We start from the raw sequence: 57,671 nt of genomic DNA, 5'->3' as shown, positions 1-57,671 counted from the left end.
ACCTGGTGGCAGACCGAAACCGGCGGGTTCCTCTGCTCCACCGTGCCCGGAATCAAACCCATGAAACCGGGAAGTGCAGGTCCGGGCGTGCCGGGCATCCATCCCATCATCTATGACGATGACGGCAATGGGGTCACGGAATCCGGCATTGCAGGCAATATTTGTATCCAGAATCCCTGGCCCGGGATGTTCCAGACCATCTGGGGAGACCGGGACCGCTTCGTTGATACCTATTTTGCCCGGTATTGCAAAGATCCGAATTCCAAGGACTGGAAGGACTGGCCCTACCTTACCGGTGATGCCGCCATGCAGGCCGATGACGGTTATTTCAGGATCCTTGGCCGGATCGACGACGTAATCAATGTCTCCGGGCACCGCCTGGGCACCAAAGAGATTGAATCCGCCGCCCTGGTGGTTGAAGAGGTGGCAGAGTCCGCCGTTGTTCCCGTGGCCCACGACATCAAGGGTAAAGAACCCGACCTTTACATTGCACTGAAACCCGGCATAGAGGCATCAGAGGAAATTGCCCGGAAGATCTCGGACGCTGTCTGTGACCAGATTGGCAAAATTGCCAAACCCAGAAAAGTCTGGCTGGTACCGGATATGCCCAAGACCCGGTCCGGCAAAATCATGCGCCGGGTGCTTGGGGCCATTTCCAACCGGGGTGACGTGGGCAACGTCATGACCCTGGCCAACCCGGAAGTCGTGGAAGAAATAAAGAACATGGTTCAAAAATAAGGGACCGGGAGAAATCGCCTGGGCCTCCAATAAAAGGCACCCCTGCCGGAAAAAGGGGTGCCTGAAACCAATTCACCTACACTTGCTCTAGGAGGAGATTCATGTCCAACGCTTATGCAGAGATCTATGACAAATCCATTAATGATCCTGATGGATTCTGGGGACCGATTGCTGAAGACTGTTTCTGGTACAAAAAATGGGACAAGGTATTGGATGATTCCAACCAGCCCTTTTACCGCTGGTTTTCCGGCGGAGAAACCAACACCTGCTACAATGCCGTTGACCTGCATGTGGACAACGGCCGAGGTGACCAGACTGCCATTATCTATGACAGTCCGGTCACCGAGACAATTATAAAATATACCTATAACGAACTCAAAGACCAGGTTTCCAGATTTGCCGGCGCCCTGGCTGCCAAAGGGGTCGCCAAGGGGGACCGGGTGATTATCTACATGCCCATGATCCCCGAAGCCGTCTTTGCCATGCTGGCCTGCGCCCGTCTCGGGGCTGTCCATTCGGTTGTCTTCGGCGGCTTTGCGGCCAATGAGCTGGCCACCCGGATCAACGATGCCAAACCCAAGGTCATTGTGTCGGCCTCCTGCGGGATTGAGGTTAAAAAAGTAATTCAATACAAACCCCTGCTGGACGAGGCCATTGAACTTTCCGACGCCAAACCGGAATCCTGCATCATCTTCCAGCGGCCCATGGCCGAGGCGGGCATGATACCGGGGCGGGACTACGACTGGAAAGAGGTCTTGGAGGCTGCTGCCCCCCATGACTGCGTCCCTGTGGCCGCTACCGATCCCCTGTATATTCTTTACACATCCGGCACCACCGGCCAGCCCAAAGGCGTGGTCCGGGACAACGGCGGCCATATGGTGGCATTGAAATGGACCATGGGTGCCATTTACGGGGTTGACCAGGGGGATGTCTACTGGGCCGCCTCGGATATCGGCTGGGTAGTGGGCCATTCCTATATTGTCTACGGACCGCTGCTCAAGGGCTGCACCACCATTGTTTTTGAGGGGAAACCCGTCGGCACCCCGGATGCGTCGGTGTTCTGGCGGATCATCGCAGAGCATAAGGTAAAAACCCTGTTTACGGCGCCTACGGCCTTCAGGGCCATCAAGCGGGAGGATCCCGGTGCGGTGATGATGGGGGATTTCGACCTGTCAAACTTTAAATACCTGTTCCTGGCAGGCGAGCGCACCGATCCCGATACCCTGTCATGGGCTGAAAACAGCCTCAAGGTGCCGGTGATCGACCATTGGTGGCAGACCGAAACCGGATGGGCCATTGCCGCCAATTGCGTGGGCATTGAACAGTTTCCGGTGAAACCCGGCTCTCCCACCAAGGCCGCCCCTGGTTGGAACATGGCGGTATTGGACAACGAGTGTAAACCCGTTGCCCCCGGGGACATCGGCGCCATTGTGGTGAAGCTTCCCCTGCCGCCGGGTACCCTGCCCACGCTATGGCAGAATGACGCCCGGTACAAGGACGCCTACCTGTCCAAATTCCCGGGATACTACGAAACTTCCGATGCCGGCTTTATCGACGAAGATGGCTACATCTTTGTCATGGCCCGCACCGACGATATTATCAATGTGGCCGGCCACCGGCTGTCCACCGGCGCCATGGAAGAGGCCATTGCAGGCCACCCGGATGTGGCCGAATGCGCCGTCATGGGCGTGGAAGACCAGCTCAAAGGCCAGATTCCTCTGGGCATGATGGTGCTTAATGCCGGCTGCGACAGGGACCATGACGAAGTGGTCAAGGAGGTTGTGGCCCTTGTCCGGGAAAAAATAGGCCCCGTAGCAGCCTTTAAAACGGCAACCGTGGTCAAACGGCTGCCCAAAACAAGATCAGGCAAGATATTGAGAGGGACCATGCGGTCCATTGCAGATAAAAAGGAATATAAAGTACCTGCAACCATTGACGACTATACCATCCTGGATGAAATCGAAGAGTCCCTAGGAAAGATCGGGTATGGAAAACAAGCATGACGGCCATAGTTAAAAATCAACGAATGAAAGGGGGTGGTGCAGTATGTATGACTGATTATCGCTGATAATCAAGATGTTTATCCGATCAAACTCAATAAAAAGGTCAAACAGGAGGAAACGAGTATGGATCCAAAAATGTGGGTATACGTCCTTTTAGGATTGTACATTATTTACTGCTTTTGGTGGGGCCTGAGAGGCTTTTTCACTGAGAAGAAAGCATCCGGCTACGCCATTGCCGGCCGCTCCATCCCTTTTATTGCGTTCCTGATGGCGGCGACTGCCGCATCCTTTTCCGGGTGGACGTTTATCGGCCATCCGGGCCTGATCTGGAAGGCGGGGCTTGTATATGCCTATGCCTCCTTTTACGTATTAACCATCCCCATCACCGGCGCCTTTTTTGCCAAAAGGAACTGGCTTTTGGGCAAACGCTACGGGTTCATCACCCCGGGCGACATGTTCGCCTACTATTACAATAACGAGGCGGTGCGGTGGCTGACGGTCATTGCCGCCTTTTTATATTCCATTTTCTACTCCGGCCTCCAGCTCATTGCAGCGGCCAAGCTCTTTTACTGGGTAGCCGGGGTTCCCCAGACCGCAGGCCTGATCTTCATGGCCTTTATCGTATGGTTCTACGTTGTTACCGGCGGCCTGAAGGCGTCCACCTGGGTGGGGGTACTCCAGTTCTGTCTGCTGGTTGGCGGCATCATTCTGCTGGGCTTTTACACTATCACCTCTCCGCTCTTCGGCGGATGGTCCGGGTTCGTTGCGTCCCTGGGCGGCGTTGAAGCAAAATATATGCAGGTACCGGGCCTGATCCACTTTGGCCTTGGCACCGGCGGATGGACAGCGGTCATGATCCTGACCTATATGTTTGCCCTCATGGGCATTCAGTCCTCGCCTGCCTTTACCCTGTGGAACTTCGGTATTGCATCTCCCAAACCCCTGGCCTGGCAGCAGGTTTTCATGTCCACCTTTGTGGTCGGCCTGGCATTATTCTTCTTCACCGCCTTCCAGGGCATGGGTGCAAGAATCCTGATGATGGCAGGGGAACTGGCCCCCAAGGTCGACGGCGACGTCGTTCCCATGCTGATGACCAAATTCCTGCCCGGACCGGTTCTGGGCCTGGTATTTTTGGGCGCCATCGCGGCCATCCACTCCACTGCCGCGCCTTATATCGGCACCGGCGGCACCATTATCCAGAGGGATGTATGGTGGCGCTATGTCAGAAAACAGGGCGGTTCCCATTCCGAACAGATCTGGACCAACCGGATCTTCGCCACTATCCTGGCCGTTGCCGCAGTTGTGGTATCCCTGACTTCCTCTGATGCCATCGTTATGATCGGCGGGTTTGCCACGGCATTCGGTACCATCATGTACCTGTGCCTGCTTGGGGTCCACTGGGGATTCCGCTATCCCTCTATTGGTGTTGTGCTTGGGCTTCTGGCCGCCATCGCCGCCTGTTTCGTCACCTATTACATCTGGAAGTATCCCCTGTCCATCCATACGGCAGGCTGGGGCATCTTCACAGGCCTTGCCGTGGCCTATCTCTGCCGCGGTTTAGGGGTTAAGGACAGCGATGAAACCATTGCCCGCCAGAAAGAGGTACGGGAATGGCTGGATTCCGTGGATGCGCCCACTGAAAACGGTAAAAAATGGCGCTCCAGGATGAAAATCATTGTCCCCTTATGGTACCTGCTGGCACTGGGTCCCGGCGTCCTCATCGGCAACACCGCCATCACCTTCTGCGGATTTCCGCCCATCTGGGCATGGCAGATTATCTGGTGGATCCTGGGTATTGTGATGATGTGGGCCCTGTGTTTTAAAGCGGAAATGTCCACCACCTCCGAAGAACAGATCCGCCGGGCAGACACCGAAACCCTTGAAGTCACCAAGGAAGCCGACTAAAGGGACGGTGTATCATAGGATTAATTTCAACTTTTAGATAAGGAGAGGATATTATGGCATTGGAAGATAAATATCTCATTGCAACCCTCATCTTCTGCGTCCTGTTCGTGGCCTCATTCGGCTGGGGATGGTGGGGATAATCATCAGCATTATTGAAATAATCTAACCAAAGAAGGATTCCGGGCATGTCCCGGAATTCTTCTTTATCTTTTCTGCACCCATTGCCGCGCCTATGACCCAGACCAACCGATTCTGGAAATTTGTCCTCATCAGCCTCACCGGCATCCTGTTATGTGTTGCCGGATTGCTGGCCCATATCTGGCTGAACCTCACCCTTGAAGATAAAACCGCCCTGTTAAACATATTTCAAAACCATATCTATACCCTGCTGGGGCTGGCATTCATTGTGGCCGGCGCCCTGTGGGTGGTGTTCGACATCACTTACAACCGGTACATCCTTCCCCTGAAACGAATGTCTGCGGAAGCCGGCATGATATATGCCTCAAACCCTTCCCACAGGATCCGTGTCAAAGGTTCTTCAGACATTAGAAACATGGCCGGCATCATCAACGATTTTGCCGATATGTTTGAAAATCTCAACAAAACCATCACCGAACAGATCCTGGCCGCCAGAAAGGAAACCGAAAAGGAGCGCAACCTGCTGGCGGCCATCATGGGAGAACTTCCCCAGGGCATTGTGGTATGCAATAAAAACGGACGGATTCTTCTGTTCAACTCCCTGGCCAAAACCATTTTCAGCCCCAGTGACAGGACCGCATCCCAGGAGTTGTTTCTTGGGCTGGGGCGGTCCATTTTTCACCTCATGGACAAGGCTCTGGTGGCCCACGCCCTGGATGAAATCATTGAACAGATCAATTCCCCGGATCTTTCCGTGGGCTCTTTTTTCATCTCCCCCGTTGCCTCGGGCACGCTGATTTCAGCCGAAGCCATACCGGTACTGGATAATGAAAAACGGATCACCGGATTTATTCTGGCTGTGACGGATATCTCAAAGGGAATCGAAAAATACCAGGCCATTGACCGGTATCTCAAGGAATTTGGAAAAATGCTCAATGAACACAATGTCCTGATCCCCGGCCACCTGGGCGCTGCATTTGAAAAAACCGCCGCCCGTATTCGGAGCAAGGTATTTTCAAGCCTGCCTTTAAGCTCTCTTCCGCTGGCCACTTTTTTGTCCGGCATTCAAAAAAAAACCGGCGCCCTGCACGATATCCGGGTGAATGTGTTCAATCCTCCCAAACAGGCCAGAATACTGGCAGATACCTATTCCATGACAACGGCCCTGATTTTCATTTTCAGCCGTCTGAACAGGAGTACCGGGGTGGATGAGTTTGATCTCCACGTTTCACAGGCCCCGAACACCATTGAATTTAACATTTCATGGGAAGGTTCCCTCTGCAGCCGGAAAGACATTGACAAAATGCTGGTAAACCGGCTGGAAGGCATGCCAAGCCTGGGATATGTATTGAAATTTAACAATGCACGGCTTACCCCCCTTCCCCGGGAAACCCGCGCATGCAGCGGCCTTTTCCTGACGGCCAGGGCCGGAACGGCACCAAGGGGATCCGGTAAACAGCACCTTCCCGTTATTTCCGATTCCAGGCCTGAATTTTACGATTTCAATCTTTTCAGCCTCAAGGATATGCCGGAAAACCTCCTGGACAGCCCCCTGAAAAAAACAACCTATACGGTGTTTGATACGGAGACCACGGGGCTTAACCCAGATAGCGGAGATGAAATCATCTCCATCGGAGGGGTGAGGATAGTGAACTGCCGTATCGTCTACCAGGATGCTTTTGAGGAACTGATTGATCCCCAGCGGGAGATCCCCGTTGATTCCTATAAAATCCACGGGATCAACTACGAAATGGTCAGGGGCAAAGAAACCATAGAAACGGTGCTTCCCCGGTTCAGGCAGTTTGTTGGAAATACCGTTCTGCTGGGGCACAACCTGGCCTTTGATATGAAAATGCTCAAGGTCAAGGAGGCATCAACCCAGGTCCGGTTTGAAAATCCCGTGCTGGATACCTTACTGCTTTCCGCAGCCCTGCATCCGGTGCACCAGCAGCATGACATGGAAAATATCGCCCGCCGGCTGGGGGTGAGTATCCTGGGCCGGCACACCGCCCTGGGGGACGCCATCACCACAGCGGAGATATTTTTAAAACTTTTACCCATCTTGAACAGCAACGGCATACTCACCCTGAAAGATGCACTGAACGCATCCCAAAAAACCTATTACGCCCGATTAAAATATTGATACACAGCTTAGTCAATGGTAATCAGAATAAGTATAATCCAGAACTTCAGGAGGATCCGACCATGAAAAACCCCTGGGTGGCATTTGCAGGCATTTGTTCTCTGGTAATCGGCATTGTAATTATTTCGATAATTTTCGGCGGCTATTCCAGCTTTTTGAGATCCCAGAACCGGATAGAGGCAGCCAAGGGGCTGGTCATTGAACAATGCCGGCTCCAACTGGACCAGGTCAAGCAACTGGCGGCACTGCCCGGTGCGGCCAGACCGGAACTGGCCAGCCTAGTGGACGCCTCGCAACAGGCCGGCGCTGTCATTGACCATCTGGAAAAAAAACCAATCCCCGTTGACCGGGAGCTGCTCCTGGAATTCGGCCAAGTACAGTCCAGGATGAATCAAAGGGTGGATGACTTTTTTCGCAGTGTCGGGGCCTCTGGCCAGAACGCCCGGACGGACCAGGAAAAGAAAATAAAGGCGGCCCAGGCGGCTGTATTTGCGGCAGGTCGCCGCTACAATAAGGAAGCCAGATACTTTAATACGAGAACCCGGGTATTTCCCGGCTTTATCGTCGCCAGAATTTTTGGATTGGATGAACTCTACTTTTATGAAATATCAGTGGATCTCCTGAAACCCTCCGGCGAGGAAAGCGAGGTGTCCGGTGCCACCTGACGCCTCATCCATGCCCGGCCTCCCCCTTTCCGCCCTCACGCCTGACCAGGAAAAACTGCTGGCCAGGGAGGTGGACTATGAAACTTTTGCCCAAGGCCATCTCATTTATGCCCAGGAAATCTCCCGGGTAAAACAGATCTACATCGTTATAAAGGGGTGCCTTGAATTTTATTACGACAGGGACAACATCCGCCGCCGCAGTGGGAAAATCCCTGTCCACGGGGTTTTTGGAGGATTGTCCATTCTCTTCAACAACCATATGGCCATTCACTGCCTGGCGGCCCTGGAAGAAACCCGGGTCATCGCACTGGGACCGGATATTTTTCTGGACCTCTGCCGGCAGAATAAAACCTTCCAGGATTATTTCGCCCTTGAACTGGGGCGGTGCATGGCCGACAAAACCATTGCCGGTGTCCTGGCCAGGCGGCACAGGGACAGGGAATTGAACCTGCCTTTTTTCAACCAGCCGGTCTCCGCTATCTTCAGGCCCAATATCCTGACCTGCACCCGTGACACCCCCATCGGTGAGGCGGCACAAAAAATGAGCCGCAACAATGCCTCAGCCATCCTGGTCAGGCCTGCATCCAAACCCAGGGCAGAATCCAAAACCACAGCCGAAACCCAGCATATTGATGGCATTGTCACCGATGCCGACATCAAGAAGCGGGCAGTGGCCCGGGGACTTGCCTGCACAGAACCGGTCTCCCGGATCATTTCCTCACCCGTGGAAACCATATCTGCTGATTGCCAGGTATTTGAAGCCTTTTTGACCATGATTGACCGGGACAAACGGCATCTGGCCGTCACCGGAAAATCAGGGGACATTTCCGGAATCATCACGGAAAAAGACCTCATTGCCGCCCAGACCCGGTCCACATTCCTCCTTATCAAGGCGGTAAAATCCGCCAGGGACATGGCCGCCCTGGACAATGTCCACAGCCGCCTGGAACGGCTGCTTTTGGACCCCATTTCCAACGGGGCCTCCACCGATTACATTACCCGGCTGATCACCGCCTTCTCAGACGCCATCATTGATAAAATCATCAGGTTTTCCATTGACCGTGCCGGCCCGCCCCCATGCAGATTTGTCTTTTTGACCATGGGATCTGAAGGCAGGGAAGAGCAGACCCTGATTTCGGACCAGGACAATGCCATCATCTTCGAAGACCTGGAGGATCCGGATAAAGCGGCTAAAGCCAAACAATACTTTGACACCCTGGCGCAACTGATCTGCGGAAAACTGAACCGGGCCGGCTACCGGTATTGCGAAGGAAACAATATGGCCCAGAATCCGGACTGGTGCCAGCCCATGTCCGTGTGGAAATCCTATTTTAAAAAATGGATACGGGCCGCTTCCCCGGAAGACCTGCTCCATTCAAGCATTTTTTTCGATTTCAGGGGGACATGGGGGCATAAAACAATGGCGGATGAGCTCAAGGACTACCTTTTGAGCGCCATCGGCAAATGGTCGGGATTTTTGAGAAATATGACGGAAAATGCCGTATTCTTCAAACCGCCCGTCGGATTGTTCGGAAAATTTATTGTCGAGTCCAAAGGACAGCACAAGAATGCCCTTGATATAAAACTGGCCATCCTCCCCATTATTGATTTTACACGAATTTACGCATTGAAAAACGGCATCACCCAGACCAACACCCTGGTGCGCCTGTTCAGACTTTACACCCGCCATGCCCTCACGGCCAGGGAATATGCAGATATCCTGCAGTCCTACAACTTTCTGACGGGCCTGCGATTCCGCCGTCAGATCACCACCATCATGGACGAAAAGGCTGAGCCGGACAATTATATTAATCCATCAAACCTTTCCTCGCTGGATCAACTCATGTTAAAAGAGGTATTCAGACTGGTTGAAAAACTACAGCAGAAACTCAATATTGAATTCACCGGAGTGGTATGACACAGACAGAAGACCTCCCGTCATCCCCCCCGTTTCTGGGGGCCCATTTTTCGGTGGCCGGCGGACTGGAGAATGCAGTCTATGAAGCCCGCCGCCTCGATTGCACCGTTGCCCAGATTTTCACAAAAAATGCAAGAACCTGGAAGGAACCTGAACTCAGTGAAGACCAGGTCAACCGCTTTAAGGCCGCCTGCAGAGAGACCGGGGTCACCCATGTTTTTTCCCATTGCACCTACCTGATCAACATTGCTTCCAATGATCCCGAAAAACTGGAAAAATCCCGCTGTTCACTAACAGCCGAAATGGCCCGTTCCGCCCGCCTCGGCCTGGACGGGGTGGTGCTCCACCCCGGCGCCCACCTGGGCCGTGGAATGGGAAAGGGGCTTGGAACCGCCATTGACAGCCTGGTCCAGGTCCTGGCAGAGGTGAAAGGTCCTTCCCCGCGACTGCTCATCGAAACCACCGCCGGCACCGGCACTACAATCGGCAGCCGCTTCCAGGAACTCAGGGAATTGATTTCAGGTACCGGTGCCGACAGGAAAACCATGGGGATCTGCCTGGATACCAGCCATATTTTTGCCGCAGGATATGATATCAGAACGGCTCAAAGCCTTGACCACACCCTGGCGGAATTTGACGCTGTTGTCGGCCTGGACCGTCTTTTTCTCATCCATGCCAACGATTCCATACCCGATCTGGGCAGTTGCCGTGACCGCCACACCCATATCGGCATGGGCAAAATCGGATTGAAAGGCTTTGCCGCCCTCATGACCCATCCGGCCCTGGCCGATATCCCCAAACTGATTGAAACCCCGAAAGAAAAAGACGGCAGGCCCATGGACAGGGTGAATCTTTCCACATTAAGGAAATTCACGAAATTAGGGAATTGACAACCGGATATAGATCGAATACCATAGATCATTCTGCTTCCCAGGGCCGCGAACGGCGGCATGTGAACACACAACAATTCGCCTTTTCGGAGACGGTATGGAAAACCAGCAGCATGACGCATTAAAAGACGACACCTTATTATTTGCTGATGAAGCCGGCACGGAAGAAACCCTGCCCGATCCCCAGAAAAATTTCAAACTGCTGATAGTGGATGATGAAAATGAAATCCACGTCATGACCAAGCTCGTTTTGGACGATTACCGTTACATGGGCCACGGCCTTGAATTCATCTCCGCCTATTCCGGAAAAGAGGCCAAAGAGATTCTGGAAACCGATGACACCATTGCCTGCTGCCTCCTTGATGTGGTCATGGAGACCAAGGATGCCGGCCTGGAAGTGGCCCGGTTTATCAGAGAGGAGATAAACAACTCAAAAATCAGAATCGTACTCAGAACGGGCCAGCCGGGCAAGGCCCCTGAAAAAGAGATTATCCTCAATTACGATATCAATGACTATAAGGAAAAAACAGAACTCACCACCCAGAAACTGTTCACGACCATAACAACAGCATTGCGCTCCTACAGCCACCTGGTCGAGTTGGAGGAAAAAAACAAGGAGATCCAGGCCAAAAATATCCGCTTGAACGAAGAGGTCGCCAGACGGATCGTTGCCGAATCCAACCTCACCAAATACAACCGCAGTCTGGAACGGATGATCGAAAGCAAAACCCAGCGCCTGAAGGAGGCATTGTCTTCCCTTGAGGCCACTGAAAAGCAATTGTTCATCACCCAGAAGGCGGCCATTGTATCTGATCTATCCGCCGTTTCCTTAAAGACCCTGGATGACTCCAATACCATGATTGACGGTAATTTGAAAAAGATGAACCTCTACCGCCAGCAGATGACGTTTCTTCTGGAAAAGTATAATACCCTGGAAGCCATTATCTCCCTTCACCAGGGCACGAAACAGGAACTTGAGAAAGCGGCCCGGACAAGTCTGGTTGACATTTCCTCCTTTAAAAAGGAAATGGATTTTGAGGCCATCCTTGAAAAATACCCGAAGATCATTGAAGATTCCCTCGACGGCATCCGGCAGATATCCCAGGCCATTAACGATGTAAAAATGTTTGTGACCATCAATGAGGAGCCCCCTAAACCAACGGACCTCAACAAAATGCTCAAATCCCTATCCGGCCTGACCTCTTTCAAAGATAAAAAAATAGATATCCAGTTTGACCTCCAGGATATTCCGCTGGTGGACCTGCCGGCCCGAAATGTGGAAAAGGCGCTTAACGCCGTGGCCCGGAACGCACTCACGGCGGTGCCCACCCACGGCATAATTTCCATTTCAACCTGTTGTGATGATCTGCAAATTTTGATCACTGTCAGCGATATCGGAATCGGCATGTCAGAATCGACCCTGCCCAAGATTTTCACCCCCTATTTTTCAGGGTGGTCCAAAGAAGGAAAAGGGTTGGGACTGTCCTACGCCAAAAGCGTTTTTCTGAGCTGCGGCGGCGATATCCGAATTACCTCCACCGAAGGGGAAGGTACAACCGTTACCCTCTGCCTGCCGGTTCAACCTCCTGAATAATCACCAACCAATTCACCCCACCGGTTGAACAATCCTCATATGGATCCCAATAACCGGCCCCAGGTGCATCCTAAAGCCTGAAAGGCTTTCGGCAATGGTCACAGGTGCTGACAGACTGCATCTGCCCGCAGTGTACACATTTGTCCACAAGATACCGTTCCTTCCCCTGGGATTTACCGCACTCGCAGCAGGTCCAGTCTTTACGGGTGGAAACCAGCTTGAAGCAATGGGGACATTTGATGGGCACCCTTCTGAAAATCAGAAACGAAAACCCGGCAAGGAGAAAAAAAGGCCCCAGCAGTCTGAACTGGGGGCTTGAGGCGAATTGTTCAAACTCAGATGCCCCGGTTAGAATGATGTACAGCAGAAATGCGATGGAGGTGATAGCAAGGAATTTAAACCTGAAGTGAAAAAAAACAGCTTTCTCCGGCAGGGTCTTCATACGGCCTCCTTTGTGGGTTAAGAGGATATGATGCGGTTATGAATCTATATTGGTCAGAATTCCCCGCCCCTGTCAATCACAATTCACAGATTTAAAGGTGGAGCCCCGGCAGCATCTTTGCCTCAAGATCCCGGCGCAATTGTTCAAAATCAAGATCTGTTTCTTGGTCGAATCGAATGGGTGCATCAAACCTAAGAGTAACCCGGGCAAAGGGCTTGGGCACCATGAACCGGTCCCAGGAATTAAAAAACCAGGCCCGGTCGGCTTCGGTATAAAATGGCACCAGGAACGCCCGGGTGTCCAGGGCCATTTTTATGACCCCCGGCTTGACCTTCCCGATGGGGCCGGTGGGACCGTCCAGGATATGGGCGCCGAATCCATAGGTTTTGACATGATCAATCATTGTGCCCATGGCTTCCTTTCCCCCCCTTGAGGAGGATCCCCTCGGGGTATGCCATCCGGTGCGGTTGGCCACGCCGGAGATCAGATCGCCGTCCCGGCTTCTGGAAATCATCAGGCCCGGGTTGAACCCGGCATAGGTTTTAAAATGACGGATGGCCGAAAAAAACTGCTGGTGCCAGGTTACGAGGATCACCGGCTGTCCTGCCTTGACCAGAGACTGCCAATGGCCTTCATTCTCGATCCGGAGCCTAAAGGTCGACGCGTAGCACCGGATCAAATAGTAGGCAAAGAAAATAAAGGGCCGGGTATAAATAAGGAACTTCAATCGTTTGAGCATCTAGTTGATTTCCCGTCTATGGTTAAAGAGCTGCACCTTACCAGATTATGGCGGGAAATCAAGTAAGAACCGATAGTTGGCCTATTTTAATTCAAACAGCGTCTTCACCGCCTCTTCCTGAGATTCTTCCTCTGCCGCCGGACCCGGCTCCTTGATGAATATCCGCAAGGGGTCGATTCCCCCCTGGACCATGTGGTCCCGCACCAATTCACTTCTTCGGGTAGCCAGTTCCTTTAATTCATTTTCCCCAACGGAGATGGCGGTGATGAGCAATTTTTGTTTTTCCCCGGGTGAAAGCTCTTTTTCCTTTCCGGATTCATCCCTGGGCTTGGGAAACTGCGCCCGGGCATAGGCGGCATCCACTAGTTCAAGCCGCTCCTCGGCAGTCAGCTGGTCAATTTCCTTCTCCGCTGCGACACCGGCCTCGGCCTGGGTTGCCTCAAGGAGGCTGCGGTATTTAATTTCCCTGAGACGGTCCCCGTCCTTTTCAAGGCTGTATTTCCCCTGGATTTCAAGTTTCAGTCTGTCCTTTTCAGCCAGGATACCGGTAAGCTGGCCGATCTTCCCGAGTTCCTCCGGATCCAGCGTATCGCTGCCCGGTGCAAAGGCGACATGGCCCAGGTCCTGGTCATCCCCAAGCCCCACCAGGGAGCCCAGGAATTTAAAGGGGGCGGTGACCACCCCGAGAATCAGGTTCTTCAATGTGGTGGCCACCACATCCCCGTAGCTGAATTTCGGATCGCTGAGGTTCCCCTGGATGGGCACATCCAGCTTGATTTCGTTCTTTGAGTTTTTCAACAAAGAAATCGCCAGTTCAAGTGGCAGGGAAATGGCATCGGGCGAGTCAACGCTTTTGCCCAAGGTGAGCTGGTCAAAAAAGATATGGTTGCTTGATTTGAGCCGGTCCCCCTTAATATTGTACTTAAGGTCCAGAATCAATTTGCCTTTTTCAATGGGATATCCCAGGTATTTTTTGGTATAGGCATTGAATTGCGGCAATTCGATATTTTTAAAGGAAATGGCCAGATCGGCATAAGGTTCTTTCTTCAGGGGATCAATCATCCCGGAAATATCAAGGGGGGCCTGGCGGCCGTGGGTGCCTTTGAGCAGCAGTTGGGCAGGCTTTCTGTCCGGCAGCGAGGACAGCCCGGTAACACTGCCCCCCACTTCTGTCATATTGGCTGTAAATCCCGGCGGGGTGTGCTGGTCGGTGAAATTGATATGCCCCCCCTGCAGGGTGACCGCGTCGATATTGATGATGGGGGAGGCAGCCGTATTTTCAAAATATTTTTTCCCGTTTTCACCCGTTGAGGAGGCTCCAGGAGGCTGCGTCTGGGCGGATGATTTGACAATGGTTCCCAGATTCAGTGTCCCGGATTCTGAAATCACCGTTTTCTGGTAAAAATCGGTGAGGGCTATTTTTTTAATATTCACCGCCATGGGAGAGAGATCCATATCCATTCCAGAAAGGTACAATGATTTGCATCTGAAAAAATCGTTGCCGTCGTTTTTAGTTTGGGAAATGAAATCAATTAATCCCCCTTCTCCCTTGAACCGGATATCCGGGCCGCCGGTTTGGGGCAGCGACAACCACAGCCGTCCTTTGGCCCCCACACTCCCCTTGGCCACTGCGATATTCAGTTTATCTGCAAAATAGGGCTGGAAGGGGTCTATGGCAATTTTTTCAAGATTCAAATCCATGACAGCCGCAGGGGGGGACAGGGCAAGTTCCCCGTCCAGGCTGAACCGGCCCTGTTTCTGCAGGGTCAGGGAACCATGGATTTTTCCCTTTTTATCCTGGATTGTGGTCAGTTCCTCTGCCGTAATCCCGATCTCATCCGCCTCTAAACGGACAGGGTCGCCAGGGGAATGATCGGAAAAAACCAGCCCGTAGTTTTCAAGATTAAACCGTCCTATGGATATTTCCCAGGGGCTTGCAGGCTGCCCTTCACTATCCGCTTTGGTTTCGTTTCCGGCATCAGCCCCCCCGACGCCCTCTTCTCCCTTGACCGGCACCGGGACCATTTCGCTGATACGCTGAACCAGATTAATGTCACCGGCCCTATTCCGCACCAGGTCCAGTCTTCCTGAATCCGCAATTATGGTTTCAATCCGGATACGGCGGTGCTCTGATCCGATAGATATGCCTGAACAGTCAACGGCCTTGATGTCCACGACAGGGGCGGTATCGGTTTCACCCTGGATACGGATATCACTTAAATTTATCCCGCCGTCGTCCACCGAAAATACAGGTGTGTTGCCGTCAATAAACAGGTTGAACCCTGCCCCGCCTTTTATTTTGCCGAGGGTCAGCCCTTTTCCTCCGTAAGGGGCGTAATAGGGCCTGTATTTTTCAGGCAGGATCTCCTTAAGGTCAAGACGGCCTTTCACCGAAAGGGCCGGGGTGGTGGCCAGCGCGCCCTGGATGGAGACCTGTTCATTTTCCTCTGTGGCAAAACCGGCGTCATAGTCTCCGGAAATAACCCCCTTGGGCCCGATTTCCATTTTTTTAAAATGGATGTTCAGCCGGGACAAAGCGGTTTTAAAAACCGGACTGACAGAATCATCATTGAAATTAATCTCGCCGTTGTTCACGCCGCCCCGGACCAGGGTAATATGAAACGGCCTAGGCTGGGAAGGGGCTGCGCTGTCCTGATCTGCGGGAACGGGCGGCGCCTCTTCCCCTCCAGGAACCGGAAACAGGTTCATAAGGGTGAGACGGCCCTCCCCGTCCCTTTCCAGATTAAGCCTGGGAGTATTGAATTCCAGTTTGTCGATGACGGCTGTTCCGGCCAGAATATCTTTGGATGCTGCCTGAACAATGAATTCCGGGCATGAAAACAAAGGGGAGGTTCCCCCAGTGTCGTTTTCTTTTGTCCGTATATCCAGTTTCCGCAGGGCGATCCTGAGATCCGCGCCCAGAATATGCGGCCGGCCTTTACGGGCCGGATCCAGCCGGTAACTGCCGGTGAGGGCAAGATCGAGTTTGCCGGGGGAAAGGATCTCCAATGTCTTGGGCAGATTTAAATAAGGCACGGCTGCCGTGAGATCAATCCCGGTTGCACTCAATACGATCTTTGTATCCAGTGCCGGGTTAAAGGGAAGGCTGGCCAGCCGGATCTCAACCGGGGCACCGTTGATTCCCAGACGGATAACCGGTTCGGCCTGGGTCTCCCGCTCCCCCTCCAGTGAGGTCAGCAGGGGAAGGGCCAGATTGATTCCGTCCACCACCTGTTCCTTATTCCGAATTTCATCTGAAAAAGAGAAACGCCCGTCGTGGATGGCGGCGTTGGAAAGACGGAAGGGAAACACCTTGTTTCCGGTACTCTCGCCCGGGTCCGACGCCTTTTCGTCTTTCCCGTCATGGGGCTTGCTGCCGGCTCCGGCAAAAAGGGCGTCAATATTCAGCCGGTTCTCCCTGTTCAGCACCAAAAACACCTCGGGGGTATCCAGGTCCAGTCGGGTGATCACAGGCGCCAGTTTGAACAGGGAAACGGACGAAAGATTCACGTGAAGCCCTTTGAGCCTGAACACCGGATTTCCAGCACTATCGTTGATTTCCAACGCCTCTAATCCGGCCTCAAGGGTAAAGGGATTGAACCTGAGTTTGCCTACCCCGCCGATGACGCCCGGAAGGACCTGAAGACGGTTCGTAATTATTTTTTTCCCGGCAAAGGGGAGTGCTAAAAATCCCAGAAGGGAATACACCAGAACAATACCAGCAACGGCCAATACTGCATTTTTTATGGTCATATACTTTTTCATCACAGCTCCATATCAGGTTTAAACACCCCTTATAAAGATTAAATGATTCCGGCCAACGGCCCCCCTGCCCGGCCCATATTCCTGACCCGGGCGGCCACGTCCTTGTCCGGTTCCAGGGGCCGGGCATGGAAGGGTTTGATGCGGGCGTCAATCACCAGGGGGCCTTTGCACCCCCAGTGTTTGAATGCCGTGGTTTCTTTGCAGCCGTAAATGTCATGGGAAGGGTTTGACCTTAAAAAAGTAACCCAGAGAAAATTGGCAAATGTCCGGGCCGCAAACTCGGCATCGTCCACCACAACGAAGAGGGGCAGCGTTTCCAGGCCGGGCTGGGTCTCAAGGTGCCGGATCAGGGGGGTAAGCTGCGCCAGGGCAGTATCATAGGCGTCAAATCCAGGCCCCTGTACCACGGCCATTCCCGGCCCGGCACATTGTATATCCGAAAATCCGCCGGGCAGTGAAAACCCGGGGGGCAATGCCGTGGAAAGGCTCCGGCGTTTGGGTCCGGCCGCCGCCCATACCACCTTGGACCCCCGGTTCAGTCCGGAACCCGAATAATCCAGGGTATCCATGGTGGTGCGGGTGATGAAGTGCAGATCCCTGGAAAAATCCATCCGTTCCAGCATATGGACGAAAAAAGCCTGTTCATCATTAATGTCCAGAGCAGGGTTGTCTTCATGGGCACAGATGCACAGGTACTTGGCAAGGGAAAGCTGCCCTGTGCCCAGTATGGCCGAGGCGTGGGTGAGCAGTTCCCGGGGTTCACGTGTTTCGTAGGGAAGATACCTTTCCCGGGCCTTGGCCAGGAGCAGGGGGTGAACGCCGGCGTCATCCACTGCGTTTACCGCCGTAACCCCGGGCAGGGTATCGGTGATGGCGGTGCGGGTGATTTGGTGAATCAGCCGGCCGAAATTGGAATCCTCCTGGGGCGGCCTCCCCACGACGGTAAAGGGAAAAACAGCGCCTTTTCGGTGGTAGACACGATCCACCTTCAGGTAGGGAAAATCGTGGGTCAGTGAATAATACCCCAGGTGGTCCCCAAAGGGGCCTTCCGGTTTCAGGTCCCCGGGATAGAGCCAGCCGGTGATCACAAAGTCCGCATCATTGGACAGGATAAATCCCCTGCTGTCCTTTGAATACCGGAAGTTACGGCCGGCCAGGGCACCTGCAAAGGCTATCTCCGGCACCGCCTCGGGCAGGGGCATGACCGCGGCCAGGGTATGGGCGGGCGGCCCGCCCATGAAAATGGAGACCTTTAAAGGGCAGCCCATCTCAAGCGCTGTTTTATGGTGCAACCCGATTCCCCGGTGGATCTGGTAGTGAAGCCCCACTTCCTTATCTGGTTCATAGGAATTTCCGGACAATTGGATCCGGTACATCCCCAGATTTGATTTCATCACAGAGTCAGCGGCCGGATCCATGGAAAACACCTGGGGAAGCAGCACAAAGGCCCCCCCGTCCTCAGGCCAGCACTGGATCAACGGGAGCCGGCCGATGCGGGTGGTTTTGCTAAGGCGGCACCGCCCGGTCTTCACCGGCAGTGCATGGGCCAGGGCTTTGGCCGCCCGGAACCCCTTGGCCGGCCGGCGGATAAATTCCAGTGGATCACAGCGGAGATCCACCAGCGCCCTGACCTGGTCCAGCTGGGGGGCAAAAATTTTCACGGTCCGCTCCCAGGTCCCGAAGAGGTTGGACAACGCTGGAAAACCGGCATTCCTTACCTTTGTGAACAACAGGGCCGGTCCCCGGGCCCCATGGACCTGTCGGGTGATTTCGGCCATTTCAAGGAAGGGATCCACCTCTTGGTCAATGACCGCAAGCTCCCCCTCCTGTTTCAAAAAATCGATGGTAGATTTCAGGGATGTAAATTTCATAATAGGATTTTGGCTCTATTGCCTATTCCCCTTTGGTTGTCCATAAAATACGCCGTTTCCGGGATGAATTTATAGAGGTCCGAATGGAACTGGGTTTTAAAAAAGCGCAGAAGGTTGCCCGGCCCCGCCGGGATGCCGAACCTGCCCACATAGGCCAGGGCAGCGGCTCCGGCTTCTTTTCCCGCAGTACAGGGTCGAATACCTCCCGACATCTGAAGCCCCCTGAGCCTGGCTGGATCCTCGGCATCCTGAAACAGGGACGCCGCAGCCGGATACCCTACCCCTTCATGGATATGGCGGGAGGCGGGGCTGGAAAAAAAATAAAAACCGCCCTGTCTGAAAATAAAATAAACGGGAGCAGCCCATACCCCTGAGCCGCTGGCGTCTTCTGTCTCCTCTCCAGTCCGGCAGGTGGCGGCCCGGGTGGACAGGGTCATCACACGGGTCTCCTGGATCAGGCGGAGGCAGTCTTCCCGGATGCCGGCCATGGCCGGTTCAATGGGCTCATTCTGCATACCCCCACGCTTTCAGCCGTTTATAGGCGTATTGGCTGTACTTATTGGAGGCATAGTTGATTTTCTTCAGATAGGCCATGTATTGCCGGGCTGCCGGATCTTTCCGGTTATCTTTGTCCAGGCAGTACCCCATGTAAAAGGTCACCTGGGGATTGCCGGGCAGGATGCGGTCACATCCGCTGAAAGACTGATAGGCCCGGTTGAATTTTTTCCCGGCCATGGCCGCCAGTCCGGATATATAGTATCCTTGGGACTCGCCCGGGTAAAGCTGTTTGGCCTTGTCGGCATGGGAAAGCGCCTGGTCCGACCGTTTACGGATCAGCATGCATTTGGCCATGAGCAGGTGGGCTGTATAATCCCTGTCCGCTTTTTTCAAAGCGGACCTGAAGGCGGTTTCGGCCTGGTCGTATTTTTCCTGGGACAGGAATTTTTCCCCGTCCTGCATAAGCTTGATGGCTGTTTTCTTCTGCCTTAACCCTGCCGTCCTGTCCATGTACCGGTCTCGGAACAATGAATAGTCCCGGGTATAGGTATAGGTACTGCGGTCCCTGTTGACGGCGGTCTGGAGCCGTTCCGAACTCATGGGATGGGTGGCAAACAGCATCTGGGAAGAGTTATTTTTCCCCTTGTTCAGGCTGTTGAGCATATTCATCAACCCCACAAATCCCCTGGAATTGTACTTGGCCCGGGCCATGTATTCATGGCCCAGGGCGTCGGCTTCCCGCTCGTTGTCCCTGCTGTACTTGGATAGAAACAGGCCCTGGCCCAATGCCCCAAGTTTCTGGGTCAGATCCCCCAGGCCCGCCCCCTGGCCCGATGCCAGCACGGACAATCCGCCGATGAGCAGCCCTGAAAGGGTGCCCTTGGATGCCTGTTCCGCAGAGTGCCTGGCATTGACATGGCCCAGTTCATGGCCCAGAAGCGAAGCCAGTTCCGCCTCATTTTCAAGTTCCAGCAAGATCCCCCGGGTGGCGGCAATGGAGCCGCCGGGAAAGGCATAGGCATTGATATAGACGGCGTTGACACATTGAAAATTATAGGCCATGTCCGGCCGGTGAACCCCGGGCAGAAGCCTGCGGCCCACCTCGGAGACATAATCGTTCAGGGCCCTGTCCTGGGTCACCCCGTAGTCGGAAGAAAACTGAAAAGGCGCCTGCTGCCGGTCGATGGCGATCTCCTGCTCCCGGGACATGAGCATGAGCTGCTTTCTGCCCGTCACCGGATCAACGGCGCACCCGGACAACACCCCCGGCAGCAGTCCGGCCAGGGAGGCCAATGTTGACGTTTTTATAAAATCACGCCGGGTAATACCCGGCAACCTCGGGTCCTGAGTCATTATTCCTGCCTTTCCAATTCATGTTTTACTGCCAGCCCAAGGGTCTGAAGGGAAAAGGGCTTTTTCAGGAAGGCCCCTGCCCCGGATGCCTGGGCCGCATCCACGTCACCGGTTTTTGAATACCCGCTGACCAGCACGGCCCGGATGCCCGGGCGAACCCCACGAAGGCGGTTGAACGTCTCCAGTCCGTCAATGCCCGGCGCCATGATCATGTCCAGAATGACCAGGTCCACGGGGTTGGCACCGGCGTATTCCACGGCGGCCTCCCCGGACGGCACCGTGGCCACCTGGTATCCCATGCGCCGCAGCATATTGGAGGTAATCTTAAGTTGGTTCTCTTCGTCATCCACCACTAGAATTTTTTCATCGTTGCCGGTATAGTCGCTGAGGGTATATATTTTATCCGGTTTGCCTTCGTCTTGCAAGATCGAACCCGCCGGTAAATAGATATCAAAGATGGTGCCGGCCTCACTGCTTTTGACCTGTATATACCCTTTATGGTCGTGGACGATATTCCAGACAATGGAAAGCCCCAGGCCGGTGCCCGACCGCCCCAGAATTTTTTTGGTATAAAAGGGCTCGAATATCCGTTCCAGGTCTTCCGCTGCAATACCGGGCCCGGTATCTGCAATGCAAAGATGGATGTATTCCCCGTTGAGGGCGGTCTCATATCCCTTGAGCTGTTTTTCCATAAACCGGACACGGCCGGTGGTCAGGGAAATCTGCCCGCTGCCCCGGATGGCTTCCATGGCATTGGAAACAAGGTTCATCACCACCTTGCGCATGTGAAGTCCCGACCCTGTCATGCCTGGCAGTTCCGGATCCAGTCGGCAATCCACCCGGACACCGGGATGAAATTCCCTGCTCTTATCAAACTCCGGCGAGGCCAGGTAATCATCCACCACCTCATTGAGCCGCACCGGCTCCCTGACTCCGACGGTCCCCTTTCCCAGGGTCAGCAGTTCGTCGACAATCACGGATGCCCGTTTGCCCGAATCCTTGATGGTAAGTACTGTCTCCCTCAGCCCGCTGTCATCGGGCAATTCCATGAGCAGCAGGTCCGGCGTGGAGACCACACCGGCCAGGACATTGTTCAGGTCGTGGGCCACACCGGCGGCCATCAGCCCTATGGCCTCCATTTTTTTGGCTTTTTCAAGCTCCGTTTCAAGCCGGTCCTTTTCCTTCTCCGCCATGACCCGCTCGGTGATATCCCTCACCGTATACAGCCTGGCCGGCCGGTCCTTGAACCGGATATCCACCCACTGGTTTTCTATGATAATGGTTGAACCGTCAGGGCGGTCCAGGGTCGGCTGCCGGTCCGGGGCCCGCCCCTGCCCGGGCATAAGGGGCGCCGGATCCATGGTCTTAAGCTCTTCTGCACCCAGCCCGGTCAATGCTTCAAGCCCGGGATTGTGGAAAACGATTTTCCGGTCCTGGAGGATAAAAATACCTTCAGGCAGGGAATTGACAAGATACCGGTATTTTTCCTCACTTTCCCGCAGCCGGCCTTCAGCCTCAATATGGGCCCGGATTTCCAGAAACAGGCTCTTATTGACACGGTTGAGTTCTTCCTCCTGCCGCCGGGCCAGGTCCGCCATCTCATTTTCTGCCTCCCGGGCCCTGGCCAGGGCATCCCGGCTGCCGGCGGAATGTTTCTCCAGCTGAACCAATGCAGCCATGCCGGGCAGCCACAGGGTAAAAAAAATCAGGGTCTGGCCCGGTGCCGCCAGGGGAAGCGGTTTCCCCCCCAGAATGGCCACCCCCATGTATACGGCCCAGCCCAGCAGGCCGGAGATCCCGGCAATCCTTGGGCGGTTCCGGAGAAACGCCAGGCCTGAAACCATGGCCCCCAGCACCAGGCACAGCACCCCCGCACAGGACCATGCAGCATCCGGCAGGGCCGTAAAAGCAAGGACCGCGCAGGCCGGAGCAAAGAGGCCAGCCACCCCCGGCAGATCATCTTGAACAGCGATGGGGTGTGCCATGGGCGGTTTAATGCTCCTTGGCAAACATGGAAATAAAGATACAGATCACACCCAGGCCGCAAAAAAGCCCGCCTAGATGAATTTCGTAAAAAACAGTGTAAAGCAGATCCTGGACCGCTGCAGATGAAAAGGCATCAACAACGGACGCGGACATGTCTTCAGAGAGGGTGGACAGGGTCATATCCACGAACACATTATCAACGGCCATAAATTTTGAAATGGCACCGAACAGCCAAGCCAGAAACCCGGCGGCAAGCATTAAAATACCAAGTTTGGAAAACATGGTGATATCCTTAACTCATTATAACGACTCAGGTAAAAAATTCACCGGCCGACAACCGACGCTCTGCCGGCAGTTGACCGGTTCCACTATATCCGCGATTTCTTTCCCGAGTCAAACTTTTTCCAGCCCAGCCACTTTTAATTCACCCGGTGATGTGATAATTCAATCACCGGATACAAACTATGGCAGCTTCCCAGACTCTGAAAAAAATCGGTTTTGCCTCATTTATCATGATGGCCTCGGTATTTGCAAGCCGGATCATCGGCCTTGCCCGTGAGGCGGCCATTGCCTGGGCCGGGGGGGCCGGCGCCGGGGTGGACGCCTACCAGGTTTCCTTTGTCATCCCGGAAATACTCAACCACGTGGTGGCATCGGGCTTTTTGTCCATTACCTTTATTCCCATCTTTACCCGGTATCTTGCCCAGAAAAAAGAAAATGAGGGGTTCGAAGTCTTTTCCATTGTCTTCAATGGATTCGGACTTGCCCTGCTTGGGTTCATATGTATTTCCATATATTTTGCCCCGGAACTGATCCGTTTGCTGGCCCCGGGGCTGCCGTCAGGCCCCACCTTTGACATGGCCGTGCGTATGACCCGGATCATCATTCCGGCCCAGTTCTTTTTCTTCAGCGGCGGCCTGTTCATGGCCGTGCAATTTGCAAGGGAGAAATTCTTCATCCCGGCCCTGGCCCCGTTGATCTACAACACCGGCATCATCACCGGCGGCCTCCTGCTCAACCGGTATCTGGGCATGGAAGGCTTTGCCTGGGGGGTGCTGGCCGGTGCCTTTGCCGGCAGTTTTCTGCTTCAGCTTGTCGGGGCGAAAAAATGCGGGCTCACCTATTTCTTTGCCTGGAATATCCGCCACCCGGATTTTAAAAAGTATATCCTGCTCACCCTCCCCCTGATGCTGGGGCTGACCATGACGTTCTCAACAGAAATACTCATGAAATTCTTCGGTTCCTTTCTGGACGAGGGCAGCATATCAGCCTTGAACTACGCCCTGCGGATCATGTTCATCCTGGTGGGTTTTTTCGGTCAGGCCGTGGGCACCGCCTCCTACCCTTTCATGGCGAAACTGGCCGCCAGGGAAGAATTCAGCCAGCTTAACGGTCTCATCAACCAGACCCTGAAGTTTATTATTCTGGTCATGCCTTTTTCCGTGCTTTTTATGGTGCTGAGAACAGAGGTGGTGGCCATCCTTTACCAGCGGGGCGCCTTTGATGCCCAGGCGTTGGCGGCCACGGCCGGAATTCTGCCCTGGTTCATGGCAGGCGCCGTTGCCTTTGCCGCCCAGACCATTGTCTCCCGGGGCTACTTTGCCTCCCAGAACACCTTGTTTCCGGCATTGTTTTCAACGGCCTGCGTCCTTGGGGGGCTGCCCCTGATCTGGGCCGGCATGAAAATGATGGGGGCAAAAGGGGTGGCAGCCGGCCTGTCCCTGTCGGTGGCCCTGACCACAGGGCTTCTTTTTGAGGCCTGGAGCCGGCGGACCGGCAATAAGGGCAAAACCGATGTTTACAGATTCTTTCTGGTTTGCGTGCTGCTCAGTTTGGCTAGCGGCGCTGCACTGGAAGCGGTTTACGCCGGTATCACCCGGATTGTCCCCACAGGCGGGCTTATTTCAAATCTTTGCATCTGCACGGCCACGGGCCTGGCCTTTCTGGCGATCCTCGGCGGGCTGGGGCGGTTGTTCAATATCAGCGAAATCCTGACATTGTATGAACGAATTTATGGTAAAACACTGAAGAAAATAATTTCAAAGGTGGTGCCATGGGAAAAACACAAAACATAAGGGGCAGTGTGCTGTCCCAGGTCAACGCAGTTGCCGAGCGTATCAGGGGCTGCGGTGCGGTTACAGCATTCACCGGAGCCGGTATTTCAACGGAAAGCGGGATCCCCGATTACAGGAGCCAGGGCGGGCTCTGGGACAAATTCCGGCCGGTTTATTTTGATGAATTCATGTCCTCGGAAACAGCCAGGATCGAATACTGGCGCCAGCGCCTTGAAATGGAAAAAGGCCTGGCCAACGCCTCACCCAACAAGGGGCACCGAGCCCTGGCCGCCCTTGCAAAGGCCGGTTACCTAACAACCCTGATCACCCAGAATATCGACGGCCTCCACCAGGCATCGGGCATCCCGGAAGAAAAAATAATAGAACTCCACGGAAATTCTCGAAGGATCAGGTGCATGTCCTGCCGTAAACTTTCCACCTGGGATGAGGCCATGGCACGGATCCAGAAAGGAGACCTGGCGCCGGAATGCACCTGCGGCGGGTATCTGAAACCGGACACCGTCTCATTCGGTCAGGCCATGCCGGAGGCACAGACAAGGGAAGCGGCCCGGCTGTCCTCCCAAAGCAAGGTATTTATCGCCATAGGCTCCACCCTCCAGGTACAGCCGGCCGCCTCCATGCCCGAATATGCCAGGAGTGCAGGCGCCTATCTGGCCATCATCAACCTGTCGGCCACTCCCCTTGACGGCCAGGCCCACCTGGTCATACGTGAAAAGGCCGGCACAGTGCTGGATGCACTGGCCGGTCTGGTGCTCAAAAACACAGCCTGATTATTAAAGCCGTTCTAAATTTTAAACTGACCCATCAGGCGCTTAAAGGATTCGGCCATCTTTGCCAGGTCCCCAGCCCCCTTGTTCAGGCTCAGGCTCTCCTCCTTCACCCGGGTGGATGCCGTTTCAACTTCGGTGATATCCCTGGCGATATCCGCCGCAGCTTCCGCGCCCTGGGTGACCCGGTGGTTCATATCTGAAATCTGCTGGTTGATATCATTGATACTCTTTGCAATTTCATGGGTGGTGACATTCTGCTCTTCCACTGAGGCGGCAATGCCGGATATGGCCTGGTCGCTGTCGTTGATTTTCCCTGAAATGGCCGACACCTTGGCGATCATATCCTGAACCATCTGCTTGATGGCGGCCAGTTTCTCATCCGCCTCCAGGGTGGACCGGCTGGAATCCGACGCCAGTTCGGTAATTTCCTGGGCCACCACGGCAAATCCCTTGCCCGCCTCCCCGGCCCGGGCCGCTTCGATTTTGGCATTGAGGGCCAGCAGGGAAACCTGCTCGGAAATGGACCGGATCTCATTGGTTACCTGGTCCACATCTTCGGCCCGGTTGCCCAGGTCCGTCACCGCCGTCATAACGGCATCAAACCCTGCCACCATCTCATCTGTCACTGCCTTGGAATCGGCGGCGTTCTTTGAAATTTCGCCAACGGTTGCACTCATTTCATCCACGGCCGAAGCCAGGGCATTCATTGTGCCGGCCGCCTCTTCCATGGCGCTGGCCATGGCCTTGTTGTTAACACTCATTTCCTCGGCGGCCGCAGACACCTGCATCGCTCTTTCAGAGGCACCGGTGCTTGATGAGTCCAGTGTATCGGCAATCTGGCGCATCTCATTGGAGGATCCCGCCAGGTGCAGGGAACTGTCCACGATATGGCGGATCACCCCGCGCAATTCCCGGGTGACCTCATTGATGCGGTTCAGGATGTGGTTGATCTCATCGCCCTGGGGCACGGAATCTTCGTGGGTGAAATCCTTTTCCCTCAGCCGGGCTGCTGAGGCCAGGACCCGGCCCACTTTTTTGTTCACAATAAAATAAAAGAAAAGCCATACCAGCATGATGATCAGAATAAGCCCGGTCAGGGAAATCAGGATGGTGGTATTCCGTCCCTTGGCAATGGCCTGCTGCATGTCGGTCATTGATGAGAGCACCGAAATGCCGCCCAGAACGGCCCGGTTGCTGCCGTGGCAGTGGTAGCATTTTCTCTCGTTCAAGATCGGGCTGCTTTTGACGATGTAATCCGTCCCGGCCGTCCGTGTTTGAAAAGAGGCTTCAGAGTCCTTGCCCGAGGAGATCATACCGGTGATGTCCTCAAGGATAGCGGCATTTACATAGGCATCCATATTTTTGCCAACGGCACCGGTATCCGTGGAAAAGGAGACAACTCCGTTAAAATCGTAAACATACACCTTCAGTCCCTTGACTTTCTCGTTGAGCCGCCGGAACTGGGCACGGACCGTATCATTCTCTCCAACGGCCAGGGCGTCGAACATCCCCCCTTCCACGGCCATGGCCAGGCTTTTATTCTTCAGATTCAACTGGTGCCGGCCGAACCGGTCCTGGGCTTTGATACTGAACCAGAGAGAGCCGGCCATCACCAGAACCACGCTGATGCTCACCGGAATGAGTACTTTTATCCATAACTTTCTGTTGATCAGGCGAAACAGATTCTTTAGCATATTACCTCCGCTGATTAATGGCCGCCGCTGTACAGCAGGGGTCTGAAATCAAAATCATTTATCCGTTCCTGATTATGGCAGGTCATACAATCTTCCATTGCCATTTTCCTTACAATATCTTCAGGATCTTCGGATTCCGCATGGAGGGAGCCCGGGCCGTGGCAGACCTCGCATCCCGGGTTCTTCAGGTCAGGCGTACGGGCTTCTGACACAAATCCCCCTTCCTGTCCATAGCCTGTGGTATGGCATTGGAAACATTCCCTGTACTCGTCCGGGGTAAGTTTCTTTTCCATCTTTTTGATATTGTTAAAGGAATGGGCCTTTTTGGAATTGGCCATAAAGCTGTCATACTCTTCCTGGTGACAGGCCTCGCAGGCTTTCGCCCCGACATATGCCTTGTCCTGACCAATGGCTGCCTGGTGCCATAATAACAAGGCCCCTGCAACGGCCAGCATACTCATACACCGCCTTAGTTTCATTTTAACCTCTGCTGTCTCCTTGGTGTTGTTCCGTCTCTTGACAAAATTTTAACATTTATTTACCCCGCCAGAGTTAATAGCAGCATAGCAACTGATTTTCAATGTTTAGGACGGAATTTTAAAAATTTATGGACGGAAGCGCCTGACGCCTTTCAGTTCAGGCCGGGACAGAGGATTATGCCCCCAAATTTAACGGCAGCCTGACCTGAAAACCGGCTTTGTTTTTAAAAACAAGATAGCCGTGTTCCAACCCGAAAAGATAAAGATCCCGTGTGACCCTGACATCCTGGGTGCAGTATTGGACAATGAGATCCATCCGTCCCTGCTGCCACCATTCCAGGGCCTTGAGCCCGTCGGCGCTTTTTTCCGTGCCAAGGGTCTGCCGGGCGAGCTGGTCCAGTGAAAGCCGGTAACCTAAGCGTTCATGGACTTTCATCAGCATGTCCAGGGTCGGCAGTTGGGTGAAATTGAACGGGGAAAGACCGGAAAGCACCTTGTAGTCAAATCGGATAATGTTAAACCCTACCACAAGATCCAGTTCTTTTAAATGGGAAACCAGTTCCGGGATATTGTCCTGGTGATAGACCGTGAATTCATCGGGTTCTGAATCATAAAGAACGGCACAGGATACCCCCATTCGGTCTGCACGGTGCCACCCGCCCACCTGGGCCGCAGACCGCCGGGTTTCTATGTCCAGGACGCCGAACCGCGAAGGGGGATGCTTGACAGCGGGCGGCGGGGCCGGTGCAGCGAGTTTTTTCTCTGGCACCCTGATGGGGGCAGGTTCATTCCGGCCTCCATTTTCCTGCCGGATCAGTTCAAGGAGCACTTTTGCCGCCCCCTTGTCAATGGGCCGGTTGCCGGAGCCGCATTTGGGCGAATGGACGCAGGCCGGACACCCGGTGTCGCAGGGACAGCCGGATATGGCTTCCAGGGTCCGGTCCATGAGGGCGCCGCCGTTGTCAAAGGCCTGGCGGGACAAACCGATCCCCCCGGGCGCCCCGTCATAAATAAACACCACCGCCCGTCCCACCTGGGGGTGAAAGGGGATGGAGATCCCCCCAAGGTCATTTCGGTCGGTCATGACCAGCAGGGGCATGATGCCGATGGCGGCGTGTTCCAGGGCATGGATGCCGCCCATGAAATGAAGGTGGCCGGCTTCAATTTCCTCCCGGACCCAGTCCGGAATTTCAATCCACAGCCCCTGGGTTTCGTAGGTCAGCTCCGGCAGGTCCAGGGGAACGATGCCCAAGGACTTGCCCGTGGATACCCGTTTCATTTCATAGCCGGTGACCTGTTCCCGGATCTTGAGAGTCCCGAATCCCAGCCGGGCGCCCCCCACCTGCCGGGTATCCTGCACAGAGAGAATTTCAGTTGATTTGGAGGATCGGGCCCGGGTGTAATAGGTCACCTGTTCCTGGCGGGCACGGACCAGGCCCTTGACATGATCAAAATGGGAGACCACATAGGTGGTGCCCCGGTGCAGGTATACCGCCCCTTCATGGGTCTCAAAATAGGAGCGGTGCCAGTCGATTTCCCCCAGGCTTTCCTTGGTCTCCTCCTTGAATATGGGGATGGTGCGGCCCGCTCCCCTGAGACTCACCTCACGGTGGGGGGCTTTTCGGGGGGAAACCCAGATCTTACCGTCCCGGCTCTGGAAGAGCTTACCTTTCCCGGACAGGGCCTGCACCCCTTTTTCCACTGCCGGCAGTTTCATAAAAGGTTCGCAGGTTTCCAGCCGGAGTTCCGCCGCAGCGCAGTCCAGGTGGCGGTGGAGAATCATGGGGTTTTCCGGGTTGATTCTCGCGGTTTCCGGGGGCATGGAGAAAAAAACATCGGGGTGGTTGATGAAATACTGGTCCAGGGCGTCCTCATGGGCGATGAGTACCATGGCCGAATCCTTGCCGTCCCGGCCCACCCGGCCAGCCCGCTGCCAGGTGGACATGATGGTGCCCGGATACCCCACCAGGATGCACAGATCCAGGCTGCCGATGTCAATGCCCAGTTCCAGGGCCGAGGTGGAGACCACACAGAGCAGTTCCCCTGAGGCCAGTTTTCGTTCGATTTCCCTGCGTTCTTCGGGCAGGAAACCGGCCCTGTAGGCGGAAATCTTGTCTGCAAAGGATTTAGCCCGCTGGGCCGCCCATACGGCAATGAGTTCGGTGATCTTCCTGGACTGGGTGTAGACAATCACCCTCAGCTTCCGGTGAACAGCGGCATGGATCAGGGTGATGGCGGTCTGTGCCGCCCCCTCAAGCCCCCTCATCATCACCACATCTTTTTTCCCGGCCGGGGCCCCGTGGCCGTCCACCACCGCCACCTCAAGGCCGGTGAGCCCCGCGGCCAGCTGGGCGGGATTGGCAATGGTGGCGGAACAGAAGATAAATACAGGCGCCGCGCCGTAATACCTGCAGATACGCAGCAACCGCCTGAACACCCAGGCCATGTTGGAGCCCATCACCCCCCTGTAGGTGTGCACCTCATCCACCACCACGAATTTAAGGTTTGAAAAATAGTCTTCCCACAGCCTGTGATGGGCCAGCATGGCCAGGTGGAGCATTTCCGGGTTGGACAGCAGGATGTTGGGGGGATTTTTCCGGATCTTGGATTTCTGGTAGGCGGTGATATCCCCGTCGTACACCCCGGCGGTCAGGGGGGCCGGCAGCCGGTTATCACCGGAACCGGAAATAGGACATGACAGGATATGATCCATCATCTGCCGCACCGTATCCATCTGGTCCCTTGCAAGGGCCTTGAGGGGGAAAAGATAGAGCGCATGGGCACCGGGATCTGAAATCAGGGCGTCCAGCACCGGCAGGTTGTACACCAGGCTCTTTCCGGACGCCGTGGGGGTGGCAATCACCGTATGGCGGCCCGTCAATATTTTTCCAATGGCTCGGGACTGGTGGGTATACAGCTTTGAAATACCCAGGGCGGAAAGCAGAGGGGCTAAATCATTTTTAAAGGGCGGCAGTTCCCCGGCATAGTCCCCGTCCCGGGCATCCATGGATTTATGGCAGACAATATCGCCTGCAAACCCCCGATAGGATTTGAGGCCCTCGATATAGGCCTTGAGGGTCAACTGGCAGCCTATAGAATACTTTTGCCCAGGGCAGAAAGGGCCAGTTCCACGGCCAGTTCCGCGGTTTTATTGCCCACATCCAGGATGGGGTTTGTTTCCACAAGGTCCATGGAGCCCAGTTTCCCGGAGTCGGCCAGGATTTCCATGAGCAGGTGGGCCTCCCTGTAGCTGATCCCCCCCGGCACCGGCGTCCCGACCCCCGGTGCCTCCACCGGGTCCAGGGCGTCCATGTCCAGGGTCAGGTGGAACCGCTTGAGGTGGGCGAACTTCATCATGGTTTTGGAGGCCACCGAAGAGATGCCCTGCTCGTCGATATCCCGCATGGTGAAGATGGTGATGCCCGATTTTTTGATCCGCTCCTTTTCAGCGGTGTCCAGGTCACGCTGGCCGATCATGACCACATTATCCGGATGGATTTTCATACCCGGCATCCCCACATTGACCAACTGGTCATGGCCCTCCCCGATCAGGGCGGCAAGGGGCATGCCGTGGATATTGCCAGAAGGCGAAGTTTCCGGTGTATTGAAATCCCCGTGGGCATCCACCCAGATCAGTCCAATTGGATTTTTATCCAGGTCCTGGTCTGCCACCGAGGCAACGGTGCCAACGGCAATGGAGTGGTCCCCCCCCAGGAACAGGGGAAAACGGCCCTGGTCCATTACCCGTTTGCCTGTTTTATATATGGATTCACAGATCTGGGTGATCTCCTGCACATATTTATCATGGGCCATATCCATGTCCGAATCCCGCATTGGGATGGAAATATCCCCCTCATCGGTGACTTCATGGCCCAGCTCCCGAAGTCTTGAAACAAGTTTTGTATATCTCAGGGCAGCAGGCCCCATATCCACTCCCCGGAGCATCTGCCCGAAGTCCATTGGTACGCCGATGATACTGATATGTCTTGTCATAGGTGTTTGAATCCTCATCTTTATAATGCAGTCGATATGTTGACAACCTCGTATATCATAGAGTAAGAATGCGGTTCAATGAAAAATCCCGGCACCTTACCCCCGGGGACCGGCTGGAAAGCCGGCAGAATAATCCATCAACCACTAGGACGACCTGAATGAAAAGAAAATACGAAGTCAAATCCCAGGACACCATTGACACCATCACCGGCCTTCTGGACCGGGGCATCGACCGGATGTCCGTCATTCTCCGCCACTCGGACCGGTTTTACCACAAAGACTTTCGGATGGAGCCCTTCATGGGGCTGACCGAAGCCGGCAAATCCTATGCCCTTGAGCTGGGCAAAGGCCTGCCCTCAACGGTGATGCCCAGGCTGTATTCCAGCCATTTCGGCAGATGCATTGAAACCGCATACCTCATTGACAAGGGCTATACTATGGTAAATGGCAGCACCCTGCCCCACAATCAAACCTGCGACCTGCTTACGCCCTTTTATATCAAGGATATTGAAAAGGCACTGGGAAGGATGGAGGCATCGGGCACCACAGCGTTCATCAGGGACTGGTTTGACAAGGCCATTGATAAAACCATCATGGAGGATCCTGAACATACGTCAGATGCCATAACGGATTTCATGGCCGGCTGCCTGTCGGAGCTAGCTGCCGGAGAGGTGGCGGTCTGTGTGTCCCATGACTGGAATATCTTTCCCATAAAGGAATTCAAGCTGGGCCTGCCCCACGAAGGCGCCGGGGATATCGGCTATCTGGACGGGGTGGTCTTTTACAAGGAGAACGGTCAAACCTGGGCCGTCACCCACCAGACCGGTCCCGTTGCCCTCTGATCATCCACAACCTACCGCCACGGGTTAAGCAGTGGCCATGAAAATGGCCCTCACCGGACCGGGATAGCCCTCCACGGTTTTGGACGGATCATTTGGATCCATAAAATCCGCCAGGGATTCGGTCTGGATCCAGGGTGTTTTACGCTGTTCTTCAAGCGTTGTAGGGCTGACATCCACGCAACGGATGTCGCTGAATCCCGCCCTGGCCAGCCAGGATTCCATGGCGGCCAGGTCAGGGATAAAAAAGACATTGCGCATCTTTGCATACCGGTCATGGGGAAAGAGGCAGAGGTTGTTACGGCCTTCCAGCACCAGATTCTCCAGCACGATCTGTCCTCCCTTTCGGAGGCTGTCGTGAATCTGCCTGAGCATTTCCACCGGGGACTTGCGGTGGTAGAGAATGCCCATGCATAAAACCAGGTCAAAGTATTCGGCCACAGGGGGCATCTGGTGGTAGGGAATGGGCAGGCAGAACACATTGTCCTGGTTCAGGTATTTCTGGGCAGCCAGATACTGGTAATAAAACGAACTCTGGGGTTCCAGGCCCAGCACAAAGGCCGGGTTCCGGGCCGCCATCCTGAACATATAATATCCGCAGGAGGATCCGATATCCAGAATCCGCCTTCCCTCCAGTTGCGGCAGATGGGGAGCCAGCCGTTCCCATTTCATCCAGGACTGCCATTCGGCGTCAATGTGAATACCGAAAAAATCAAAGGGCCCCTTGCGCCAGGGGCAGAGCCCTTTTAACCCTTCCAGCAGCCGTTCTTGCAACACCGGATCAAGCTCATCTGCCTCCCCGGCCCTGACCGCCTTGGCTGCCAGTTCGATGGAAGCGGGGGCAAGCTCGGGCAGGGAATCCACCACGGTTTTGAATTTTTGAAAATTTCCCCCGACATTGTCCAGAAATTCCCGTTTTTCCCTGACCACTGCCTCAAGGGCGTCGTACCACCGGCCGAACCGGTGATCCCGGTGCCGCGCTAAAAATTTTTCCATGGATCTCTATCAGTAATTATGGGTGTATATATGCTATTTGATTGCCAGCATGGAGGTGAAGTTAAACCACTTGAGCCAGACATTAAACAAGGAAAATCCCGCCGCAGTGATCCGCTGTTCGTGGTCTGCCACGGCTTCGGGGATCAGGACCTTCTCCAGGGCGTCCCTTTTCTGGCTGATTTCCAGCTCAGAGTAGCCGTTTTCCCGCTTAAACTGGCAGTAAAAATCCAGTTCCAATTCCGAAAGCCCGGGATCAGGATGGATGGTTTTTTCCGTAATCAGCAGGATCCCTCCGGGACAAAGCCCTCTGTAGATGGTCCGGATCATCTTATCCCGCTTTTCCGGGCTGAGAAACTGCAGGGTCAGGTTTACCACCACCACCGAGGCGTTCTTGATGCGGATATCCTCCATACCGCAGCAGACCAGGTCGATGGACGGAGAGCCGCCGTATTCTGCCAGCCGCTGTTTGTAGCGGTCGACCATGGGCCGTGAATTATCCACCCCGGTCATCTTAAAGGGCGTATCCCCGAAAACCTCAAGCAGCAGCAGCCCGAGATTGCCGTGGGAGCAGCCCAGGTCATAGATCCTCGTCCCCGGCCGGTAATAGCGGCAGCTCATCCTTGCCTGCTGCTTGAGGGCCTCGCCGTAGAACGGCACCGACCGTACCAGCATATCGTCAAATACCCGGGCCACTTTCTCATTAAAGCGGAAGGGGCTGACCGTCGTTTGTTTTTCTGCAAATACCCTGTCTTTTTCCATTACTTCCCGACATTCATAATTGGTGCTCTAAGTCCGGCTCTCTATTACATTATTCTGCGGTTTAATTCAAGGTACTGGCGGATCTTCCTTGACGGGCCGGCCGCTGCAGTGGTATCTTCGCGCTGACAGCTTCCAACAACTCTAAAGCTTAGGCCAATCAGAATTCAGGAGGACAGGATATGGAAATAGTTGGTATCGATGTCGGTTTCGGGTTTACCAAGGCGTACAATGGTAAAAATTCCGTTATTTTCAAATCCTTGATCGGGGATGCCACTGACATCCAGTTCCGGTCATCCCTAGGAGATGCCAGCACCACTTCAAACCTGCACATCACCCTGAACGATAAAACCTATTTTTTAGGCAGCTATGCCGAACTCCAGTCCAATATCACTGAATTCACCCTGGACCAGGACAAGCTGATCGAGGAGTTTATTAAGATCCTGGCCATTGCCGCTGCAGGCATCTGCGCCAAAGGCCCCGGGCCCATCAACGTGGTCACCGGCCTTCCGGTGGGATATCTGAAACGGGATACCCGGCGCCTGAAGGAAATTATCCGGGGAGACCACGAGATTGCCTACCACCAGGTAGACGGCAAGGACGAGACCCGTCGCATCCACATCGACAAGGTCCATGTGATTCCCCAGCCCATTGGCTCCATTTTCAACCTGATATTTGACGAAGGCGGCAAGATAAAAGACCGGGCATTGGCTGGTTCAAAGCTGGGAGTGGTGGACATCGGTTTTAAAACCACGGATTTTTCAATTTTCGACCATCTCCAGTATATTGAGCGGGGCTCTTCCACCATGGACACCGGCATCTCCAAATGCTTTTCCGTGATTTCCAACAAGCTCAGGCAGGAAAGCGGTATCAGTGTGGAACTCTACCGGATTTTTAAATTCGTGGAATCCGGGATGATTAAGATAAAGGGCAAGGAATACAATATCATGAACCTGAAAAAAAGGGTGTATACCCATACGGCCTCGGCCATTGCAACAGACATGGCCCGGCTCTGGGAAAACGACTGGGATATTGATTCCATTATTCTCAGCGGGGGCGGTTCAATTCCCCTGGCCGAGTACCTGATCCCCAACGTAGAGGGCAATGTGATTCCCATCCAGCGTGACATGGACGCCCGGTTCAACAATGTCCAGGGATACTGGAAATTCGGCCACTACAAATGGGGCGGTAAAAAAAAAACTGAAAAAGCCGCATCCCCAGCCCCCGCCCAGGAGATGAAACCCGCACAACCATCCGAGCCGCCGGCAGGTGATACGGCAGAAGACCGGGACGATAAATCCGGCAAAGGCCTGGCCTGGCTGCGCCGTCAGAATTAGGAACCATCATTCATGAACCCGGAAAGCCTCACCCGAATCCTCACCCAGGTTGCCGACGGCTCCCTGGACGTAACCGCAGCAAAAGATCAGCTCAAGCATTTTTCCTATGAAGATATCGGTTTTGCCCATATCGACCACCACAGGTCCCTTAGAAAAGGGTTCCCAGAAGTCATTTTCGGGGAGGGAAAAACCGCCGCACAGATCATGGCCATCCTTGAAAAAATAGGAGAAAAAGAAAACATTGTCCTGGTCACCCGTATCGACAGTGAAAAGGCCGGGCCGGTCCTGGAAAGATTCCCCACGGCCAGGTATTTTGAGGATGCCCGGCTGCTGAGACTCCAGACCGCCCCGCCCCCGGTCACCGGCACCGGTTCCATCCTGATTATCTCCGCCGGCACATCGGATATCCCCGTCGCCCGGGAAGCGGCCCTGACGGCCCAGGCCATGGGAAATGAAGTTAACACACTCTTCGACGTAGGGGTGGCCGGCATTCACCGGCTTTTTGCCCACAGGGAAATGATTGAACAGGCTGCCGTCGTTGTGGTGGCCGCCGGCATGGAAGGCGCCCTGCCATCTGTGGTGGGGGGGATGGTCCGGGCCCCGGTGATCGCCGTACCCACCAGCATCGGCTATGGTGCCAGCTTCAACGGAATGACCGCCCTTCTGGGCATGCTCAATTCCTGCAGTTCCAATATTGCCGTGGTAAACATTGATAACGGATTCGGCGCAGGATTCATGGCCTCATCCATCAATCATGTGGGTGTAGAAAGGTAAGCTTACAATTCCTGGCGCAGGGCAAGGGCGTCCTGGTTGCCCGGATCGATGCGCAGGGCCTGGCGGACATAGTCATCGGCCTGGAGGATACGGCCCTTTTGCTGGTATATCCGCGCAATGGCAACCTTGGCCGGGGGATCCCCTTTTCTTCCAGAATCCACGTTGCGGAAATAGGACATGGCCTTATCGATTTCCCCGGTATGCCGATAGACCTCTGCTGTCTTGAACATGAGCTCATAATTGGAAGGATTTTCCTTGAGCATGTGTTCCATGATCCCCAGACAAAAACTGAACTGCCGGTTGTCCAGGCAAATGTCGAGAATCCTGTTTTTCAGGTCGGACCTGCGCTGGGCCCGGCCGATCACCTTGGAGAATAACTGGACGGCTTCGTCCTTGTAGCCTTCGGCCATCATCTTCTCCCCCAGCCGGGTGGCCGACCCGTAGTACCGGTGGCTTAAGTCCAGGATCTCCATGTAAATCTTGGCCGCTTTTTTTAACTCTTTGCGCTGGATAAAGATCCGGGCCAGTTGATGCCGGGAGGCGGTGTCCTGCTTGTTCACTGAAATGGCCTTTTGCAAACATTTCACCCCGATGGCCACTTTATTTATTGAAAGATGAAGCAGCCCCATCTTGCGCAGAATCCGGGATGCCGACGGTTTATGGACCAGGGCCTGGCGGATCTCGGCGATGGCCCCCTGATAATCGCCGGCCTCTTCCAGTTCCCTGGCCTTCAGGATATGGCGGGTGCAGTCGTCGGGGTTATTGGCCTGGTGCACCACGGCTTTGATCTTTTTGTCCAGGGACTTGAGGGTGAGGGGCTTGAGCAGGTAGGCATCTATCTCATGTTCAGCCACCTCCGCAACAATATCCCGCTCGTTTTCCGCCGTCACCATGATCACGGGCATATCCCTGAGCACCTTGTCCTGCCTCAGGGTGTTCAGCATCTGGCCGCCGTTCATCACCGGCATATTCCAGTCGATGATGGCCATATCACATGGGGTGGCGGCGAGAATTTCAAGGCCTGCCTTACCGTTGTCCGCAAACCTGAGCATCTTGCCGATGTTCAGGTTTCTGAGCATCTTCCTGATGGTCAGGCGCATGCTTTTCATATCATCCACCACAAGGATGGACATAGTTTCCAAATTAATCATATCTGGGCGTCTCCGGAAAAACGGTTAAACTGATTCTTCATCAGGGCAAGCAGTTCCGCCGCCCCGCCGAGATCGCCGGAGTGGGCGGCGGTTTCCAGTTCAAAGGCCGTTTCTTTTAACTGCTCCGCATTGACATTGGCGGCAGATCCCTTGATGGAATGGGCGGCGGAGCGGATGGCTTCGGCATCATTTTCTTCAACGGCGCTGTCCAGACTGTCGAAGAGATCTGGAATCTCCTGGAAAAATGACTCCAGCACCACGGCCACGAGTTCCTCGTCATTGCCGAAGCGCTGTGCCAGGGTTTCCCTGTCAAATACCGGTGGTGCCGCCGATGCTTCGGCCCAGGGTTCATCCCACCGGGTTTCCGGAATCCCGGGATCCAGGTCCTGGGGGGCGGACCGGTTCAGATGGTGGTGGAGCACCCGGGCCAGCAGATCCGGTTCCACTGGCTTTGCAATAAAATCGTCCATGCCGGCGTCAAAACATTTTTCCCTGTCCTGGGCAAAGGCATTGCCGCTCATGGCAATGATCGGGGTGTTGTCCAGCCCATTCTGTTCTTCGTATATCCGTATCCGGCGGCATGCCTCCAGGCCGTCCATTCCGGGCATCTGGCTGTCCATCAGAACAAGGTCCCAGTTGCCGGTGGTCACCATTTCCACGGCCATGGCACCGTTTTCCGCTTCACCGGACCTATAGCCCTGTTTATTGATCAGGGCCCGGGCCGTAATCCTGTTGGTCTCCATATCATCCACAATCAGAATTTTACTCCCCCGTTTCCGGGTTTCGGCCAGGGTGAACCGGGTGATGATGGGATGGTCTTTACAGCTCCCGCCGTCGGACAGGGAAAGCATGGCGCTGATGCAGTCGCCGAGTATCCCGGTTTCCAGGGGCATGCTCAGGTAACCTGAAAAGCCAAGTTGTTCAAAATCCCGGGCATCCCCCTTTTTACCCACGGACGTCACCAGCATGCGGTGCACCCCGCAAAAGGCCTCATCTTCCTGAAGCCGTTGGCCCAGAACCCGGGCATACTGATCCGACTCCCTCACCTCCATGATAACCACATGAAAGGGATTGCCCTGTTCCGCGGCCAGCACAAACGAATCATAGGCCGATGTGGCTTCGGGAATATGGGTATACTGAATATTGCAGGATGCCAGGGCGACCGAAAGCCCGGGGCTGATTTCAGGATCGTCTCCCAGGACCATTACATTTGCCTGGCCCGCCGTAACCGAGGAAAACTCAATGAGGGCCTCATCACCGGGGGGCTGCTTTTCAAGGGGCAGTTCAAACCAGAAGGTGGACCCAATCATTTCAATGCTGTCTGCCCCTATCCTGCCTCCCATTTTCTCAACCATAAACTTTGAGATGGATAATCCCAGTCCGGTGCCGCCATATTCCCGGGTAATGGAAGGATCGGCCTGGACAAAGGCAGAAAACAGCGCCTCCAGCACCTCCTCTTTTATGCCGATGCCGGTATCATCAATGCTGAAATTCAAGACCGCCGTGTCGGCGTCATCCCCCTTCAGGGAGATGGACAGCCCCACGGAACCGCTCTCCGTAAATTTAATGGCATTACCTGTCAGATTCAAAATCACCTGGCGGATCCGGCCGATATCCCCCTTGAGAAGACGGGGCACATCGCTGTCAATGGAATAGGAAAATTCGATCCCCTTCTGCCGTGCCTGGAGTTCCGGCAGGGAGACAATATCCTCAACCGCGATCTCTAGGTCAAAGGGCCTGATATCCAGTTCCATCTTCCCGGCCTCGATTTTAGACAGATCAAGGATATCGTTTACGATGGAAAGCAGGGCCCTGGCAGAGCTGTACACAATATTGGCATGTTTGCGCTGTTCCCTGTCAAGATCGGAATCCAGCAGCACATGCATCATGCCGATGATACCGTTCATGGGGTTTCGGATTTCATGGCTCATGTTTGCCAGGAACCGGTCTTTCACCTCAATGGCCTCCTGGGCGTCCTTTTCCACCCTGACCAGCGCCTGCTCTGCCGCTTGGATACGGCGATGGTCCCTGCCCTGTTTGATCAGAAACAGATAGGCAGTTCCACCGAATGCCAACACCAGAATCCCCCAGAAAACAAGCCGGTGTTCATTGAGATTGAATACACCGGGTCCCGGTGGGAAAAACAGATAAAAATAGACAAGCCCCCCCAGCAAAAGGGCGTGGAAAACAATAAACCCCCTTGGATCCGGATTCAGGGCACAGGCCAGGGGAACAATGAAAAGCAGCACCAGTCCCGGACTGTAGAATCCCCCGGTTAGCCCTGCAAACCAGAGGGCATAGGCCAGAAAAATAAAGATCAGCCCCCTGACCAGCGGGATGGGGTTCTCATTGTTGCCCAGAAAAAAGCAGGCAGACCAGAGGGCGCAGATTCCTGCGGCACCCGGAACCAGAAGCGGCCATGCGCCATTGAACAATGCCAAAGCCGACAGCAGAACCATGGCTCCGGTCATGATAAGGGACAGCAGTGTGTGAAGTCGTGTGTTGATCATGGTGGCAAAGACGAATCTTATTTTATTTTTTACTGCATTAATATAATGAGGTACGCAAAAGTATAGCCGTTACCGCCTTTGAAAGTCAAATATTTTGAAACATTCCCCGGCCGGATCATTATAGTATCCGGCCCAGGGGGATCAGCGGGGGTCTTGATTGGGTTAAATGCAGCCTGGACACGGCCACAGCCTGTGCTATAATAGCTCATTTCACCCCTTTTAATTTTTTCTCTTGACTTTAGGAGAGTTAATATATAATAAAACTTATTTAGAAAGAGTGAAAATTATGAAAACAAATATTATTAACAGCCTACTAGTCCTTATTATCGTGGAGGTGATTATTGTCACCTCCTGGCGAAGGGGCTATTAGTGGCTTAAACTAAAAGATCTTAAAAAAAGCCGTTACCAGCCCCGAGGGGGGCAGGTAACGGCTTTTCTGGTTTTTGGGAGACGCAAATGAGAAGTCATACCGCAACAAAAGGGACCGCAAGAGCACCCCATAGGGGGCTGATGAAAGCTTTGGGGTACACGGACCGGGAAATCGCACGCCCCCTCATCGGCATTGCCAATTCAGCCAATGAGCTGATCCCCGGCCACATGCACCTGGACACCATCGTAAACGCCGTAAAAAGCGGTATCCGTGCCGCAGGCGGCACCCCCATGGAATTTTCAACCATCGGGGTCTGCGACGGCATCGCCATGAACCACAAAGGCATGCACTATTCCCTGGCTTCCAGGGAACTCATTGCCGACAGCATTGAAGTCTCTGCCACGGCCCACCCATTTGACGCCATTGTCATGGTGCCCAACTGCGATAAAATTGTGCCCGGCATGCTCATGGCGGCGGCCCGGCTGAATATCCCAACGATTTTTATCAGCGGCGGCCCCATGCTCACCGGCCGCCATCCCAAGGACAGAAATAAAAAAATCGACCTCATTACCATATTTGAAGGGGTGGGTGCGGTACAGACCGGCAGGATGACCGAAGAGGAGCTGATGGAAATTGAGGATGCGGCCTGCCCCACCTGCGGCTCCTGCGCCGGCATGTTCACGGCCAATTCAATGAACTGCCTTACCGAGGCCATCGGCATGGGCCTGCCCGGCAACGGCACCATCCCGGCCCCCATGTCCGCCCGTATCCGGCTGGCCAAGGAAGCCGGGTTCCAGATCATGGACCTGCTGGAAAAAGAGATTACCCCGGACAAAATCATGACCCGGGAGGCCTTCATGAACGCCCTGGCCGTGGACATGGCCCTGGGCTGCTCCACCAACACCGTTCTCCATCTGAAAGCCATTGCCCACGAAGCCGGGGTGGACATTGACCTGGACCTGATTAACGCGGTCAGCCAAAAGACCCCCCACCTCTGCTCATTGAGCCCGGGAGGCGCCGACCACATTGAAGATCTGGATATGGCCGGCGGCATCCAGGCGGTGATGAAGGAATTGGCGGATAATAACATGATCAATACGGAACTGATCACGACCACGGGCAAGACCATCCGGGATAACCTGGAGGGGGTAAAGGTGAAATACCCCGAGGTGATCCGGCCCGTTGACAACCCCTACCATGAGCAGGGAGGTCTTGCGGTGCTTTTCGGCAATCTGGCACCGGAAGGCTGTGTGGTCAAACAATCTGCAGTGCTCCCGGAAATGATGACCCACCAGGGGCCTGCCCGGGTATTTAACTCCGAAGAGGCGGCCACTGAAGCCATCATGGGCAACCAAATCCAGCCGGGGGATGTCATCGTCATCCGGTACGAAGGACCTGCCGGCGGACCGGGCATGCGGGAAATGCTCACCCCCACCTCGGCCATTGCCGGCATGGGGCTGGATGCCAAGTGCGCCCTGATCACCGACGGCCGCTTTTCCGGCGGCACCAAGGGCGCCAGCATCGGCCATGTTTCCCCGGAGGCCATCCAGGGGGGGCTCATCGCCCTGGTGAAAGAAGGGGATGAGATCCGCATTGACATTCCCAATAAGACCATTGAACTGGCCGTTGCCGAGGATGAGATAAACGCCCGGCGGGCCAAATGGCAGAAACCCGAACCCAAAATCAAAACAGGTTATATGGCACGGTATGCCCGGATGGTCTCATCCGCTGGCAACGGCGCCATATTCAAATAAAGCTAAAGCTTACAGGAGATAAAAATGAAACTCACAGGGGCTCAAATCCTCGTTCAAATGATAAAATCCCAGGGAGTAGATACCATTTTCGGATATCCCGGCGGCGCCACCATCGACATCCACGACGAGCTGGACAGGCATGACGACCTGCGCCATATCCTCGTCCGCCACGAGCAGGGCGCTGTCCATGCGGCCGACGCCTATGCCCGGGCCCACAAAACAGTGGGCGTGGCATTGGTGACCTCGGGGCCCGGCGCCACCAACACGGTGACCGGTATTGCCTCGGCCCATTCCGACTCTATTCCCATGGTGGTTTTTACCGGCCAGGTTCCCACCGGCCTCATTGGAAACGATGCCTTCCAAGAAGTTGACATTGTCGGCATCACCAGACCCTGTACCAAGCATAATTACCTGGTCAAGGATCCCAAAAAACTGGCCTGCACCATCCAGGAGGCCTTTCACATTGCCCAGTCCGGCCGCCCCGGCCCTGTACTGGTGGATCTGCCCAAGGATATCATCCAGGCGCAAATTGAGTTTAACATGCCCGAACCCACCCGGATGCGGTCCTATAAACCCAATTACAAACCCAATAAAAAACAGATGTCCAAGGCCGTGGAGATGCTTAAAAGCGCCCGGCGCCCGGTGATGTTGGGCGGCGGCGGTATTATTTCCTCCCAGGCCTCGGAAGAATTTACAAAGATCGCCAAGCTGGCCAATATCCCGGTCACCGGCACCCTCATGGGGCTGGGCTCCTACCCGGGCTCCGACGACAACTGGCTTGGAATGCTGGGCATGCACGGCACCTACCGGGCCAATATGAGTATCGGGCACAGCGACCTGATTCTGGCCGCCGGTGTCCGTTTCGATGACCGGGTCACGGGCAATATTGAAAAATTTGCTCCCCAGGCCCAGATTATCCAGATCGACATTGACCCCACCTCCATCCATAAAAACATAGAGGTCCACTGCCCCATCGTTGGGGACTGCAAAATGGCCCTGGCCGATATTCTGGATCTCATGGAAAAAGAATCCCCCGCCGATTTCCAGCAGGACAGAGAGGCATGGCTGGACCGGATCAATGAATGGAAGCAGACCACCCCGCTCAAATACGACCAGGGTTACGACACTATCAAGCCCCAGTATGTGGTGGAGAAACTCTACGAGGTCACCGAAGGAAAGGCCATTGTTTCCACGGAAGTGGGTCAGAACCAGATGTGGGCGGCCCAGTACTACCACTTTGATGAACCCAACCATTTTATCACCTCCGGCGGGCTGGGCGTTATGGGATTCGGCCTTCCCGCGGCCATCGGCGCCAAGGCCGCCAGGCCGGACAAGTTGGTGGTCAACATTGCCGGGGACGGTTCCATCCAGATGAATATCCAGGAACTGATGACTGCCATTGCCTCGGATCTGGATGTTAAAATCGTTATTCTGAACAACCGCTTTTTGGGCATGGTCCGGCAATGGCAGGAATTATTTTATGACAAGGCCTACGCCTCCACCGACCTTGAAAAGGCCCCGGATTTTGTAAAACTGGCCGAAGCATACGGCGCCAAGGGATTCAAATGCGATGACCCGGCAAATGTTACCGAAACCCTCAAAACCGGCCTGAACACCCCGGGCACAGTGATCATGGAGTTCATTGTGGAACGGGAAGAATCCGTATACCCCATGGTGCCGGCGGGCGGTGCCATCACCGACATGCTCTTGGTTTAAAAAGGAGACGACCAATGGAAATTAACAGATACCTTCTCTCCATTCTTGTTGACAACGAACCCGGTGTGCTCTCCAGGATTGTGGGACTTTTTTCCGGCCGGGGATTTAATATTGATTCATTGAGCGTGGCCAAGACAACGGACCCCAATGTCTCCGTGATCACCATGGTGACCTATTGCGATATCCATATTATTGAGCAGATCAAAAAGCAGCTCCACAAGCTCATCAACGTCATCACCGTAAACGATTTGACCGAGAAAAAATATGTGGAACGGCAGCTGGCCCTGATCAAGGTCCATGCAAAAACTGAAAAACGGGCTGAAATCATGCGCATCGTAGATATTTTCCGGAGTAAAATAGTGGATGTGGGCCATGCCCATTTCACCATTGAGATTTCCGGGGACAGCGGCAAGATAGAGGCCTTTACTTCATTGATGCAGCCCATGGGCATTGTTGAGATTGCCTCCACCGGTGCCATTGCCCTGGGCAGGGAGAACGGGAAAAAATGACATCCGAGATGACAAGGAAAAAAGCCATCCTCTACGACACCACCCTCAGGGACGGTATGCAGGGGGAGAACATCTTCTTCTCCCCCGAGGACAAACTCAAAATGTCCATGCGCATGGATGAGGCCGGCATCCACTACATTGAGGGGGGATGGCCCGGTTCCAATCCAAGCGCCCAGGCCTTTTTCGAACTGGCCCGTAAAAAAGAATTCAAAAATGCCAAAATCACGGCCTTTGGTTCCACCCGGCGCCAGGGAATATCCTGCGATGAGGATGCCAACCTCAAGGCGCTCATTGACTGCGGGGCCCCGGCCGTTACCATTTTCGGCAAATCCTGGGACCTCCATGTCATGGATATCATGTCCAACACCCGGGAGGAAAACCTGGCCATGATTGAAGAGAGCATTGCCTTCCTGCTCGCCAACGGCCTGGAGGTACTCTACGATGCCGAACATTTCTACGACGGATACAAGGACAACCCGGCCTTCGCCCTTGAGACCCTTGACGCCGCATATAAAGGAGGAACCCGCTGTCTGGTGCTTTGCGACACCAACGGCGGCTGCCTCCCCTGCGACATCGACACCATAACCAGGGAAGTGATTGCCCATTTTGCGGACCGCAAAGATGTGATTTTCGGCATCCACACCCACAACGACTGCGCCATGGCCGTGGCCAATGCCATCAATGCCGTCCACGCCGGGGCCACCATGGTCCAGGGGACCATAAACGGGTACGGGGAACGGTGCGGAAATGCCGACCTCACCGCCATCATTCCCATCCTGGCCCTGAAAATGAACCGGGACTGCATCAGCAAAGAAAATCTGGCCAAGCTGCAGAACCTGTCCCGGTTCGTTTCAGAAACCGCCAATATGCCGCCGGTGAGTTCCCGCCCCTTCGTGGGAAAATCGGCCTTTGCCCATAAGGGCGGCGTCCATGTCTCTGCCATCATGAAGAATCCCAAGGCATATGAACACATGGTCCCCGAGGATGTCGGCAATGAACGGCGGGTCCTGGTTTCCGAACAGTCCGGCAAGAGCAACATCGCCTACAAGGCGGAAGAACTGGGGGTGGAACTGGGCGTTGACGAAACCCAGAAGGCCTTGATCGTATCCAACATCAAGGAACTTGAAAACGACGGATTTGAATTTGATGCGGCCGAAGGATCGCTCAAACTCATCATGGAAAAGCTCACCGGCCAGTACCAGTCCCACTTTGACCTGGAATCCTTCAGGGTGGTGGTGGAAAAAGACAAAGAACGCCCCTGCTACTCCCATGCCATGATCAAAATCCGGGTGGGGGACAAGACCGAGATCACCTCCGCCGAAGGGGACGGTCCGGTATCCGCCCTGGACAACGCTTTGAGAAAAGCCCTGTCCGCCATGTATCCCGCTGTAAATGATATGCACCTGGTGGACTTCAAGGTCCGTGTCATAGACGGGTCCGAAGGTACCGACGCCAGGGTCAGGGTTCTCATCGAGTCCAGGGATACGGATAATATCTTTTCCACCGTCGGGGTCTCTGAAGACATTATCGAGGCCTCCTGGCAGGCACTGGCTGACAGTTTTCAGTATAAACTTTCCCTGGACAACGATAAGGATCCAATGATCAAAACCTAACAAAAGCTTAAACGCAATATTTAAATACTAAAAGGTATAACTAATGAACGACGACAGACGGATAATTATTTTCGATACCACCTTGCGGGACGGCGAACAGTCCCCCGGGGCCAGCATGAACCAGGCTGAAAAATTAAGAATTGCCACCCAGCTTGAGGCCCTGGGGGTGGATGTCATTGAAGCGGGCTTTCCCGCCGCCTCCATTGGGGATTACGAAGCGGTCAAGGCCATTGCAGGCACCTTGAAAAGAACCCAGGTGGCGGCCTTGTGCCGGGCCAGTGAAGCCGATATCACCCGGGGATGGGATGCCATCAAAGACGCGGTAAACCCCAGGATCCACACCTTCATCGCCACCTCGGAACTTCACATGAAGTACAAGCTGAAGATGGAGCCGGCAGATGTGCTCAAAAAGGCGGTGGATGCGGTGAAACTGGCCGCCTCCTTCACCGATAATGTGGAATTTTCCGCCGAAGACGGGTCCCGGTCGGACAAGGATTTTCTCTGCACCGTGTTTGAATCGGTGATTGATGCCGGCGCCACCACCATAAATCTTCCTGACACCGTGGGGTATGCCGTGCCCGAGGAGTTCGGAGAACTGGTCAGGTATGTCATGGAAAACACCTCAAACATCGACAAAGCCGTTCTGTCCGTCCACTGCCACAATGATCTGGGCCTGGCCACCTCCAATACCCTGGCCGCCATCCAAAACGGCGCCCGCCAGGTGGAGGTCACCGTCAACGGCATCGGAGAGAGGGCCGGCAATACCTCCATGGAAGAGGTGGTCATGACCCTGAATACCCGGCCCAACTGCTTCTCCCAGACCACGGGGATCGACACCACCCGGATTTACCCCACGTCCCGCCTGGTCTCCATGATCACCGGCATCCTCGTCCAGCCCAACCGGGCCATTGTCGGTGCCAACGCCTTTGCCCACGAATCCGGCATCCACCAGGACGGCGTCTTGAAAAATCCCATGACCTATGAAATCATGAAGCCTGAAACCGTGGGGATCTCAAAAAACAACCTGGTGCTGGGCAAGCATTCCGGCCGCCACGCCCTCAATGCCCACATCAAGGAAATGGGATACGATCTTTCCGACGATGAACTGAATAAGGTGTTTAAAAAATTCAAAAACCTGGCGGACAAGAAAAAGGAGATCCAGGACGAGGACATCGAGGCCCTGATCAACGAAGGGGTGCTGCGCTCCTCTGAAGTTTTCTGCCTGGAATACATCCACGTGCTGTCGGGCAACACGGTATTTCCAACGGCCTCGGTGATGCTCAATATCAACGGCCGTCCGGTTCAGGGTGCCACTGAGGGGTCAGGCCCCATTGATGCGGTGTATAATATCATTTCCAAGCTCACCGACACCAAGTCGGAACTGCTCAGGTTTACCATCTCCGCCCTGACCGAAGGCACTGACGCCCAGGGCGAAGTAACGGTCAGGCTCAAGGAGGACGGCCTTGTGGCATTGGGCAAGGGGGCGGATCCCGATATTATCACGGCCTCCGCCCTGGCCTATATCAACGGCCTGAACCGGCTGGAATACCTTAAGGCACATCCCCCGAAAGGCCCGTCTCCCCTTTAGGCCCTCCCCACCCTGTTCCGGGCACCGCTTTGTGTCCGGAACAGGCCAAAGGGGTCAGAAGGAGACTTTGTTCCGGACCTTTTCATTGCCGGAGAGGTCCGCATGGATGAAATCAGTCCCGGGGGCACCATCCAGCACCCTGCGGATGGCTGCAGAGAGTTCCCTCATGAGCACCGGTTTCATGATCACCTCCCGGATACCCAGTTGTCTCACCATCTCCGGTGTCATTTTTTCGCTGAACCCCGTGCAAAGCAGCACGGGAATATCCCTGCGGACATCCAATAGTTTTGCCGTTAATTCACTGCCCGGCATCCCGGGCATGGCCATATCCGTGATAACCAGGTCATAGGCATTGGGGGCGGCGCTGAAATGGGTTAGGGCATCCATGGGACTGTCCACGGCATCCACGGTGTAGCCCAGACGCTCCAGGCTCTGCTGTTCCAAATCCAGGATGGACTGCTCGTCGTCCACCAGCAGGATGTGCTCCTTCCCCATCAACACCCCGATGTCAGGCTTTTTATTGAGGCCGTCGTTGATCTCTGCCGAAGCTTCAGCCGGAAAATAAATTTTGAATTCCGTTCCCTTTCCGGGCTCGGAATATACATTGATACAGCCCTTCATATTTTTCACAATACCGTGCACCACAGACAGGCCCATGCCTGTTCCCTGGCCCTTTTCCTTGGTGGTAAAAAAGGGATCGAATATCTTTTTCACCAGATCCGGGGCCATGCCCATGCCGGTATCGGCCACGGCCAGACAAACGGCAGGGCCGGGGCGGATGCCCAGGGGTCTGGCATCGGCCGGTTCAATATCCCGGTTTGCCAGATAGATCTTCAACTCTCCCCCCTGTTCATCCATGGCATGGTAGGCGTTTGTGGCCAGGTTCATTATAATCTGATGGATTTGAATGGCGTCTGCTAAAATGGTCCGGCAGTCCATATCAACAAATTGTTTGATTTCAATGGTGCGGGGAATGGTCGACCTGAGCAACTTGACCACCTCTTTCAGGACAAACTGCACCTTGACCGGCCTGTATTCTGTGCTTTCCTGGCGGGAAAAGGTCAGTATTTGCTGAACAAGCTCCTTGGCCCTTAAGGCAGAGGAGTGGATCTGGCCAAGGCTGTTCATGGCATCCTTATTTTTAAGGCCTCCATCAGCCAGGAGAATCTCGGAATGGCCCAGGATTGGAAAGAGGATATTGTTGAAATCATGGGCAATCCCCCCGGCCAGAGTACCGATGGCTTCCATTTTCTGGGCCTGCTGAAGCCGGGATTTGTATTCCGTCTTCTGATCTTCCAGCTCCTTTATCATGGTGATGTCCGCATGGGTACCGATGATCCGTACGGGCGCCCCGTTATCATCCCAGTCCATCACCCTGCCCCTGTCCAGAATCCACTTGTAGGTTCCATCCTTGCAGCGCAGGCGGTAACGGTTTTTGAAATACGGCACCTTCCGGCGGATATACTGTTCAATTGTCTTGCGGATATTGTGGCGCTCATCGGGGTGGATCCTGTCAAACCATTCTTCCGGCCCGTCCCCGATTTCATTTTGGGCGTAACCGAGCATTTTTTTCCACTGGTTGGAAAAATAAATTTTATTTGCCTCTACCGCCCAGTCCCAGACCCCGTCTCCGGCGCCCTCCAGGGCAAAATGCCATCTTTTTTCGCTTTCCCTGAGGGATAAAATGGTCTGGTTGTGCTCCTTCACCCGATGGTAAAGCTGACGGGTGGTCTCCTTAAGCCTGGATTCAGCCTGCTTGGAAGCATCAAGGGATAATGAGATGGAGCGGATCACCCGTGCCATGGCCACCATGGATACAATACTCAAAAACATCAGGGTGATGGAGGTGGTGATCCAGACCCTGGGCGAGTACGCCCCCAGATTGGCCCAATAAACAAAATCTGTTTTAAGGTAAAAATAAAACAGCGACAGGCCTAACGCCTGGAGCATGAGGATGACGATCCCGGCCCGGGTCCCCAGTATCAAGGTCGTAAAGATGGTGGTGGAAAACAGCCAGATGCGGCCGCTTCCCGTGGGGCCCACCGAATAAATGGATAAAAAACCCAATGCGAGAAAGACCAGCACCCCGGTCCAGGCCCTGGGCTTGAATGGTATTTTCTTAAAAAAGGTCAGGATAATACACAGCAGATAGGCTGCATTATAGGCTACCAGATTGACCCACATTTCATCTTTCACCGCTGCGAGGGAGCTGTTTACCAGGGCCGGCAGGGCGGCAATGCAGACCGCCCCGAATACAAAGATAAAGCTTTTTTCCTGCCACTGGTACAAGGAATACTGACGGTTGGAAAAAAATATACGTTTAAAATATTCTGAAAGGTCCGGGACCATGATGTCCCCCCTTTTATTATTTTTGAATGGATCGCTATGTTAAAGTTGAATCGGCTGCAGCAGCGGGGCGATACCGCAGTATGGTTACGATATACGAAAGTATTTCAATTTGCAAAGGGTTTCTTTGGGAGAATGGGGACAGAAAAAATGAAAAAGGGACAGGCAGATCAACGGCTGCCTGCCCCTTTTTCGCAGGGGATTCCTAAGGAAACGAAACCGGTGTTATGCCCGCCGGTTTCATTCCTGATTAACCGGCAAAGGCCGCGTCGGGCATTTCCATGATGGCCGGGATATTGCCCTGGAGGGCCTCCATCTTGCCCATGGTGGCCGGCAAAATCCAGGAAATATAGTATTCTGCGGTTTTAACCTGGCCCTGGTAGAAGGCCACGTCTTTTTTCTTGGCCTTTTCAATTTTCGGCTGGGCCACAAGGGCGCGCCACAGTTCGATCCAGGCCATGCAGACATCGCCGCAGACGTCCAGGAAGGGGTTGGCCATGGCAAAGGCATCCAGCACTTTTTCGGACATGGCGGTCATGCCCATGTGCATGGCCACTTCGCCCAGCTTGTTCACGGCGGCTTCAACCTTGGCTGCCAGCGGGGCCAGGGTTTCAATTTCCTTGGCCGCTGCAATGGTCAGATTCATTTCTGTCAGAAGATCCATGAAGGGTTTACCCTTTTTCAGGCCCAGTTTCCTGCCGAGAAGGTCCATGGACTGAATGCCGTTGGTGCCTTCGTAGATTGAGGTGATCTTGCAGTCTCTGAGCAGCTGTTCCTGGGGGTATTCCTGGATAAAACCATACCCGCCGTAAATCTGGACGCCCTGGACGCAGACCTCAAAGGAACGGTCGGTATTATAGGCTTTGGTAATGGGGGTGAGCAGTTCGATCAGGCCTTCCCATTTTTCTTTTTCCTCATCCGTGGCGGCGGTTTTGGCCCGGTCAAAACATATGGCCGTGAAATAGAGCAGGCCGCGCATGCCGTCAACATTGGCCTTCATGGACATGAGCTGCCGTTTGACGTCGGGATGGTTGGCAATGGCCACAGGTTTGGGTTCGGCATCAAAAATCTTGGTCAGGTCCACGCCCTGGATTCTTTCCTTGGCATAGTTTACGGCATTGATGTAAGAGGCAGTGGCAAACCCGAAGCCCTGCATGGCAACGCCCAGCCGTGCTTCGTTCATCATGACGAACATGGCCTTCATTCCCTTGTTTTCTTCGCCCAGCAGTTCGCCGATACAATTTCCCTTGGAACCAAAGGACAGGGATGCGGTGGCATTGCCATGGATGCCCATTTTTTCTTCAAGGCCGGTACAGGTGACATCGTTGAACTCGCCGATGGAGCCGTCATCATTGACCCGGTATTTGGGAACCAGGAAAAGTGAGATGCCCTTGGTGCCGGCCGGGGCCCCTTCGATTCTGGCCAGAACCGGGTGGATGATATTTTCTGTGATATCCTGGTCGCCGCCGGAGATGAAAATTTTGTTGCCGGTGATGGTATAGGTACCGTCATCGTTTTTCACAGCGGTGGTGGAAAGGTTTCCGACGTCTGAACCGGCTTCGGGTTCTGTCAGGCACATGGTGCCGGCCCATTTACCTGTGTACAGATTTTTCAGATAAATATTTTTCTGCTCTTCAGTACCGAATTCCTCAACCAGCTTGCCGGCCCCGTGGGTCAGGCCCGGGTACATGAGAAAGGCACAATTGGCGCCGGTGAACAATTCGCCGGCTGCCGTGGCCAGGACCCTGGGCATCCCCTGGCCGCCGAAATCGGGGTCATCACACATGGCCAGCCATTCCCCTTCACAGAACAGGTCGTAAATCCGGTGAAAAGATTCCGGTATGGTCACCTTATCGTTTTCAAGGTGGCAGCCCTGTTCGTCGCCTTCCTTGTTGGTGGGGAGAATCTCCTTGACCGCCAGATTCCTGGCCTCTTTAACCACCATGTCCATGGTTTTTTTGTTAAAGTCTTCAAACAGTTCATGTTCCGCCAGATCCGAGGCCGAAAGCATTTCATGAAGTACAAAATCCTGGTCTCTTCTGTCAGCAATGGATTGTGCCATAGGGGATGTCTCCTTTATCCTGGGTTTAGTTATTTTATGTGTTGCTCTTTTGGGTCTATATTGATTTCTTGTGCCGGTATTGATTCATCTTTGTTTTCAACTTCCTTTATTTTATGATTCCAGTGGTAAACATATCAAAAATCATGGACAGCCGCTTTTCGGCCTGTGCCCCATCCTCTTCCCTGAACAGGGAGGCCCAGGCCGCAGAATGGACGATATCCGCATAAAGATCGGCCATATCCCGGCCGGGGTAGGCTTTAAAAAGTCCCGCCTCAATCCCCTGTTCGAAAAGATCCTGGAAAAGCGCCACCATTTTTTCATGAAATGTGTTCACCCTTTCGTTGAGCTTGGGCATGGCCACGGCATCGATATTGGACCGTTCGGAAATGTAGATTTTAACCACCTCCCGGTTGGCCTTGTAAAAATCCGCCTGGGCCATGAGGCAGGCCTTGAGTTTTCCGCAGATATCCAGTTCCTGGTCCCTGCGGATCTCTGCCAGGATCACCCCCAGGTGCCGGACCCGGTTGATGACCAGGTCATGGTACATCTCTTTTTTTCCAGGAAAATATTTATAAATGGTCCCCAGCGGATATTGGGACCGCTTTGAAATCTGAGCCATGGTGGTGGAATGAAAACCCCTGGCTGCAAATATTTCCAGGGCCGCCTCCAGGATTTCCCTGCGCTTCCTTAGATCATCCCTTTCCTTCCGGGTCATTTTCTTTTCTGTCTGTCCTGCTGCTGTCATAAACAATTCACCATTTCAAACTTAGAATATTCATTCTATAAATAGAAGATTCATTTATGTCAACACAAATATGAATTTTTGTTGACATAAAATGAACATCCGATTAAGTAATAAACATTGTTTATTTTCTGTTCTTTTTTATAACCTTTACGTGGAGAAGAATTATGAAAACAAGTCTCAGGCTCACCATCCTTACCTTAATTTTCACCTTTGTTGCCGCCTGCGCCGCCTATGCACAGGCCCCCATCGTAGGCAAGTGGAAAACCATTGACGATGAAACCAATGAACCCAAATCCATCGTTCAGATTTTTGAAAAAGACGGAAAATACTACGGAAAAATAGTGAAGTTATTCCGGAAGCCCGGAGAAGATCCCAATCCGATCTGCGACGACTGCGATTCCGACGATGACAGAAAAGACAAGCCCATCGTGGGGATGGAAATTATCCGGGACCTTGAAAAAGACGGGGACGAATTTGCCGACGGCACCATACTGGATCCCAAGGACGGCAAAGTGTATGACTGCAAATTATGGGTGGAGGAAGGCAACCTCATGGTCCGCGGCTATATCGCCTTTTTCTTCAGGACCCAGACCTGGTTCAAAATCCAGTAATGCATCCCTGACAACAAGGGCGCTTTATCCTGGAGATCATACCGGAACCAGGCGGCAGAACGCATCGTAAAAGGCGGGCTGGTTCCCCATATCCGATACCCGTTCCAGGGTTAAAAAGTTCACCGCACCGCTTTTATGCCAGAATCCCTGGTACATGAAAGCGGTGTTTTTATATACGGCATCGTCAATACGGACACGTGCGGCGATTTCCCCGTTTTCTCCCACCACCCTCACCCGGTCTTTCTGGCTGAGATTCAACTGCCTTGCCGTGTCAAAACAGATATGGATATCGGGGATGCCGCTGGTATCCATCTCCCCCTGGGAGTGCATGGACTGGGCCGAATGGCAGGTCAGCAGGCGCAGGGGGAATTCAGGGCTGCCCTGGACAGGCAATTTGAATTCAGGCAGGGGGCTCAGCCCGTCGCTTTGCGCTGTTTCGCTGAATATTTCGATTTTGCCCGAGGGGGTGGCAAAGGAGAAATCCTTCCAGGCAATATCATGGTTTCTGAGACGCGGATAGGCCCTGGCAAGGGTATTCAGATCAATGTCGGCGAATTCGGGGTCTTTTTGAAATTCCCGGATCAAAGGGGCGGCGCATTGTTCAAGATACTCAATGGATGACGAAAACCCATATTCCAATCCCATATGCCGGCCCAGTGCCAGGTAGAATTCGAATTCCGGCATCAGGGTGGCAGGCGGTTCAACTGCCTTTTGGGAAAAATTCAGGATATGGGAATACATGGAGGTGGCAAAGAGGTCATCCTGCTCAAATACCGTTGCCGCCGGCAGCACCAGGTCGGCCCGCGCGGCTGTATCTGTCATGAACTGGTCAAAGACCACATTGAAGGGAACAGCATCAAATCCCTCCATGGCCCGGTTCAGGTCAGGGGTCTGGACCAGGGGATTGCCGCTGGAGAAAAACCCCATCTGTACGGGGGGAGCCTGGGCACCGGCCATGAATGCCCCCAGGCGGGGCGCCGGAAAAAGACGGCGGTCGACGCCATTTTTGAGGCTATCCTCCTCTGGGGCACCAAGATAAGGGGCAAGGGATTTGGCGGCGTAATGGACACCGGCGCCGGGCCTGCCCAGCTGGCCGGCAGCAGCGGCCAGGGCATCAATGCTTCTGACGGCATTGCCCCCGTTTTCATAGCGCTGCATTCCGTACCCGATAAATATGGAGGCGCTTTTTGCCCTTGCATAGCGCCGTGCCGCCGCCCTTATGGTGGCGGCGGCCACACCGGTGATCTCCTGGGCATGTTCCGGTGTAAATTCTCCAATTGCCTTTTTGAGACGGTCATATCCCAATACATGTGCCTGGATGAACTCGCCATCTGTCAGGCCCTCCTGCATCAGCACATGGATCATGGCCAGGGCCAGGGCCCCGTCTGTGCCCGGCGCCGGCCTGATATGGTTGGAAAACGCCTTGGCTGTTGGGGTTTCAACCGGATCTATCACAATAATTTCCGTCCCTGTTTTTCTGGCCTTTGTCAGCAGGGAGTAGAGATGCATATTGGTGGATTTGGGATTCCGGCCCCATAGGATCACAAGATCGCTGTTGAGCACATCCCCTGGATCGCTGCCCATGGCCCTTCCGAAATCATACTTCTGGGCCGCCATGCCGGCACTCCAGCACAGGCTTCCCGAAAACCTTGAATCCCCGCCCCAATAGTTGAAAAAGATGGACTGACTCCGATTTTTCATCCCCCCATATCCATCCGAGGTATAATTGAGAACGGCGGTTGGGCCGAATTCCTTTTTTACCTGGGTGAGTTTCTCCGCCAGAAGATCAAATACCCGGTCATAGGAGACCGGAATAAACCCTTTTTCAGAACGGAGCAGAGGCCGGGTGACTCTGCGGGGATCCCCATGGCGTTTAAGCAGGTGCCTGGCCTTTCGGCAGACCGCCCCCCGGGTCAGGGGATGGCCGGGATCCCCCTTCAAGCCGCTGATCCTGTTGTCCTCGGCCGTCACAATGAACCTGCACAGATCAAAACAGTCCATGGGGCAGGAAACGAAATATGAGGATGCCATTCTTATCCCAAATAATTATTTTAGTACGTTGCGTAGCCTGAGCACCGAACAATTGGCATGCTTGACCAGCTTCCGGGCGCAGGTATCGGAAAAGGCCTGGTTTATCTTTTTCCGGTGGTTGTGGTAGACCACGATCAGATCGGCCTCCCATTTGTCCGCCACCTTCAGTATTTCTTCATAGTGCCTGCCCACCAGCACCCTGTGGGAGACCCGGGTGCCCCCCTGGCAGTTCTTTTGGACAAAGTCATCCAGGGCCGTCTTGAATTCCTCACGGGCCTCGTTTTTGATCCGGTCCGTGACAAAGGAAGCCACGATGGGCATGGAAAAATCCGGCATGACGCAGACGATACGGATCTCGGCACCGCTGAGGGACGCCAGTTCCAATGCATTCTGAAACACCGCCTGGGCAGTTCTGGGATAGTCGATATCCACGGGAACCAGTATTTTATTAAACATGGAATGATCTCCTGTAAATGGTCCGGAACATCCCCCACCGCCGGGGCAGCCTTAGTCCTGCCTGCCCCACGGATACGGGGAATGTTCCCGGAAGTTGTCGGGTGGCCGGAATCAGGCCTCGCCCAGCCTTTCCTTGCGTCTTTTCTGGAGCAGGTAAACCAGGACAGCGAGTCCCAGGGCCGGAATGAACATGATCTGTTTAGGCAGCCGGTCTGCCGGCATTTTCACCTGAAGGATCTCCTGGTCGAAATCAATGCCCATTTTTTCGGCATTGGATCCAAAAACCACATTGTCCACCAGCACCTTATTCTCCTCGGTCCGGACTTCAAACCCGATCTCGTTGAGACGTTCGGCCCCGGTAGGAGCGTTGCCCACCGGAAGCATCAATGCCTTTTCGTAGGGCTCCCCGTCCATGGACTCCCCTTTGATCTGTAGCCGGAGCATTTTTCCGGGCTCCACTTTTTCTACGATCTGGACCAGTTCCGTGCCGGGCCGCTCGTCAAATGGCGGATAAATCTGGTCCCACCAGAACCCTGGACGGAACAGGGTAAAGGCCACAAGAAGCAGCGCGATGGTTTCGTAGAACTTGCTCTTGGTAATCCAGTATCCCTGGGTGGCGGCGGCAAAAATAAGCATGGCGATGACAGCGGCCACAATGACGATAATCAGGTGAAACCAGGTGCCGATGCCGATCATAAGCAGCTCGGTGTTAAAAATGAACAAAAAGGGCAAAATGGCGGTACGGATATCGTAGGTAAAGCCCTGGATACCCGTTCGGATCGGATCGCCGCCCGAGATGCCGGCGGCCGCAAAGGCAGCCAGCCCGACCGGCGGCGTATCATCGGCCAGGATGCCGAAATAGAATACAAACAGGTGGACGGCCACCAGGGGAACGATCAGCCCGTTCTGGGCGCCCAGTTCCACGATCACCGGAGCCATCAGTGTGGATACGACAATATAGTTGGCCGTGGTGGGCAGTCCCATGCCCAGCAGCAGACTGATGCCTGCGGTAAAGAACAGGATGAGCATGAGGTTACCGCCGGAGATGAATTCCACGAACTCGGTCATGACCAGGCCGATGCCCGTGAGGGTCACCGTGCCCACAACAATGCCGGCGGCCGCCGTGGCCACGCCGATACCGATCATATTCCGGGCGCCTGACACCAGACCTTCGATCAGATTGTCCCACCCCAGTTTAAAGGAGAATTCCGGGGCGTTGCTCTTCCTGAAAAATCCTTTCAAGGGCCGCTGGGTCAGCACGATGAAAATCAGAAGCACCGTGGCCCAGTATGCGGACAGAGACGGAGAGAGCCGCTCCACCGTAAGGCACCACATGAGAACCACGATGGGAAGCAGAAAATAGTAACCGGCCTGTGCCGTTGGCCCGAGGTCCGGCAATTCTTTGATTTCATGGGTGAGTTCCAGTTCCGGCACCCGGCAGGCAATCCAGACCAGGACCAGGTAAGCGGCCATGAGCAGCAGGGTCACCACGTAAATGGTTGCCTTTCCGGCCACCCCCTTGATCCATCCCAGGCCGTAATAGGTCGCCCCGCCGATGATAATAACGACGAGCAGCCCCATGACAAAGGAGAGCAGCTTTTGGGCCAGGGTTTTGGTTGCCGGCCGTTCCATGCCCTTGAGCCCAATTTTACAGGCTTCCAGATGAACGATATAGACCAGGGCGATATAGGAAATGATGGCCGGAAGAAAGGCATGCTTGATGACCTCCACATAGGAAATGCCCACATATTCGACCATTAGGAAGGCGGCCGCCCCCATAACCGGCGGCGTGAGCTGGCCGTTGGTGGATGCGGCCACCTCTACGGCCCCGGCCTTTTCAGCCGGAAA

The 57,671-nt window shown here is 54.4% G+C and carries 41 protein-coding genes (2 of these 41 only partly in view); 19 read left to right on the top strand and 22 right to left on the bottom strand.

The genetic code is table 11. The features are described 5' to 3' along the window. The 8 genes from acs to HUN04_26615 all read left to right on the top strand — a co-directional run. Positions 1–738, top strand: the end of a protein-coding gene (gene acs / locus HUN04_26650) for an acetate--CoA ligase (GenBank protein ID WDP93101.1). 1,293 nt of this gene lie to the left of the window's left edge; 738 of the gene's 2,031 nt are visible here — the last part of the coding sequence; the start codon falls outside the window, past its left edge; the stop codon is at positions 736–738. A gap of 101 nt (positions 739–839) precedes the next feature. Further along, positions 840–2,741 carry a propionyl-CoA synthetase gene (locus HUN04_26645; GenBank protein ID WDP93100.1) on the top strand — a complete coding sequence of 634 codons (1,902 nt, stop codon included), beginning with the start codon at positions 840–842 and terminating at the stop codon, positions 2,739–2,741. 123 nt (positions 2,742–2,864) lie between these two features. Then, a complete protein-coding gene (locus HUN04_26640) occupies positions 2,865–4,646 on the top strand; it encodes a sodium:solute symporter family protein (GenBank protein WDP93099.1) in 1,782 nt (593 codons plus the stop codon). A gap of 232 nt (positions 4,647–4,878) precedes the next feature. Beyond that, positions 4,879–6,927, top strand: coding sequence for a hypothetical protein (locus HUN04_26635; GenBank protein WDP93098.1), 2,049 nt, complete (start codon positions 4,879–4,881; stop codon positions 6,925–6,927). Positions 6,928–6,989: 62 nt separating this feature from the next. Then, positions 6,990–7,592, top strand: coding sequence for a hypothetical protein (locus HUN04_26630; GenBank protein WDP93097.1), 603 nt, complete (start codon positions 6,990–6,992; stop codon positions 7,590–7,592). Positions 7,593–7,602: 10 nt separating this feature from the next. After that, positions 7,603–9,510 carry a CBS domain-containing protein gene (locus HUN04_26625; protein ID WDP93420.1) on the top strand — a complete coding sequence of 636 codons (1,908 nt, stop codon included), beginning with the start codon at positions 7,603–7,605 and terminating at the stop codon, positions 9,508–9,510. Beyond that, entirely contained in the window at positions 9,507–10,400 is an 894-nt protein-coding gene (locus tag HUN04_26620; GenBank protein ID WDP93096.1) for a deoxyribonuclease IV, read from the top strand. Before HUN04_26625 ends, HUN04_26620 begins: the two co-directional genes overlap by 4 nt. Before the next feature lie 97 nt (positions 10,401–10,497). Then, on the top strand, positions 10,498–11,994 hold the full coding sequence (locus HUN04_26615) for a hypothetical protein (protein ID WDP93095.1): 1,497 nt from the start codon (positions 10,498–10,500) through the stop codon (positions 11,992–11,994). A 70-nt stretch (positions 11,995–12,064) separates the two neighbouring features. Here the strand turns inward: HUN04_26615 and HUN04_26610 are convergent, their stop codons facing one another. The 8 genes from HUN04_26610 to HUN04_26575 all read right to left on the bottom strand — a co-directional run bounded on the left by HUN04_26610 (position 12,065) and on the right by HUN04_26575 (position 22,930). Beyond that, positions 12,065–12,436, bottom strand: coding sequence for a hypothetical protein (locus HUN04_26610; GenBank protein WDP93094.1), 372 nt, complete (start codon positions 12,434–12,436; stop codon positions 12,065–12,067). 91 nt (positions 12,437–12,527) lie between these two features. Beyond that, positions 12,528–13,175, bottom strand: a complete 648-nt coding sequence (locus HUN04_26605; protein WDP93093.1) for a lysophospholipid acyltransferase family protein — start codon at positions 13,173–13,175, stop codon at positions 12,528–12,530. An 81-nt stretch (positions 13,176–13,256) separates the two neighbouring features. Beyond that, positions 13,257–16,940 carry a DUF748 domain-containing protein gene (locus tag HUN04_26600; protein WDP93092.1) on the bottom strand — a complete coding sequence of 1,228 codons (3,684 nt, stop codon included), beginning with the start codon at positions 16,938–16,940 and terminating at the stop codon, positions 13,257–13,259. A 38-nt stretch (positions 16,941–16,978) separates the two neighbouring features. Then, positions 16,979–18,811: a UbiD family decarboxylase gene (locus HUN04_26595; protein ID WDP93091.1), complete on the bottom strand. Its 1,833-nt coding sequence runs from the start codon at positions 18,809–18,811 to the stop codon at positions 16,979–16,981. Next, positions 18,808–19,326 carry a pyridoxamine 5'-phosphate oxidase family protein gene (locus tag HUN04_26590; protein WDP93090.1) on the bottom strand — a complete coding sequence of 173 codons (519 nt, stop codon included), beginning with the start codon at positions 19,324–19,326 and terminating at the stop codon, positions 18,808–18,810. The genes HUN04_26595 and HUN04_26590 overlap by 4 nt, the downstream gene beginning before the upstream one ends. Further along, positions 19,316–20,662, bottom strand: coding sequence for a M48 family metalloprotease (locus tag HUN04_26585; protein ID WDP93089.1), 1,347 nt, complete (start codon positions 20,660–20,662; stop codon positions 19,316–19,318). Before HUN04_26585 ends, HUN04_26590 begins: the two co-directional genes overlap by 11 nt. Next, entirely contained in the window at positions 20,662–22,647 is a 1,986-nt protein-coding gene (locus HUN04_26580; GenBank protein WDP93088.1) for a response regulator, read from the bottom strand. Before HUN04_26580 ends, HUN04_26585 begins: the two co-directional genes overlap by 1 nt. A gap of 7 nt (positions 22,648–22,654) precedes the next feature. Beyond that, positions 22,655–22,930, bottom strand: a complete 276-nt coding sequence (locus HUN04_26575; GenBank protein WDP93087.1) for a hypothetical protein — start codon at positions 22,928–22,930, stop codon at positions 22,655–22,657. Between the two features lie 182 nt (positions 22,931–23,112). Between HUN04_26575 and murJ the strand changes: the two genes are divergently transcribed. Both murJ and HUN04_26565 read left to right on the top strand, forming a co-directional pair. Further along, positions 23,113–24,723, top strand: a complete 1,611-nt coding sequence (gene murJ, locus HUN04_26570) for a murein biosynthesis integral membrane protein MurJ (protein ID WDP93086.1) — start codon at positions 23,113–23,115, stop codon at positions 24,721–24,723. Further along, on the top strand, positions 24,702–25,493 hold the full coding sequence (locus HUN04_26565; protein WDP93085.1) for a sigma factor regulator FecR: 792 nt from the start codon (positions 24,702–24,704) through the stop codon (positions 25,491–25,493). The genes murJ and HUN04_26565 overlap by 22 nt, the downstream gene beginning before the upstream one ends. A gap of 14 nt (positions 25,494–25,507) precedes the next feature. Here the strand turns inward: HUN04_26565 and HUN04_26560 are convergent, their stop codons facing one another. From HUN04_26560 to rocF, 4 genes are all read right to left on the bottom strand, one after another. Further along, positions 25,508–27,187, bottom strand: a complete 1,680-nt coding sequence (locus HUN04_26560; protein ID WDP93084.1) for a methyl-accepting chemotaxis protein — start codon at positions 27,185–27,187, stop codon at positions 25,508–25,510. A 14-nt stretch (positions 27,188–27,201) separates the two neighbouring features. After that, a complete protein-coding gene (locus HUN04_26555) occupies positions 27,202–27,648 on the bottom strand; it encodes a cytochrome C (protein WDP93419.1) in 447 nt (148 codons plus the stop codon). Between the two features lie 193 nt (positions 27,649–27,841). After that, entirely contained in the window at positions 27,842–30,748 is a 2,907-nt protein-coding gene (locus HUN04_26550) for a DEAD/DEAH box helicase (GenBank protein WDP93083.1), read from the bottom strand. An 8-nt stretch (positions 30,749–30,756) separates the two neighbouring features. Then, on the bottom strand, positions 30,757–31,659 hold the full coding sequence (gene rocF / locus HUN04_26545) for an arginase (GenBank protein ID WDP93082.1): 903 nt from the start codon (positions 31,657–31,659) through the stop codon (positions 30,757–30,759). 158 nt (positions 31,660–31,817) lie between these two features. On the opposite strand from rocF, the gene HUN04_26540 reads away from it, so the two are divergent. Further along, complete coding sequence (locus tag HUN04_26540) at positions 31,818–32,501, top strand: histidine phosphatase family protein (GenBank protein WDP93081.1); 684 nt, start codon at positions 31,818–31,820, stop codon at positions 32,499–32,501. A gap of 24 nt (positions 32,502–32,525) precedes the next feature. Here HUN04_26540 and cmoB read toward each other — a convergent pair whose 3' ends face one another. Then, the gene (cmoB, locus tag HUN04_26535; GenBank protein ID WDP93080.1) at positions 32,526–33,494 is read right to left on the bottom strand and encodes a tRNA 5-methoxyuridine(34)/uridine 5-oxyacetic acid(34) synthase CmoB; all 969 of its coding nucleotides are present in this window, start codon (positions 33,492–33,494) and stop codon (positions 32,526–32,528) included. 33 nt (positions 33,495–33,527) lie between these two features. Next, positions 33,528–34,253, bottom strand: a complete 726-nt coding sequence (gene cmoA, locus HUN04_26530) for a carboxy-S-adenosyl-L-methionine synthase CmoA (protein WDP93079.1) — start codon at positions 34,251–34,253, stop codon at positions 33,528–33,530. Between the two features lie 179 nt (positions 34,254–34,432). Here cmoA and HUN04_26525 point away from each other — a divergent pair, with 179 nt between their 5' ends. Both HUN04_26525 and larB read left to right on the top strand, forming a co-directional pair. Then, the gene (locus tag HUN04_26525) at positions 34,433–35,587 is read left to right on the top strand and encodes a ParM/StbA family protein (GenBank protein WDP93078.1); all 1,155 of its coding nucleotides are present in this window, start codon (positions 34,433–34,435) and stop codon (positions 35,585–35,587) included. Between the two features lie 12 nt (positions 35,588–35,599). Beyond that, the gene (gene larB, locus HUN04_26520; GenBank protein WDP93077.1) at positions 35,600–36,361 is read left to right on the top strand and encodes a nickel pincer cofactor biosynthesis protein LarB; all 762 of its coding nucleotides are present in this window, start codon (positions 35,600–35,602) and stop codon (positions 36,359–36,361) included. 2 nt (positions 36,362–36,363) lie between these two features. Here the strand turns inward: larB and HUN04_26515 are convergent, their stop codons facing one another. Both HUN04_26515 and HUN04_26510 read right to left on the bottom strand, forming a co-directional pair. After that, positions 36,364–37,512 carry a response regulator gene (locus HUN04_26515; protein ID WDP93076.1) on the bottom strand — a complete coding sequence of 383 codons (1,149 nt, stop codon included), beginning with the start codon at positions 37,510–37,512 and terminating at the stop codon, positions 36,364–36,366. Then, on the bottom strand, positions 37,509–40,022 hold the full coding sequence (locus HUN04_26510; GenBank protein WDP93075.1) for a response regulator: 2,514 nt from the start codon (positions 40,020–40,022) through the stop codon (positions 37,509–37,511). The genes HUN04_26515 and HUN04_26510 overlap by 4 nt, the downstream gene beginning before the upstream one ends. Positions 40,023–40,478: 456 nt before the next feature. On the opposite strand from HUN04_26510, the gene ilvD reads away from it, so the two are divergent. From ilvD to HUN04_26485, 5 genes are read left to right on the top strand one after another with little or no spacing between them, the layout of a single operon-like run. After that, on the top strand, positions 40,479–42,146 hold the full coding sequence (ilvD, locus tag HUN04_26505) for a dihydroxy-acid dehydratase (protein ID WDP93074.1): 1,668 nt from the start codon (positions 40,479–40,481) through the stop codon (positions 42,144–42,146). A gap of 24 nt (positions 42,147–42,170) precedes the next feature. Then, positions 42,171–43,862: a biosynthetic-type acetolactate synthase large subunit gene (gene ilvB / locus HUN04_26500; GenBank protein ID WDP93073.1), complete on the top strand. Its 1,692-nt coding sequence runs from the start codon at positions 42,171–42,173 to the stop codon at positions 43,860–43,862. A gap of 14 nt (positions 43,863–43,876) precedes the next feature. Further along, complete coding sequence (gene ilvN / locus HUN04_26495) at positions 43,877–44,371, top strand: acetolactate synthase small subunit (protein ID WDP93072.1); 495 nt, start codon at positions 43,877–43,879, stop codon at positions 44,369–44,371. Between the two features lie 8 nt (positions 44,372–44,379). After that, the gene (locus HUN04_26490) at positions 44,380–45,984 is read left to right on the top strand and encodes a citramalate synthase (protein WDP93418.1); all 1,605 of its coding nucleotides are present in this window, start codon (positions 44,380–44,382) and stop codon (positions 45,982–45,984) included. Positions 45,985–46,027: 43 nt separating this feature from the next. Further along, entirely contained in the window at positions 46,028–47,572 is a 1,545-nt protein-coding gene (locus HUN04_26485; protein ID WDP93071.1) for a 2-isopropylmalate synthase, read from the top strand. 54 nt (positions 47,573–47,626) lie between these two features. Here HUN04_26485 and HUN04_26480 read toward each other — a convergent pair whose 3' ends face one another. From HUN04_26480 to HUN04_26470, 3 genes are all read right to left on the bottom strand, one after another. Continuing rightward, complete coding sequence (locus tag HUN04_26480; GenBank protein WDP93070.1) at positions 47,627–49,921, bottom strand: PAS domain-containing protein; 2,295 nt, start codon at positions 49,919–49,921, stop codon at positions 47,627–47,629. Positions 49,922–50,168: 247 nt separating this feature from the next. Then, positions 50,169–51,980, bottom strand: coding sequence for an acyl-CoA dehydrogenase (locus HUN04_26475; protein WDP93069.1), 1,812 nt, complete (start codon positions 51,978–51,980; stop codon positions 50,169–50,171). 106 nt (positions 51,981–52,086) lie between these two features. After that, positions 52,087–52,695: a TetR/AcrR family transcriptional regulator gene (locus tag HUN04_26470; protein ID WDP93417.1), complete on the bottom strand. Its 609-nt coding sequence runs from the start codon at positions 52,693–52,695 to the stop codon at positions 52,087–52,089. A 194-nt stretch (positions 52,696–52,889) separates the two neighbouring features. Between HUN04_26470 and HUN04_26465 the strand changes: the two genes are divergently transcribed. Further along, positions 52,890–53,336 carry a DUF2147 domain-containing protein gene (locus HUN04_26465; GenBank protein WDP93068.1) on the top strand — a complete coding sequence of 149 codons (447 nt, stop codon included), beginning with the start codon at positions 52,890–52,892 and terminating at the stop codon, positions 53,334–53,336. A 36-nt stretch (positions 53,337–53,372) separates the two neighbouring features. On the opposite strand, the gene HUN04_26460 is transcribed toward HUN04_26465, so the two are convergent. The 3 genes from HUN04_26460 to HUN04_26450 form a co-directional block, all read right to left on the bottom strand. Next, entirely contained in the window at positions 53,373–55,367 is a 1,995-nt protein-coding gene (locus tag HUN04_26460) for a molybdopterin-dependent oxidoreductase (protein WDP93067.1), read from the bottom strand. A gap of 15 nt (positions 55,368–55,382) precedes the next feature. Further along, a complete protein-coding gene (locus HUN04_26455; GenBank protein WDP93066.1) occupies positions 55,383–55,823 on the bottom strand; it encodes a universal stress protein in 441 nt (146 codons plus the stop codon). Between the two features lie 111 nt (positions 55,824–55,934). Next, positions 55,935–57,671, bottom strand: the 3' portion of a protein-coding gene (locus tag HUN04_26450; GenBank protein WDP93065.1) for a TRAP transporter permease. It continues 840 nt past the right edge of the window; 1,737 of the gene's 2,577 nt are visible here — the last part of the coding sequence; its start codon lies off the right edge, out of view; the stop codon is at positions 55,935–55,937.

The sequence above is a fragment of the Desulfobacter sp. genome (assembly GCA_028768525.1).
Classification (GTDB): Bacteria; Desulfobacterota; Desulfobacteria; order Desulfobacterales; family Desulfobacteraceae; genus Desulfobacter.
Note: the sequence above shows the minus strand (reverse complement) of the source record. Positions and strands in the feature narration are given on the sequence as shown.

Excerpts from the sequence above, each read along its gene's own strand:
- HUN04_26645 (WDP93100.1), top strand. The coding sequence starts at position 840 with ATGTCCAACGCTTATGCAGAGATCTATGACAAATCCATTAATGATCCT.
- HUN04_26640 (WDP93099.1), top strand. The coding sequence starts at position 2,865 with ATGGATCCAAAAATGTGGGTATACGTCCTTTTAGGATTGTACATTATT.
- HUN04_26635 (WDP93098.1), top strand. The coding sequence starts at position 4,879 with ATGACCCAGACCAACCGATTCTGGAAATTTGTCCTCATCAGCCTCACC.
- HUN04_26630 (WDP93097.1), top strand. The coding sequence starts at position 6,990 with ATGAAAAACCCCTGGGTGGCATTTGCAGGCATTTGTTCTCTGGTAATC.
- HUN04_26625 (WDP93420.1), top strand. The coding sequence starts at position 7,603 with ATGCCCGGCCTCCCCCTTTCCGCCCTCACGCCTGACCAGGAAAAACTG.
- HUN04_26620 (WDP93096.1), top strand. The coding sequence starts at position 9,507 with ATGACACAGACAGAAGACCTCCCGTCATCCCCCCCGTTTCTGGGGGCC.
- HUN04_26615 (WDP93095.1), top strand. The coding sequence starts at position 10,498 with ATGGAAAACCAGCAGCATGACGCATTAAAAGACGACACCTTATTATTT.
- HUN04_26610 (WDP93094.1), bottom strand. The coding sequence starts at position 12,436 with ATGAAGACCCTGCCGGAGAAAGCTGTTTTTTTTCACTTCAGGTTTAAA.
- HUN04_26605 (WDP93093.1), bottom strand. The coding sequence starts at position 13,175 with ATGCTCAAACGATTGAAGTTCCTTATTTATACCCGGCCCTTTATTTTC.
- HUN04_26600 (WDP93092.1), bottom strand. The coding sequence starts at position 16,940 with ATGAAAAAGTATATGACCATAAAAAATGCAGTATTGGCCGTTGCTGGT.
- HUN04_26595 (WDP93091.1), bottom strand. The coding sequence starts at position 18,811 with ATGAAATTTACATCCCTGAAATCTACCATCGATTTTTTGAAACAGGAG.
- HUN04_26590 (WDP93090.1), bottom strand. The coding sequence starts at position 19,326 with ATGCAGAATGAGCCCATTGAACCGGCCATGGCCGGCATCCGGGAAGAC.
- HUN04_26585 (WDP93089.1), bottom strand. The coding sequence starts at position 20,662 with ATGACTCAGGACCCGAGGTTGCCGGGTATTACCCGGCGTGATTTTATA.
- HUN04_26580 (WDP93088.1), bottom strand. The coding sequence starts at position 22,647 with ATGGCACACCCCATCGCTGTTCAAGATGATCTGCCGGGGGTGGCTGGC.
- HUN04_26575 (WDP93087.1), bottom strand. The coding sequence starts at position 22,930 with ATGTTTTCCAAACTTGGTATTTTAATGCTTGCCGCCGGGTTTCTGGCT.
- murJ (WDP93086.1), top strand. The coding sequence starts at position 23,113 with ATGGCAGCTTCCCAGACTCTGAAAAAAATCGGTTTTGCCTCATTTATC.
- HUN04_26565 (WDP93085.1), top strand. The coding sequence starts at position 24,702 with ATGGGAAAAACACAAAACATAAGGGGCAGTGTGCTGTCCCAGGTCAAC.
- HUN04_26560 (WDP93084.1), bottom strand. The coding sequence starts at position 27,187 with ATGCTAAAGAATCTGTTTCGCCTGATCAACAGAAAGTTATGGATAAAA.
- HUN04_26555 (WDP93419.1), bottom strand. The coding sequence starts at position 27,648 with ATGAGTATGCTGGCCGTTGCAGGGGCCTTGTTATTATGGCACCAGGCA.
- rocF (WDP93082.1), bottom strand. The coding sequence starts at position 31,659 with ATGACAAGACATATCAGTATCATCGGCGTACCAATGGACTTCGGGCAG.
- HUN04_26540 (WDP93081.1), top strand. The coding sequence starts at position 31,818 with ATGAAAAGAAAATACGAAGTCAAATCCCAGGACACCATTGACACCATC.
- cmoB (WDP93080.1), bottom strand. The coding sequence starts at position 33,494 with ATGGAAAAATTTTTAGCGCGGCACCGGGATCACCGGTTCGGCCGGTGG.
- cmoA (WDP93079.1), bottom strand. The coding sequence starts at position 34,253 with ATGGAAAAAGACAGGGTATTTGCAGAAAAACAAACGACGGTCAGCCCC.
- HUN04_26525 (WDP93078.1), top strand. The coding sequence starts at position 34,433 with ATGGAAATAGTTGGTATCGATGTCGGTTTCGGGTTTACCAAGGCGTAC.
- larB (WDP93077.1), top strand. The coding sequence starts at position 35,600 with ATGAACCCGGAAAGCCTCACCCGAATCCTCACCCAGGTTGCCGACGGC.
- HUN04_26515 (WDP93076.1), bottom strand. The coding sequence starts at position 37,512 with ATGATTAATTTGGAAACTATGTCCATCCTTGTGGTGGATGATATGAAA.
- HUN04_26510 (WDP93075.1), bottom strand. The coding sequence starts at position 40,022 with ATGATCAACACACGACTTCACACACTGCTGTCCCTTATCATGACCGGA.
- ilvD (WDP93074.1), top strand. The coding sequence starts at position 40,479 with ATGAGAAGTCATACCGCAACAAAAGGGACCGCAAGAGCACCCCATAGG.
- ilvB (WDP93073.1), top strand. The coding sequence starts at position 42,171 with ATGAAACTCACAGGGGCTCAAATCCTCGTTCAAATGATAAAATCCCAG.
- ilvN (WDP93072.1), top strand. The coding sequence starts at position 43,877 with ATGGAAATTAACAGATACCTTCTCTCCATTCTTGTTGACAACGAACCC.
- HUN04_26490 (WDP93418.1), top strand. The coding sequence starts at position 44,380 with ATGACAAGGAAAAAAGCCATCCTCTACGACACCACCCTCAGGGACGGT.
- HUN04_26485 (WDP93071.1), top strand. The coding sequence starts at position 46,028 with ATGAACGACGACAGACGGATAATTATTTTCGATACCACCTTGCGGGAC.
- HUN04_26480 (WDP93070.1), bottom strand. The coding sequence starts at position 49,921 with ATGGTCCCGGACCTTTCAGAATATTTTAAACGTATATTTTTTTCCAAC.
- HUN04_26475 (WDP93069.1), bottom strand. The coding sequence starts at position 51,980 with ATGGCACAATCCATTGCTGACAGAAGAGACCAGGATTTTGTACTTCAT.
- HUN04_26470 (WDP93417.1), bottom strand. The coding sequence starts at position 52,695 with ATGACCCGGAAGGAAAGGGATGATCTAAGGAAGCGCAGGGAAATCCTG.
- HUN04_26465 (WDP93068.1), top strand. The coding sequence starts at position 52,890 with ATGAAAACAAGTCTCAGGCTCACCATCCTTACCTTAATTTTCACCTTT.
- HUN04_26460 (WDP93067.1), bottom strand. The coding sequence starts at position 55,367 with ATGGCATCCTCATATTTCGTTTCCTGCCCCATGGACTGTTTTGATCTG.
- HUN04_26455 (WDP93066.1), bottom strand. The coding sequence starts at position 55,823 with ATGTTTAATAAAATACTGGTTCCCGTGGATATCGACTATCCCAGAACT.